The sequence below is a fragment of the Kribbella sp. NPDC050820 genome, assembly GCF_040653975.1.
Classification (GTDB): Bacteria; Actinomycetota; Actinomycetes; order Propionibacteriales; family Kribbellaceae; genus Kribbella.
Genome location: NZ_JBFAHB010000054.1, coordinates 1 through 57,671 on the forward strand (window position 1 = coordinate 1; position 57,671 = coordinate 57,671).

51 protein-coding genes and 1 pseudogene (1 of these 52 running past the window's edge) are annotated in these 57,671 nt (G+C 68.4%); 13 read left to right on the plus strand and 39 right to left on the minus strand.

All coding sequences use genetic code 11. The annotated features are described in order from the left end of the window. Together AB0H36_RS33860 and AB0H36_RS33865 are read left to right on the plus strand one after the other, a co-directional pair. Positions 1-232 (plus strand): acyl-CoA dehydrogenase family protein (locus AB0H36_RS33860; protein WP_360533103.1); only part of this gene is annotated, 232 nt, incomplete at its 5' end. Positions 233-234: 2 nt separating this feature from the next. Then, positions 235-2,367, plus strand: coding sequence for a CoA transferase (locus AB0H36_RS33865; protein ID WP_360533106.1), 2,133 nt, complete (start codon positions 235-237; stop codon positions 2,365-2,367). A gap of 1 nt (position 2,368) precedes the next feature. On the opposite strand, the gene AB0H36_RS33870 is transcribed toward AB0H36_RS33865, so the two are convergent. From AB0H36_RS33870 to AB0H36_RS33945, 16 genes are all read right to left on the minus strand, one after another. Beyond that, positions 2,369-2,992 (minus strand): NAD(P)H-dependent oxidoreductase, encoded by a 624-nt coding sequence (locus AB0H36_RS33870; RefSeq protein WP_360533109.1) that lies wholly within the window; start codon positions 2,990-2,992, stop codon positions 2,369-2,371. A gap of 4 nt (positions 2,993-2,996) precedes the next feature. Then, entirely contained in the window at positions 2,997-4,232 is a 1,236-nt protein-coding gene (locus AB0H36_RS33875; protein WP_360533112.1) for an acetyl-CoA C-acyltransferase, read from the minus strand. Continuing rightward, positions 4,148-4,831, minus strand: coding sequence for a DsbA family protein (locus AB0H36_RS33880; protein ID WP_360533115.1), 684 nt, complete (start codon positions 4,829-4,831; stop codon positions 4,148-4,150). Before AB0H36_RS33880 ends, AB0H36_RS33875 begins: the two co-directional genes overlap by 85 nt. Further along, positions 4,828-5,688: a thioesterase family protein gene (locus AB0H36_RS33885; RefSeq protein WP_360533118.1), complete on the minus strand. Its 861-nt coding sequence runs from the start codon at positions 5,686-5,688 to the stop codon at positions 4,828-4,830. The genes AB0H36_RS33880 and AB0H36_RS33885 overlap by 4 nt, the downstream gene beginning before the upstream one ends. Continuing rightward, positions 5,679-6,449, minus strand: coding sequence for an alpha/beta fold hydrolase (locus AB0H36_RS33890; RefSeq protein WP_360533121.1), 771 nt, complete (start codon positions 6,447-6,449; stop codon positions 5,679-5,681). Before AB0H36_RS33890 ends, AB0H36_RS33885 begins: the two co-directional genes overlap by 10 nt. Further along, positions 6,446-7,318 carry a beta-ketoacyl synthase N-terminal-like domain-containing protein gene (locus tag AB0H36_RS33895; RefSeq protein WP_360533124.1) on the minus strand — a complete coding sequence of 291 codons (873 nt, stop codon included), beginning with the start codon at positions 7,316-7,318 and terminating at the stop codon, positions 6,446-6,448. The genes AB0H36_RS33890 and AB0H36_RS33895 overlap by 4 nt, the downstream gene beginning before the upstream one ends. After that, positions 7,315-8,412 carry a beta-ketoacyl synthase N-terminal-like domain-containing protein gene (locus tag AB0H36_RS33900; protein ID WP_360533127.1) on the minus strand — a complete coding sequence of 366 codons (1,098 nt, stop codon included), beginning with the start codon at positions 8,410-8,412 and terminating at the stop codon, positions 7,315-7,317. The genes AB0H36_RS33895 and AB0H36_RS33900 overlap by 4 nt, the downstream gene beginning before the upstream one ends. Continuing rightward, complete coding sequence (locus tag AB0H36_RS33905; protein ID WP_360533130.1) at positions 8,400-9,464, minus strand: beta-ketoacyl synthase N-terminal-like domain-containing protein; 1,065 nt, start codon at positions 9,462-9,464, stop codon at positions 8,400-8,402. The genes AB0H36_RS33900 and AB0H36_RS33905 overlap by 13 nt, the downstream gene beginning before the upstream one ends. Beyond that, positions 9,461-10,666: a beta-ketoacyl-[acyl-carrier-protein] synthase family protein gene (locus AB0H36_RS33910; RefSeq protein WP_360533133.1), complete on the minus strand. Its 1,206-nt coding sequence runs from the start codon at positions 10,664-10,666 to the stop codon at positions 9,461-9,463. The genes AB0H36_RS33905 and AB0H36_RS33910 overlap by 4 nt, the downstream gene beginning before the upstream one ends. Before the next feature lie 15 nt (positions 10,667-10,681). Continuing rightward, complete coding sequence (locus tag AB0H36_RS33915; protein WP_360533136.1) at positions 10,682-10,939, minus strand: acyl carrier protein; 258 nt, start codon at positions 10,937-10,939, stop codon at positions 10,682-10,684. Next, entirely contained in the window at positions 10,936-11,436 is a 501-nt protein-coding gene (locus AB0H36_RS33920; RefSeq protein ID WP_360533139.1) for a hypothetical protein, read from the minus strand. The genes AB0H36_RS33915 and AB0H36_RS33920 overlap by 4 nt, the downstream gene beginning before the upstream one ends. Further along, entirely contained in the window at positions 11,433-11,858 is a 426-nt protein-coding gene (locus tag AB0H36_RS33925; RefSeq protein ID WP_360533142.1) for a hypothetical protein, read from the minus strand. Before AB0H36_RS33925 ends, AB0H36_RS33920 begins: the two co-directional genes overlap by 4 nt. Further along, the gene (gene fabG, locus AB0H36_RS33930; protein WP_360533145.1) at positions 11,855-12,577 is read right to left on the minus strand and encodes a 3-oxoacyl-ACP reductase FabG; all 723 of its coding nucleotides are present in this window, start codon (positions 12,575-12,577) and stop codon (positions 11,855-11,857) included. The genes AB0H36_RS33925 and fabG overlap by 4 nt, the downstream gene beginning before the upstream one ends. Beyond that, positions 12,528-13,667 carry a ParB N-terminal domain-containing protein gene (locus tag AB0H36_RS33935; protein ID WP_360533148.1) on the minus strand — a complete coding sequence of 380 codons (1,140 nt, stop codon included), beginning with the start codon at positions 13,665-13,667 and terminating at the stop codon, positions 12,528-12,530. The genes fabG and AB0H36_RS33935 overlap by 50 nt, the downstream gene beginning before the upstream one ends. A 220-nt stretch (positions 13,668-13,887) precedes the next feature. Next, the gene (locus AB0H36_RS33940) at positions 13,888-15,153 is read right to left on the minus strand and encodes a cytochrome P450 (RefSeq protein WP_360533151.1); all 1,266 of its coding nucleotides are present in this window, start codon (positions 15,151-15,153) and stop codon (positions 13,888-13,890) included. After that, a complete protein-coding gene (locus AB0H36_RS33945; protein WP_360533154.1) occupies positions 15,150-16,265 on the minus strand; it encodes an LLM class flavin-dependent oxidoreductase in 1,116 nt (371 codons plus the stop codon). The genes AB0H36_RS33940 and AB0H36_RS33945 overlap by 4 nt, the downstream gene beginning before the upstream one ends. 117 nt (positions 16,266-16,382) lie before the next feature. Between AB0H36_RS33945 and AB0H36_RS33950 the strand changes: the two genes are divergently transcribed. Together AB0H36_RS33950 and AB0H36_RS33955 are read left to right on the plus strand one after the other, a co-directional pair. After that, the gene (locus AB0H36_RS33950; RefSeq protein WP_360533157.1) at positions 16,383-16,802 is read left to right on the plus strand and encodes a VOC family protein; all 420 of its coding nucleotides are present in this window, start codon (positions 16,383-16,385) and stop codon (positions 16,800-16,802) included. Between the two features lie 49 nt (positions 16,803-16,851). After that, the gene (locus AB0H36_RS33955) at positions 16,852-18,219 is read left to right on the plus strand and encodes a condensation domain-containing protein (protein WP_360533160.1); all 1,368 of its coding nucleotides are present in this window, start codon (positions 16,852-16,854) and stop codon (positions 18,217-18,219) included. Between the two features lie 11 nt (positions 18,220-18,230). Here AB0H36_RS33955 and AB0H36_RS33960 read toward each other — a convergent pair whose 3' ends face one another. Beyond that, positions 18,231-19,106, minus strand: coding sequence for a hypothetical protein (locus tag AB0H36_RS33960; RefSeq protein ID WP_360533163.1), 876 nt, complete (start codon positions 19,104-19,106; stop codon positions 18,231-18,233). Positions 19,107-19,199: 93 nt separating this feature from the next. Next, entirely contained in the window at positions 19,200-20,366 is a 1,167-nt protein-coding gene (locus AB0H36_RS33965; RefSeq protein WP_360533166.1) for a hypothetical protein, read from the minus strand. 136 nt (positions 20,367-20,502) lie between these two features. Between AB0H36_RS33965 and AB0H36_RS33970 the strand changes: the two genes are divergently transcribed. Together AB0H36_RS33970 and AB0H36_RS33975 are read left to right on the plus strand one after the other, a co-directional pair. Then, a complete protein-coding gene (locus tag AB0H36_RS33970) occupies positions 20,503-21,618 on the plus strand; it encodes a cytochrome P450 (RefSeq protein ID WP_360533169.1) in 1,116 nt (371 codons plus the stop codon). Further along, on the plus strand, positions 21,615-23,066 hold the full coding sequence (locus AB0H36_RS33975; protein ID WP_360533172.1) for an AMP-binding protein: 1,452 nt from the start codon (positions 21,615-21,617) through the stop codon (positions 23,064-23,066). The genes AB0H36_RS33970 and AB0H36_RS33975 overlap by 4 nt, the downstream gene beginning before the upstream one ends. Here AB0H36_RS33975 and AB0H36_RS33980 read toward each other — a convergent pair. The 12 genes from AB0H36_RS33980 to AB0H36_RS34035 are packed head-to-tail and all read right to left on the minus strand — an operon-like array spanning position 23,012 to position 41,627. After that, positions 23,012-24,208: a cytochrome P450 gene (locus tag AB0H36_RS33980; RefSeq protein WP_360533175.1), complete on the minus strand. Its 1,197-nt coding sequence runs from the start codon at positions 24,206-24,208 to the stop codon at positions 23,012-23,014. The genes AB0H36_RS33975 and AB0H36_RS33980 overlap by 55 nt on opposite strands. A 2-nt stretch (positions 24,209-24,210) precedes the next feature. Beyond that, the gene (locus tag AB0H36_RS33985; RefSeq protein WP_360533178.1) at positions 24,211-24,654 is read right to left on the minus strand and encodes a cupin domain-containing protein; all 444 of its coding nucleotides are present in this window, start codon (positions 24,652-24,654) and stop codon (positions 24,211-24,213) included. A 5-nt stretch (positions 24,655-24,659) separates the two neighbouring features. Then, on the minus strand, positions 24,660-25,784 hold the full coding sequence (locus AB0H36_RS33990) for a hypothetical protein (RefSeq protein WP_360533181.1): 1,125 nt from the start codon (positions 25,782-25,784) through the stop codon (positions 24,660-24,662). Beyond that, on the minus strand, positions 25,781-27,382 hold the full coding sequence (locus AB0H36_RS33995; protein ID WP_360533184.1) for a carbamoyltransferase C-terminal domain-containing protein: 1,602 nt from the start codon (positions 27,380-27,382) through the stop codon (positions 25,781-25,783). The genes AB0H36_RS33990 and AB0H36_RS33995 overlap by 4 nt, the downstream gene beginning before the upstream one ends. Next, entirely contained in the window at positions 27,379-28,476 is a 1,098-nt protein-coding gene (locus AB0H36_RS34000) for a Gfo/Idh/MocA family oxidoreductase (protein WP_360533187.1), read from the minus strand. Before AB0H36_RS34000 ends, AB0H36_RS33995 begins: the two co-directional genes overlap by 4 nt. Next, positions 28,473-29,474: a hypothetical protein gene (locus tag AB0H36_RS34005; RefSeq protein WP_360533190.1), complete on the minus strand. Its 1,002-nt coding sequence runs from the start codon at positions 29,472-29,474 to the stop codon at positions 28,473-28,475. Before AB0H36_RS34005 ends, AB0H36_RS34000 begins: the two co-directional genes overlap by 4 nt. Further along, positions 29,471-33,280, minus strand: a complete 3,810-nt coding sequence (locus tag AB0H36_RS34010; protein ID WP_360533193.1) for a condensation domain-containing protein — start codon at positions 33,278-33,280, stop codon at positions 29,471-29,473. The genes AB0H36_RS34005 and AB0H36_RS34010 overlap by 4 nt, the downstream gene beginning before the upstream one ends. After that, positions 33,280-34,368 carry a class I SAM-dependent methyltransferase gene (locus AB0H36_RS34015; RefSeq protein WP_360533196.1) on the minus strand — a complete coding sequence of 363 codons (1,089 nt, stop codon included), beginning with the start codon at positions 34,366-34,368 and terminating at the stop codon, positions 33,280-33,282. Before AB0H36_RS34015 ends, AB0H36_RS34010 begins: the two co-directional genes overlap by 1 nt. Then, positions 34,365-35,606: an acyl-CoA dehydrogenase family protein gene (locus AB0H36_RS34020; RefSeq protein WP_360533199.1), complete on the minus strand. Its 1,242-nt coding sequence runs from the start codon at positions 35,604-35,606 to the stop codon at positions 34,365-34,367. The genes AB0H36_RS34015 and AB0H36_RS34020 overlap by 4 nt, the downstream gene beginning before the upstream one ends. After that, the gene (locus AB0H36_RS34025; protein ID WP_360533202.1) at positions 35,603-36,316 is read right to left on the minus strand and encodes a thioesterase domain-containing protein; all 714 of its coding nucleotides are present in this window, start codon (positions 36,314-36,316) and stop codon (positions 35,603-35,605) included. Before AB0H36_RS34025 ends, AB0H36_RS34020 begins: the two co-directional genes overlap by 4 nt. Beyond that, a complete protein-coding gene (locus tag AB0H36_RS34030; RefSeq protein WP_360533205.1) occupies positions 36,316-41,331 on the minus strand; it encodes an amino acid adenylation domain-containing protein in 5,016 nt (1,671 codons plus the stop codon). The genes AB0H36_RS34025 and AB0H36_RS34030 overlap by 1 nt, the downstream gene beginning before the upstream one ends. Next, the gene (locus AB0H36_RS34035; protein ID WP_360533208.1) at positions 41,328-41,627 is read right to left on the minus strand and encodes an acyl carrier protein; all 300 of its coding nucleotides are present in this window, start codon (positions 41,625-41,627) and stop codon (positions 41,328-41,330) included. The genes AB0H36_RS34030 and AB0H36_RS34035 overlap by 4 nt, the downstream gene beginning before the upstream one ends. Before the next feature lie 128 nt (positions 41,628-41,755). Between AB0H36_RS34035 and AB0H36_RS34040 the strand changes: the two genes are divergently transcribed. Continuing rightward, a complete protein-coding gene (locus AB0H36_RS34040; protein WP_360533211.1) occupies positions 41,756-43,108 on the plus strand; it encodes an NtaA/DmoA family FMN-dependent monooxygenase in 1,353 nt (450 codons plus the stop codon). Then, entirely contained in the window at positions 43,105-44,388 is a 1,284-nt protein-coding gene (locus AB0H36_RS34045) for a condensation domain-containing protein (RefSeq protein WP_360533214.1), read from the plus strand. The genes AB0H36_RS34040 and AB0H36_RS34045 overlap by 4 nt, the downstream gene beginning before the upstream one ends. Here the strand turns inward: AB0H36_RS34045 and AB0H36_RS34050 are convergent. Then, positions 44,308-45,474, minus strand: coding sequence for a cytochrome P450 (locus AB0H36_RS34050; RefSeq protein WP_360533217.1), 1,167 nt, complete (start codon positions 45,472-45,474; stop codon positions 44,308-44,310). The two genes, AB0H36_RS34045 and AB0H36_RS34050, sit on opposite strands and share 81 nt — an antisense overlap. Beyond that, on the minus strand, positions 45,471-47,051 hold the full coding sequence (locus AB0H36_RS34055; protein WP_360533220.1) for an AMP-binding protein: 1,581 nt from the start codon (positions 47,049-47,051) through the stop codon (positions 45,471-45,473). Before AB0H36_RS34055 ends, AB0H36_RS34050 begins: the two co-directional genes overlap by 4 nt. Before the next feature lie 83 nt (positions 47,052-47,134). Here AB0H36_RS34055 and AB0H36_RS34060 point away from each other — a divergent pair, with 83 nt between their 5' ends. Further along, the gene (locus AB0H36_RS34060; RefSeq protein ID WP_360533223.1) at positions 47,135-47,512 is read left to right on the plus strand and encodes an MmcQ/YjbR family DNA-binding protein; all 378 of its coding nucleotides are present in this window, start codon (positions 47,135-47,137) and stop codon (positions 47,510-47,512) included. Between the two features lie 41 nt (positions 47,513-47,553). On the opposite strand, the gene AB0H36_RS34065 is transcribed toward AB0H36_RS34060, so the two are convergent. Next, positions 47,554-49,005 carry a class I adenylate-forming enzyme family protein gene (locus AB0H36_RS34065; RefSeq protein WP_360533226.1) on the minus strand — a complete coding sequence of 484 codons (1,452 nt, stop codon included), beginning with the start codon at positions 49,003-49,005 and terminating at the stop codon, positions 47,554-47,556. Between the two features lie 136 nt (positions 49,006-49,141). Between AB0H36_RS34065 and AB0H36_RS34070 the strand changes: the two genes are divergently transcribed. Then, a complete protein-coding gene (locus AB0H36_RS34070) occupies positions 49,142-50,254 on the plus strand; it encodes an amidohydrolase family protein (protein ID WP_360533229.1) in 1,113 nt (370 codons plus the stop codon). A 6-nt stretch (positions 50,255-50,260) separates the two neighbouring features. Here the strand turns inward: AB0H36_RS34070 and AB0H36_RS34075 are convergent, their stop codons facing one another. Beyond that, positions 50,261-51,289 (minus strand): pyridoxal phosphate-dependent aminotransferase, encoded by a 1,029-nt coding sequence (locus tag AB0H36_RS34075; protein ID WP_360533232.1) that lies wholly within the window; start codon positions 51,287-51,289, stop codon positions 50,261-50,263. Between the two features lie 257 nt (positions 51,290-51,546). Here AB0H36_RS34075 and AB0H36_RS34080 point away from each other — a divergent pair, with 257 nt between their 5' ends. Further along, a complete protein-coding gene (locus AB0H36_RS34080; protein ID WP_360533235.1) occupies positions 51,547-52,488 on the plus strand; it encodes a hypothetical protein in 942 nt (313 codons plus the stop codon). Then, a complete protein-coding gene (locus AB0H36_RS34085) occupies positions 52,485-53,633 on the plus strand; it encodes a PLP-dependent aminotransferase family protein (protein ID WP_360533238.1) in 1,149 nt (382 codons plus the stop codon). The genes AB0H36_RS34080 and AB0H36_RS34085 overlap by 4 nt, the downstream gene beginning before the upstream one ends. Here AB0H36_RS34085 and AB0H36_RS34090 read toward each other — a convergent pair. The 5 genes and pseudogenes from AB0H36_RS34090 to AB0H36_RS34110 form a co-directional block, all read right to left on the minus strand. Continuing rightward, a complete protein-coding gene (locus AB0H36_RS34090) occupies positions 53,620-54,429 on the minus strand; it encodes an acetoacetate decarboxylase family protein (protein ID WP_360533241.1) in 810 nt (269 codons plus the stop codon). The two genes, AB0H36_RS34085 and AB0H36_RS34090, sit on opposite strands and share 14 nt — an antisense overlap. Then, positions 54,426-54,773 carry a 4'-phosphopantetheinyl transferase superfamily protein gene (locus AB0H36_RS34095; protein ID WP_360533261.1) on the minus strand — a complete coding sequence of 116 codons (348 nt, stop codon included), beginning with the start codon at positions 54,771-54,773 and terminating at the stop codon, positions 54,426-54,428. Before AB0H36_RS34095 ends, AB0H36_RS34090 begins: the two co-directional genes overlap by 4 nt. Positions 54,774-54,809: 36 nt before the next feature. Continuing rightward, positions 54,810-55,088 (minus strand): annotated as a pseudogene (locus tag AB0H36_RS34100) (hypothetical protein); the annotation flags it as partial. Continuing rightward, a complete protein-coding gene (locus tag AB0H36_RS34105; RefSeq protein WP_360533244.1) occupies positions 55,085-56,371 on the minus strand; it encodes a condensation domain-containing protein in 1,287 nt (428 codons plus the stop codon). The gene AB0H36_RS34105 and the pseudogene AB0H36_RS34100, both read right to left, overlap by 4 nt. Next, a complete protein-coding gene (locus AB0H36_RS34110; protein WP_360533246.1) occupies positions 56,368-56,637 on the minus strand; it encodes an acyl carrier protein in 270 nt (89 codons plus the stop codon). Before AB0H36_RS34110 ends, AB0H36_RS34105 begins: the two co-directional genes overlap by 4 nt. Positions 56,638-56,875: 238 nt before the next feature. Between AB0H36_RS34110 and AB0H36_RS34115 the strand changes: the two genes are divergently transcribed. After that, positions 56,876-57,671, plus strand: partial view of a cytochrome P450 gene (locus AB0H36_RS34115; protein WP_360533249.1) — the 5' portion only. 332 nt of this gene lie beyond the right edge of the window; only the first 796 of its 1,128 coding nucleotides appear in the window; the start codon lies at positions 56,876-56,878; its stop codon lies off the right edge, out of view.

Sequence of the window (57,671 nt, forward strand, 5' to 3'; positions counted from 1 at the left end):
GAAGACGCACAGCAGCTTCTCGTCGTGCGGTACGTCGGCCCGCACCCGCTCGGCGTCGGCCGGCAGCGGCGTGTCCGGGCTCATCACCGCAATCTTTCAGGTGCTGGGCGGCCTCGGCATGACCTGGGAGCATCCGCTGCATCGCTGGTACCGGCGAGCCCTGTGGATCAAGGTCTTCGGCGCTTCGTCCGATGAGCACTGCAAGCGCCTCGCCCAGCACGTACTGGACTGATCGTGCTGACCGCACCGCTGCGCGGCCTGCGCGTCCTGGAGTTGAGCGAAGGCATCGTCGGCCCGTACGCTGGCCGGCTGATGTCGATGCTCGGTGCAACCGTAGTCAAGGCCGAGTGCGGTGGTCTCGACGTCAGCCGGCGGACCCGGATCGACGTCAGCGACACCGTCGATCCGAGCCCGGTCTTCGTGCACCTCAACACGGGCAAACGATTGGTTCGGCGGACACCGGACGCGGTCGCGCATGGTCTCGCCTGGGCGGACCTGGTCGTGGCAGACGGGCCGCCACGTGATTCGCAGACAGATCAACCTCTCTGGCTGCACATCACCCCTCCCCCGCACCCTGACGACGAGGCGCTGGTGCAGGCGGCGTCCGGGCTGCTGGCCGCGAGTACCGCCGAGGACGGAACTCCGCTCCGCTTCCCCGGGTGGCAGAGTCAGTACCTGGCGGGCGCATATGCGGCAGTGCTCGCTGCGGCGGCGCTGCTCGGAGGGCACAGAACGGTCCGGCTGCCGTGGCATGACGTACTGCCGCTCGCGTTCGAGGCCCAGGCTGCTGCCGACCTGTACACCGCGACGGCACCGATCCGATCCGCCGCCGAGTCGGCCGCGAACGCCGGGCATCTCGCGTCAACCTTTCCCTCTGGGATCTTCGCTTGCGCCGACGGATTCGTCGTGCCCGGAACGGTCCGTCCAGTCGACTGGACCCGGCAGTGCAGTGTGTACGGACGGGAAGATCTGGCGTACGACGAACGGTTCGTCTGGGCCAACCGATGGTCGAACCGCGAGCGGCTCCGTGAGGAGATCAGAGACTGGTACCGGGCGCGAACCAAGCACGAGATCTTTGCTAGCGCGCTGGATGCCGGTTGGGCGCTTGGGACAGTCATGACTTGTTCGGACGCGCTGATGGATCCGCACCTGGAGGCCCGCCGCTTCATTCGGCCGGTGATCGGCGGTGACGGAGCCCGGACCGCAGCACGCCCATGGCGCTCCCGCCGTACGGTGGGAGCGCAGGCGACGAGTCTACGGAGCGCCGGAGAGGACGACCGCTGGTTCGCGACGCAGCCGGCCCGATCGAGGCGTACCAACGCGCCTGCACCGACGCTGCCGCTGGCGGGGCACCGCGTCCTCGAGCTCACGCTGGCTTGGGCCGGGCCACTGACCGGCAGCATCCTCGGCGCACTGGGCGCGGACGTCGTACGGGTCGAGACCGGACGTCGCCCCGACGGCTGGCGAAGTCGACGCCGGCTCGGTGATCTCGGCATCACGGTCCCGGCGGGGACCGATCCGGACACCTGCACCTGGGACGCGTCCGCGCAGTTCAACAGCGTGAACCGCAACAAGCGCGCTATCTCACTCGATCTCGACGAGCCGGCCGGAGCCGCGCTGTTCGAGCAGCTCGCCGCGCGGGCGGACGCGCTCGTGATCAACGTGTCCGCCGATGTCCTCGACAAGCGCGGTCTCAGGCCGGCCGTCGAGCGGCTGGTCGAGCGTGGTCTTGTGGTCCTCGTGATGCCGGCCCTCGGCCAGACCGGTCCCGCGGCGTCCATGCCCGGCTACGGCAGCACGATCGAAGCGCTCGGCGGATTCGCCGCGCGGTACGGAAGACCTGAGGCGGGCGCGGGCATCAGCAAGACCTACTTTCCCGACGCGGTTGCAGGAATCCACGGTGCCGCGGCAGTTCTCTTCGGGTGGCTCGGGCGTGCCAGCGACGGTTACGGCGACTGGATCGACCTGGCTCAGCACGAGACGCTGTGGCTCCAGCTCGGTGAAGGTCTGGTGTACCGGAGCCGCGATGGACGCGAGCCTCTGCGGCTAAACGCGTCCGCGCCCGGCCGCGCCGGGCCCGTCACCTCCATCACCTCTCGCTGGGAAACAGGTGAGCTGCTCAGAACGGGTCGCGCGGAGTACTTCGCGCATCCTGTCGCAGGTCACCGTGCGTATCTGACCCTGCCCGGGACCGTCGGGCCGCACCGCCTCACCAGCCGTCGGCCAGCGCCCTGCTTCGACGAACACACCGACGAAGTGCTCGCCGAGTGGATCGACCTGGACGCGGCCGCGATCGAGCATCATCGAGCGTCCCGAGTCATCGGTACGTTGCCGAAGCAGCCGAGGCGGCGCCGCTCTCCGCGGTAGGTCAGCAGGTCTGCCGCAACGCAGCGGCCAGCTTCGAACACGCGGCCTCAACCCAGGTATCGAGGAGCCCGTCGAGTTGCGGCATGTCGTCCACCAGCACCGACAGCCCCGGAGCCGGAACGGTCGCGCCCATGGCAACGAGGAGCGGCGCCAGAGAACGGTCCACGGCCATCCGATGCCGCGGGTCGGCGGCAGTCATCACTGGTACGGCGACAGTCCGACCCAGACCGTCCCTCGGTACCAGATCCAGCAGGAGCTTCAGCATGCCGCTGAACGACTCGAGATACGTGGGCGATCCGATGAACAGCAGTCCCGGCCGGGTCAGCTCCGCAATGGCAGCCTGTACCTCGTCCTGCTGCCCGTCGAGCGCGATCGGACTGAGCTCGCGCACGTCTACCAACCGTGCCGGCTCGATGTCGAGCCCTGTCGCACTGAGCTCCCGGCAGGTCCGCTGAGCCAGCTGCTCGGTCACAGCTTGCGTCCGGGACTGCCGACGGGGACTGCCGACCAGCACCGTGCAAGGCACCACTGCGCTGCCGTTCGCGAATTCATGCTGCGGCCTCTCCCGACCTGGCGTCCGGGTGCCGGCCGGGGCGACGATCCCCGCTCGCGCAATGGCAGACATACGGTCACAGCCTCTGCAGCACGGTCGCGGCCCCCATGGCTCCGCCACAGCACACGCTGACCAGTGCCAGTTCGCCGTCAGTCCGGTGGAGTTGCCTCGCTGCGTGCATGAGTAGGCGGCCGCCGGTAGCACCGAGCGGATGCCCAAGTGCAATCGCGCCGCCGTCGACGTTGATCTCTTCCGGGCTGCGCCCATATTCACGGCACCAGGCCAGCGGCACACTGGCGAACGCCTCGTTGATCTCGACGATATCCAGATCCTCGATGCGCACCCCGGCTTTCCGCAGGCACGGCGCAGTGGCGACCAACGGTCCGGTCAGCAACTCCGCGGGCGGCGAACCGCGCAGCACCTGCGCCCGAAGCCACGCCAGCGGTTGCAAACGCAGCAGTTGCGCCATCCGGTACGACGTCCACAACATTGCCGACGCACCGTCGGAGACCTGGGAACTGGTAGCCGCCGTATGACGTCCACCTCGCAGCACTGGTGGTAGTCGGCTCAGTAGGTCGAGAGCCGCAGGGCGCAAGCCTTCGTCGACGGTCAGACCGGCAACCGGCACCATCTCCGCACGGAAGCGCCCCTGCTCGGTTGCCACCGCGGCGCGTGTCTGGGAGAGCACTCCGTAGCAGTCGAGCTCCCGCCGGCCGAGCTGCGCCAGGTCCGCCACCCGCTCAGCGCCACCGAATTGCACACCACGCGGATCGTCCCAGGGATGGTCGTCGAGTTTCAGCGAAGCTATTCCGGCCGGCACATTGCTACCGGCCGGTGCCCGGCTCATCGACTCCACACCGCAGGCGATTGTCACCTGCGCGGCACCGGCGGCGATCAGAGCTGCCGCAAGGTGTGCGGCTTGTTGCCCCGAGCCGCAACTTGCGTCGATGGTCGTACACCCAGGCGAAGGGTCGTGACCGGTGGCCAGCCAAGCGTTCCTGGTCACGTTCAGTCCCTGGTCGCCCACCTGCGTGACGCAGCCGCCGACGATCTGGTCAACCATCGACGGTGAGATCCCGGTCCGTGTCAACAATGCCTCGATGACGTGCCGGAGCAACCCGACCGGTTTCCAGGCCGACAGCGCTCCGCCGCGCCGCCCGAACGGTGTCCGGACACCGTCGATGAGCACCGGCGTACTGGGTCCCAATACGGGTTTGGCTCCCGGCGTCACCCACAGCCTCCCACTGTGTCGGCGTCGTAGCTCTGCACCTGAGACGGCACCGGATCGGCGGGTGCACCCGTGGCCAGCCACACGTCGATGAAGTCGTCGACACGGTCGAGACCCCAGAAGCGGTGATGGCCGACGCGGAAGTAGGGAATCCCGAAGATGTCGTCGTGGTAGGCCCGTACGAGGGACTCGACGGCCTCGTGGCGAAGATCGTCCGAGTCCGGCGCCGCGACGGCCTCCGCCGCGTTCCAGCCGAGCCGGGCACAGACGTCCTCGATGACCGGCCGTTCGCAGATGTTCTCGCCGCGCTCCCAGCGAGCGGCCATGAGGGCATCGAAGAACTGCTCAGCCCGCCCCTGCCGCCGGTACAGCAACCAGGCCAGATGCGGCAGTTCCCACCAAGGATCGATGTCGACCGGCCAGCGGATGGTGAGCCCTAGCTTCCGGGCCTGCGCCCGGGTGTCGTGCAATATGTACAGATGCTTGGCCTTGCTCATCTCGGCGTAGTGGAACTCGGCGTCGCGGGCCTCGAGAAGCGACCGGGTCCGCTGGTCGGGATCCCAGTACGGGATCAGTTCCAGGCGCGAGAACGCGTCCGGGACCCGGCGGCGCAGCATGATCGAGGCCATCCAGCTGTACGGACTGCGGAGCGAGAAGTGCATCCGCGGTCCGGGCCGGCTCATCGCGCCGCTCCCGTCAGCCGGTCAATGAGTGCCTGGTCGAGCGTGGCCAACCGGCCGGTGCTGGGGCCGTGGCTGATTGCGTACCCGTGCGCGATGGAGGCCTCGGCCACCAACGTGTCGCCGACCCGGCTCGTCATCCGGGCCGCATAGGCCTTGTCCTTCCAGATGTCGGTGACTGCGAACCGGGATTCGATCATGTCTCCCATCCGGGCCTGACCGCCGAGCGTCACCCGCACCCGAGATACGACCGGGATCCATCCCCGCGCCTCGAGGACATCGGGGATCGCCAGACCGACACTGGCCAAGTAGCGGTCGACTAGCTCCTCGAGCGCGCCGACGTACGCCGAATGCTGGACTCGGCTGGAGAACTGGCAATGGAAGTACCGTGCGATCCAGTCGTGCCGGAACGCGCCGTCATCCGCGACGCCGGCGAGCGGCTCCCGGTGCGGAACGACATCAACGACCGCGGCGACATCGGCCGGCGGAGCCTGCCCGGTTCCGGTCTCGTCGACAAGGCATACGCGCAGCCGACCCTTCAGTACCAGTTCCGGTCCGGACTTGTGTGGCGCGCTCATGCGTACCCGGAACTCCCCTGCGCCTCGGGCTTCGACCTCAGCATGGACCGTGTCGTCGACTGTCAGTACGGACGGCAGGACAACGGAGCTGTCCCACACGCTGAGCGCTAGACCATATGCTTCGTACAGCCGTTGTGGTCCCCGGCCGCGATCCCGGAACCACTCCAGTACGGCTTCCTCGGCGATCGACATGAACTGCTTGAAGCCAATCCAGGTGCCGATGTTCGCACTGCCGTAGCGAGGGCGGAAGGTGGCGGCCGACTGCCGCTCGGTCACGAACATGCAGAAACTCCTTTCCACGCGCTGATTTCGTGGCAGAGCACTGCGACCCGTCCGGGATCGGCCAGATGAAGGTAATGGTCCTGGTCCGGCTCGACGACCAGGCGCGCATTGGGCAGCGCTGCTGCCAGCGCCGCACACTCGCCGGCGCGTGCCCGCTCCTCGGCGCCGACCACGACGGCGACCGGGGCCACGACGAGGCGCAGGTCGAGTCTGGCGCTGCGGAGGTACTCGTCGAAGACCGCGACGAATCCGTCGGCACCGACCCGGTCCAAGGTTCTGCTCACGACGAGTTCCAGATCGTCGGCCCGGATACCGGCCCTCAAGCGTACAGCGATCCCGTCGCGGATCTGTCGCTCGAAGGCGGCACGGGCGGAATCCCAGGTCTGCCAGGTGGCCCGCTGGGTCTGGCGATGGAAGAAGGGCGACAGCAGCAAGGCGGCCTGGATCTGGGGCTCCCGATCGCCTGCCATCAGTTCGAGCACCGCGTTCGCGGCGAAGGAGTGTGCGACCACGAGATCGGGCGACTGGTCGAGTCGCGCGAGTACCCGGGCGATCCAGCCTCCCGGCGACGCGTCCCACCGCCAGCCATAGTCGTTCCCGGCACACCAGGGCAGCTCGGCGCTGACACAGGACCAGCCTCGGCCCAATGCGCGCGCGACCGGATACCAGCTCGTATGCACGTCCTCGAGACCATGCAGTACGAGCGCCGTTCGTGCCGCAGGGGGACTCAGTCGATGCAGCACCGGCAGGCTCGCAATCATCTGCCCGCCCCGGCTCGCACGGTGAACGAGCGGTACCCGTAGGCAGCTCCGCCGTCGATCACCTGAACCGAATCCGCCCGGCCCGCGTCAACGGCCTGGCCGGCGACCGCGCCCAGTACGACGCCACGTGCTCCGTAGGTCGCGCCAAGGTGTTCGTCGATGACCAGCACACCTCCTCGAACTGGTGCGTCCGGTGCCGCGAGTACAGCGTCCGCCGCTCCGATCTGCGGACTCCTGCAAGCCGTGACCGGTCCCATGCTGATCCCCCCGTTCGCTGCTTCCAGAACGACAGAGGCAGCGCCACCGAAGAGCTGCCGCGTAGGCTTCAGCAGCGCGTCCGTGATGTCGTCGCGTGGTTCTACTCCGACCACGACGGTGCGCCGGCACCGGCCGGTGCGGATGAGCCGGGCGGCAATTGCCAACGCGTCGGAACCGGACGTCTCGCCTGAGCACACCGTTAGGTTGGGGCCGGCGAACCCGAACCGAATCGCCACGCTTCCGGCGATGACATTGCTCGACAGGTTCGGTGCGTCGAGCGGACTCACGTCACGCAGGCGACCGCCGTAGGCGGCCCTGGTCACGGCGCACACCGTGGCCAGGTTGCCGCAGTTCGAGCTCACGACGACGGCCGTACCGGTGTCCAACGACTGGTCGCGTCCGCGAGGTCCACTGCCCGGCGGCAGTCCGAGGGCTCGATGCACCGCACAGAGGGCGAGGAGCGTCGCGGGCTCCTTTCCCAGCAGCCCTTTGCGTCCGAGCAGCTCGCGTGCATTCGCCGGTGAGCAGGACGTCGGGGGCACCCATCCGAGCAGATCGGTGTCTGACCCGAGACCTGGAACGTGCATACTCCATCCGGTCAGCGCGATCATCGGCCAGGCCTCGCCAACAGTGTCACGGCGTTCACGCCGCCGAACCCGAACGCGTTCACCTGCACAACGTCGACAGCTGTGCCACGGACCGGTGAGCCGACCACCAGCCGAACGCCGGCCGCCTCCAGGACCGGACGGTCGAGTCCCGTGATCGGCGGAACCTCACCGGCGAACGCCCGTACGGCCAGGTCCAGATTCACCAGAGCGGCAGCTCCGGACGTGTGGCCGATGGCGCCCTTTCCTGCGGTCACGAGTGGACCCAGCGTCGAACCGAACACCTCACGGATCGCGGCCAGCTCGGTCGGGTCGTTCAATGCGGTCCCGGTCCCGTGCGCGACGACCAAGTCGATATCCGCGGGGCGGCAGCCGGCCCGGCGGTGCGCGTCGCGGATCGCCCGTACGATCCCGTCCCTGGACGGTGCTGTCTCGTGGAAGGCGTCGCAGCTCAGTCCGGTGGCGAGGATCCGGCCCGCGACCGGGCCCGTCCAACCGTCCGCGACCACCAGAGCGGCGGCTGCTCCCTCGCCGAGTAGGACACCGGTACGGTCGATGTCGAACGGACGAATCCTGGTGGTCCGGTCCGAGCTGACCCGCCCGATCATCGCCAGCATCGAGGCGGCGACGACATCCGTGCCGGCCGCGGCAACCGCCTCAGCCTCACCACTGTCGACCATGTCCTGCGCGATGGCGAGTGCGTGCCCAGACGCGCTGCAGGCGTTGGAGATGGTTGTCACCGGCCACAACCCCGGCAGCTGCGCGGAGACCGCCCGCCCGAAGTCGAGACACTCTGTATTCATCTCGCCGGCTTCCAGCGCCCAGCGTTCGAGCGGTCGGATCTCGCGGAGCCCGGTACCGACGACCACCGGGACCGGCCCAGCGCAGTGGCCGGCGACTGCCGCGAGGCACTCCAGGAGCGGCTGGGTCGCCGACCTCGGCAAGGCGACGTCGGACTGGTAGCCGTGGGAAACGTTCACCAGCGCCGGATCGACGTCAAGCAGCGGTCGGGCCCCGCTCGCACCTGTCATCATGCGGGCGAAGGTAGCCTCGCCGTCGCCGAGGCAGGTCCGAACCTCGATGCCGGCTAGGAGTGCCATGTTGCGCCTCGCAGGACCGCGCAACCGACCGCGCCCTCGACGCTGGACGCGAACAGCAACCCGAACGGACGGACGACCGCCCCGGCCGCAGGCGAACTCAGTAGCTCGCTCAGCGCGATCAGCTGCCGCGCCGGGCGGGCCAACTGGTTGCTGTCAGCAAGATTTACGTCGGGTTCTGCCAGTCCGGGATCGACCAGCCACGACCAGGTAGAAGTCGCAGCCGCCTCCGCACGCTGCTCTGCGGTGAGCCCGACGACTGAACCGACCTCGGTGATGGAGGCCCCGGCGTCGGAGAGGGCGCGCAGCGCACACCGACCGAGCGCGTCAATCCGCGACGCGCTCGACGGTGCGAACCCGATCGCGACGCCACTCACCCACGGCCTACTCGCGCGATCCTCGCGTGCCGCACGGAGAACGAACAACGCGCCGCCCTCGTCGATGTCTCCGCTCGCTTCGCTCCGATACGAGACCCAGGCACTGACGGGGGTCAGCTCGTCGATGACACCTGCCACCAGCAGGTCAGCCTGATCGGTCTCGAACAGACTCGTCGCGTAGTGCAACACGGAGAGAAACGCCATCGGCCCGCCGGCGACGGTGGCGTTGACTCCGGTCAGGCCGAACCAGATCGCCGCCTGACCGGCCGCTCCGTTCATCACCGTGTTCGGGAACAGACCCGGATTGACGAGGTGCGGTGGGTGCTGAGTGAAGGTCGCTACGGAGTACTCGACCGAAGACTGAATGCTTCCGGCGGTGGTACCGAGAATTACGCCGGCCCGGGATCGGTCGATGCTGTCGAGGTCGATACCCGCGGCTCCGAACGCGGTGCGAGCAGCCAGCACCGTCAGCGCGGTCCGGCGGTCGAAGAAGCCGGTACCCTTTCGGCCTAGCTGTCGCCTGACGTCGAGATCGACTGCTGAGTACGCCGTACCTGGTGGGAACGGCGCATCCTCCCAGCGGGCGGCCAGCTCAGCGGCCGAGATACTGCGGACCGGTTCCTTACCTGCGCCGATGTCTCCCACCGTTCCGACGCCGAGGACCTCAAGGGCGGTCACAGTGCCTCCGCCAGGATCACGATGGCGTTGTTGCCGCCAAAGGCGAAGCTGTCGTTCTGGGCCATCCGGACCCGCTGCGGCCGGGCATAGTTCGGTACGGGGTCGATATCGGTGAGCTCGGGATCGGCAGTCCGCCAGTTGATCGTCGGTGGCAGGAATCCCGCCGAGATCGCGAGCGCGCAGGCGATCGCACCGAACGCGCTCGCCGCGCCCATCGTGTGCCCGAGCATCGACTTGATCGAGCTGATCGGTGGGACCTGCGCGCCGAACACTTCGCGCAACGCGGCTACCTCGGTCCGGTCGTTGGCCGGCGTACCGGTGCCATGAGTGCAGACATATTCGATCTCGTCGGGCGTGATACCGGCCCGCCGGTGGGCCAGACGCATACAAGCGGCGATGCTGGCCGCGTTCGGCGCCACCATGTGGGCAGCGTCGCAATTGAGGCCGTAGCCGAGAATCTCGGCGTACACCCGCGCACCACGCGCCTCGGCGCTTTCGGCGGACTCGAGTAGCAGCATCGCGCCGCCCTCGGCGGTCAGGATGCCGGTTCGGTCCCGGTCGAACGGCGCGCACACGGTCTCGGCCACGGCTCCCAGCCTGACGAAGCCGGCGTGCGCCCAGCGACAGACCGAGTCCGCGCCGCCGGCCAGCATGAAGTCGGCCCGGCCAGCGGCGATCGCATCGAAGGCGTGCCCCAGGGCATAGTTGCCGGCCGCGCACGCGGTCGCGATCGTCACCGACTCACCGCACAGGCCGAACTCCTCACTCACCGCTGCACTCAGCCGCGCGGCCGGCAGCTTCCGGGCCGCGGGTGCCCCCATCCGGTGATGACCTTCCCGCGCGACGCACTCGCCGAACTGGTCGACGATCTGCGACTCGCCGCTGGTCGTCCCGATCACGACACCGCAACCCTGTGCAACGAGCATCTCCCCGTCGGCTCCGCCGTCCTCGACCGCGAGCCGGGCCGCGGCCGTGGCGAGCAGACTGGAACGCCCCCACTGCCTCAGGTCGAGAGCGCGAACCAGGCCAACGCCGTCGAAGTCCTTCACCTCTCCGGCCAGGCGACGGGGAAAGCCCGACGCGTCGAAGCCTGTGATGGCCGAGATTCCTGAGCGACCACAGCGCAGGCCTTCGGTGAAGGCCGGTACGCCGATGCCGATGTTGGACACCGGCCCGACTCCGGTGATCACGACCCGCCGCATGAGCCGGTCCACCCGCTACTCGGACCAGCCCGCATGGCCGGCCGTGACGGTGTAGACGGCGTCCAGGTTCTCCATTTTCTCCAGCTCGGACTGCGGGATCTCAATGTGGTACTTCTTCTCGATCCGGGCGAGCATCTCGATCGCCCGCAGCGAGTCGGCCTCGTACTCCTCGACGAAGTTGCCGTTGCCGGTCAGCTCCTCGGGTTCGAGCTCGAGCACGTCGGCAACCAGTTCACGGAGTTCTTCGTAGTGGGTGGTCGACACCTCGGTCATGGTCGGTTCTCCTCTGTCGTTGTCGCGCCTCTCAGGTCGCAGGCGGGGGTCGGTAGCTCGGCCGGGGTACGGCCGACCGCGAGCAGCGAGTCGACTTGAGCCACGACCGTGCCTCGGACCTCGCTGGTAGCGCTAACCATCGCTGACGCCGGTCCGCGATGGTGCAGGGTGACCCGGTGCCGCAAGGCGTCGCCGGTCCAAACCTGCCGGAACATCCGGAAGCCCCGGACGACGGCCAGCATCGGGATCAGGTCGACTCCAAGCGTTGTGCTGGCCATCCACAACAGCACCGCCGCCTGCCCCATCGATTCCAGCACCAGAGCGGGCGGGTACGCCGCACCCGTGGCGAAGCAGGGTTCGCCGGCCCGAACGGTGTGGACGGCAACGAGGCTCTGTCCGGCGGCCAGCGACTCCACCCGGTCGACGAGCAACATGTCCGGCCCGTGCGGAAGCCAGCACGGGAGTTCCTCGAGTGGCGTCACGCGGGAGGGTTTCATCGCTGTGGCTCGATCGTAAGGCGCGCGGTGGCAACAACTCGACCGGCGCGAGTGACCCTTGACCGGACGCTGACCGCACGGCACCCAGGAGCGATCAGCTCGGACAGATTCCGCTGCGCACTGATCTCCAGGCGGTCGCCCGGGTATACCGGCGCCACCAGACGCAGCGCGCAAATCTTCGTCACAGCCCAGGGCACGGGGGTCTGGTCGACGAGCTCGAGCGCCAGCCGGCCGCAAAGCTCGGCCACAAAGACACCGGGAAAGACCGCGAATCCCGGGAAGTGGCTGCGCTGGTACAGACCGTCGCTGGGGACGTTGACTAGACCCACGACGTTGCCATCGGCAGCCGCGTGCTGGGTCACCCGGACGGTCGCGAGCGGCGAGGCGTGTCCGAGCCAAGGGCGGGTCGCGGCGGCCGTCACAGGACGATTCCTCCGTCGACTTGGATCACCTGTGCGGTGATGTAGCCCGAGCTCGACGACAGCAGGAAGGTGATCAATGCGCTGACGTCTCCGACTGCGCCGAACCGCGCAAGAGGGATCGCCGCCAAGGCCTGCTCGCGCTGCCGGTGCGACAACCCGGCGGTCATGTCGGTCTCGATGAATCCCGGTGCGACCGCGTTCACCCGTACTCCGAACGGCGCCACCTCCTTGGCCAGCGCTTTCGTCAGTCCGATGATCCCGGCCTTGGAGGCCGAGTAGTTCGTCTGCCCACGGTTACCCTGCACGCCGGCGGCCGACGAGACGTTCACGACTGCACCACTGCGTCGCTTGAGCATCCGGTACGTCGTCGACCGACAGACGTTCCACGTACCTGTCAGGTTCGTCTCGATCACCTCCGACCAGTGCTCCGGCGGCATCGTGACCGCGAGTCCGTCCCGGGTGATTCCCGCGTTGTTCACCACGCCTCCGATCGGGCCGAGCGTTTCCTCCGCCCGCGCCACGAACTCGTCGGTGCGGGACAGTTGCGCGACGTCGCAGCTCACCAGCAAGGATCGTGCGCCGAGAGTCCCGAGCTCGTCGGTGAGTCGACGAGCCGCGGCATCGTCGCGGGCGTAGCAGCCGCTGACGGCGGCGCCACGACGAGCCAGGTCAAGCGCGACCGCTCGTCCGATACCGCGACTGACTCCCGTGATCAGCACGTGGGCCGGCAACTGGGGATCGACTGTCACTGTGAGGCCTCTCGTCGGATGGCTCGTCGGCACGATTCCGGGCCCGCTCCTCGACAACCGTTGCGAGCAAGGCCCATTCGTTGGAGACCGTTCTCGCGAGCTTGGCGAGCACGAAGTCGCAGTGCGGCTCCAAGCCCGACAAGGCCTGTAGCCAGCCGTCCACACCCGAGGCTCGGCCGCGCAGCCAGCGGAGCAGGTGGCGCCCCGACTCGGTGAAACGCACCGACGGGTCGTTGCACAGCGTCTCCAGCAGTCGCCCCCGTTCGCATCCGTCGATGAAGACCTGCACCGGGTCCTCCGGCGCATCGTGGTCGGGCATCAGGTCCGGCGCCAGGTCCGCGTCGCCGGACACCGCGCCGCGGACGGCCCGCGGAACCGGGTGCGCACCTCGCCGCAACCGCTCCTTCACGTCCCTGGCCGTGCCGACCGAGATCCCCGCCGCGGCCGCCACCTGCCGCAGCGTGGCGTCGGGGTTGGACCTGAAGATCTCGCTGGCCTTCAGCCGTCGCGCGCCGCCGTCGGTCGGCCGTACCCTGCCGTCGCGGCCGATCCGTGGCTCTGGCCCGTCTGCTACCTGGAGCCTGCGACGCAGGTGCGCGACGGTCGACGCCGACAACCCGCAGACCGCGGCCAACCGGCGATCGGACCACTGCGGAAACGCGGTGAAGATCCGGACGGCCGCCGCACGGCGATCAGCGAGCGACAACGGCAGGCCGTGGCTGTTGTTGGCCTCGACCGCGAGGACGAATGCGACTTGCTCGTCGCCGTGGAACCAGAGCACAGCGATCGTTGTGTCGCCCCGCCGGCGAGCAGCCTCGACCCGGTGTTCGCCGTCGATCACCCGATGGGTCTCGGCGTGAACGACGATAGGTGGCAGTTCACCGCCGAACTCCGCGAGCAGCCGCACATGATCGGGATCGATCCCGCGCAACCGGGGTGAGTCGGACGCGGTGATCTCGGCCAGCTCGAGCTCGCCAGGCAGCAGGCGGGCGGTGGTCAGATTCGGTACCCCATGGCCGGCAGCCGGCGATTCGGGATACTCCTGTCCAGATTCAACCATCCATCCCCCTACAACTGAGCGGAAATGCCTGTCTTTGGACCCACACAGGAGAATATGCAGTCACTGTTCAACCGCAGATATCACACAGTTGAACACCGTCCGGAGTCACCCGCCCAGCGAATTGCAGGTTGTTGCAAATTCCTGGCGGGGCGCCGACAGCGGCTCAATCGCTCGCTATACTTACGGATTCGCGGATGCTCGACCGATCGCGGCCGCACCACTATTGCTCGCGGACGACCATCTGAAGCTCACGGATTCCGTTCATGAAGTTGGACTCCAGGCGCACCGGATCGGCACTGCGACCGAGCCGTGTCAACCACGGCCGGAACGCGCCGAAGAGTGCGACGGCTTCGGCCCGCGCAACACGCCAGCCGAGACAGAAGTGTGGCCCAACGCCAAATGCGAGGTGCGGATTCGGAGACCGTCGCGGATCGAATCTGTCGGGCTCGGCGAACGCACTCTCGTCGCGGTTCGCGGAGACGTAGTACAGCACTACCTTGTCACCGGCGGCGATCGGCTGCGAGCCGAGGACCGTGTCGCAGGTCGCGGTCCTGCGGAACTGCATGATCGGCGTCGACCAGCGGAGCAGCTCGTCGACGAACGTCGGCAGCAACTCCTCGTCCGCAGCTAGCCCACTGGCCAGCTCCGGAGCAGCTGTCACCAGCTCCAGCCCGGCCGAGAGCAGATGCCGCGTCGTCTCGTTCCCGGCGACGATGAGCAGGAGCCACAAATGGCAGAACTCGAGCTCGGTGAGGCGCCGCCCATCGGCCTCCGAACAGACCAGCCTGCTCACCAGGTCGTCCCCCGGCCGATCGAGCCGGTCAGCCCGGATAGCGGCCGCGTAGCCGAACGCGTCTGCGATCGCCTGCTTGAACACCCGAATGTCGCCGCCGCCGAAGGCCGGATCGTCGAAGCCAACGAGTGCGTTGCTCCATTCCATGAACAGCCCGCGGTCCTGCCGTGGCACGCCGAGAAAGTCGGCAAGTACCAGCAGCGGGAGCTCCGCGGCCACGTCGGCGATCGCCTCGAAGGCCCCGGCCCGTACGGCCCGCTGTACTACCGCCTGCGCGTGCCGCTCGATCGACTCCTGCATCGCGCGAACGGCCCGCCGGTCGAGGACCTGGGTTACTCGCTCGCGGTACGCACGGTGCTCCGGGGCGTCCATGCCGACCAGCATCCGGCGCATCCGTTCAAGGTCGCCGCGGGACTGCGGTTCGGGAAGGAACGGGCCTCGGACAGCCGACGAGAACAGCTCCGGCCGGCGCGACACCTCGTCCACGAGCGCGTGCGACGTCACGGCCCAGAAGCCGGGGCCTCGTGACGATCGGACCACATCACCCGATCGGCGCAGGACCGCCGGTTCCTCGATCCACGCGACCGGGGCTTCCCGCCGCAGTGTCCGGAAGAGCTCGTACGGCGGGCCGGTCTGGTACGTTCGTGGCTCGGCCAGCGCGTCGTACGACATCGATCGCCGCGCCGCGGTCATCCGCCACCACCCTCGGTCCCTACACCGGCGGGTTCGGCCGGGAGCAGACCACGCGCCCGGAGGATGGGCAGCACGCCCTCCGCGAACCAGTAGGCTTCCTCGAGGTGCGGCTGTCCGGAGAGGATGAACTCCGTCACGCCGCAGTCGTGGTACTCCTCTATCCGGTCGGCGACCTCGGTGTGCGAGCCGACAAGCGTCAGGCCCGACCCTTGCCTGGTCAGGCCTTGTCCGGCCCAGACTCCCGGGTGGATCTCCAAGTTGCGCAGATCACCGTTGTGCAGGGCAAGGTTGCGTTGCTGACCGTGCGAGTCGCTCTGCGCCAGTCGCTGTTGGGTCCGCTCGATCAGCGCCGGATCGACAGCTGCGAGGAAGCGCTCGGTCTCCGCCCAGGCGTCCGCGGATCGATCCCGGGTGATGACATGGAACCGGGTACCGAAAGAGATGTCGCGCTCGGCTGTGTCGAACCCGTCGACAATGGCCCGGTGGTCGCTCGGACGCTCGGCCCACGACAGCAGAACATCGGCATACCTGCGGGCCAGCCGGTGCGCAGCCGGCGACGAGCCGCCGACGTAGATCCGCGGCAGCGGATCCGGACGGCGTACGACGGTGGCACCCTCGACGTTCACGTACCGGCCGTGGACGTCCACCTTGCCGGTCCACGCTCCGGTCATTACCTGCAACGCCTCATCGGCCCGGTCGTACCGCTCGTCGTGCTCGAGGTGGTCGCCATACCGCCGCTGCTCCTCCAGATCGCCGCCGGCGACAACGTTCAGCAAAAGCCGCCCGTTCGACATCCGTTGCAGGGTCGCGGCCATCTGCGCGAGCAGCGTCGGACTCATCAGCCCGGTACGGAACGCCACCATCAGCCTCAGCCTGCGCGTCTCCTGGCTGAGCGCGGCGGCAACCAGCCACGGATCCTCGCAGAACAGACCGAACGGAACGAGTGCACCGTCGAACCCGAGCCGATCGGCGGCACGTGCCACCTCCACGAGGTAATCGAAGTCCGGATCGCGCCGCCGGTCGGCGGCCGCCGGACGGCGCCCAGGCACAGGGCGCCCTGCCGCTCGCCCGTCTCCGTGAGACGGGACGAACCAATGCAGACGGATAGGCACGCACTCACGGTAGGCGCGAGTCCGGTTCGGCCGGGACGACGCCCAACCCTGGCCGCACCGACGGACCGGGTTGCCCTCATCGAGCGACTTTTGCAGGCTGGGGGCCGGAGGTGCTGGATGCGTTCCAACCGATCAATGCCTGTCGACGTACTGATCCCTGTGCTGGGCTACCCCGACGTGTCCGAGGCCGTCGAGTGGCTGACGGCGGCGTTCGGTTTCAGGCTGCGCTGGCAGATAGCGGACCACCGGGCTCAGCTTGCCGTCGGCCCGACAGCCGGTCTCGCCATCGTGCAGTCCGACCCATCCGCCAGCGCCCAGGACGAGATGATGGTGCGCGTCGATGACATCGACGCGCACATCCTGATCAGTCGGGCGAACGGCGCCGAGATCACGCAAGAGCCGACAAACCACAAGTACGGAGAGCGGCAGTACGTCGCCCGCGACCACGCCGGCCGGACCTGGTGCTTCAGTGAGTCGATCGAGGACCTGACTCCGGAGTCCTGGGGCGCGAGCGAGGGGCCGGGTCTCCAGAGCTGACCCATCGGCGTCGCATTGCCTCCCGGGGAGCAACGGGAGGGAAGCAAGCATGCATGGCGCAGCGACGACGGAGATCGCGGTGCCGGCGTCGCCGGCGCAGCGGAAGTTCTGGCAACTGCACCGGGAGCATCCCCGTACCAACGCGGACAATCTCGTCGGTTCACTGGAACTTCCCGACGCCGCGGACCTCTCGATCGTCTGCGCGGCGATGAAGGCTGTGATCCGGCGGCATGAGGTGCTCCGCACCAAGTTCGACCTCGTCGGCGGCACGCTGGTTCAGTTCATCGCCCCCGAGGTGCCGTTCGAAGCCGCTGAAATCCGCCTCGGGGGAACTCCCGACCACGTCGCCCCCGACGCCCACCAAACCGACCTGCTGCGCGACATGCTTGATCGACCGTTCGACTTCGGGCGAGCGCCGGCGGTTCGGGCCGCGCTCGTCTGCTTCACCGGATCCGCCACCCGGATAGCTGTGATCGTGACGAATCACGCGATCGCGGACGGTTGGTCGTTCGGTCTCGTGCAGCACGAGTTCCGCGACGTCGTCGACGCCCTCTGCCGCGGCACCGAGCCGCGCCTTCAGCCGGTCAAGCAGTTCCGTCAGGTCGCTGCCGAGCGTAGTCCGGAGCGACCCGACATCGCGCGTCAGCTGGCCTATTGGACGAACCAGCTGGCCGGGGTCCGGACGACGTTGCCAGTGCGCACCCGGCAGGACCGTGCCAAGGTGTCCAGGGAAGACCTGCGAGATCAGCCGCTCGCGCTCGACGGCGGATCCTGGGACCAGCTTGTGCGGATGCAGCGCAGCGTTCGAGCCTCGTTGCCGATGCTCTATACGTCCGCGCTCGCAGCCAGCCTCATTGCCCGGCCCAGCCAGGAACTCGTCATCGGCACGGTGTACAGCAGCCGACGGCCGGTCGAGAACGAACACGTCGTTGGACTTCTCGTGAACGTATTGCCGTTACGGATCAGCGTCGACCGGTCCACGACCGTACGCGGTCTGATTGACCGGGTCCGGCAGGTGACGCTGGAGGCTTACGCCCACGCGGATGTTCCGATGGACCACGTGACGAGCTCACTGGGATTCGGGCGGCCGGTGCTCGGCGGCGGTCCGCCATTGTGGGAAGCCGCGATCAACATCACGCCGGGCCCCGCCACGCCGTCCATGAAACAGGTTTCCTCCGGGTTCTCCCAGTGGTTGTGGTCGATCCGGAGCCGACCATCGATGGAATGCTGGGACGGCCGCATCCTGGAACTGATCACCTTGGGATCGCTCCCCCACCAAGGCGTGATTCGCTACAACTCCGCGATCCTCCCGCCGCAGCAAGGCGCGCTGGTCGCAACGAAGATCATCACGTTCCTGCGCGAGCTGCCGGCAAACTTGGACCAGCCGGTGAATCGACTCTTCTCCGTCGGCGCCTGACGTGCGGGGGCCTAGGCTTCAACGAGTCGCCGCAGCAGCATCGCCAGATTCTCCGCATCGTGGTCGGTATACCTGCCGTAGTGCGACGGGTGCGCGAGGCGAAAGGCGCAGAACTTGAGGTTGCTGGCCCATGAGAAGCGTTGCAGCACATCCGAGTGCGCCATCTCGTCAGCCGTGATCGGTCCCTCGTCCAGGTAGGTCTCCAGGAACAGGTCCCGGCACCGGCCTGAGAAGAAGTCCGCCCAGAGCAGGACGTCCCACAGCAGTGGCGCGAACGTGACGGAACCCCAGTCGACAAGTCCGAGTTCACCCTCGGCGTCCCGAAAGAGGTCAGGCTCGTCGTTATAACAAGCTCCCCAGGTCACCTGCTCGAGGGAGCGAACCTCCGCAAAGGCGGCGGAGACGACGGGACGAACCTCGTCCTCGAACTTCATCCCCATGTCGAGGTTGAGATCGTCGGCTCTCCGCATCGGCCCATCGAAGTCCTTGCTCGCGCAGTGGACCTTCGCCAGCAGTCGGGCGAGCGGCCGCGCCAGGCTGTCGTCGACCATCGGCACCGGTTCGCCGTGCACTGGCTGCATGACGGCGAGCGGTCGCACCAGACGCCCGTACGGGGCCATCACCGACACCGCGCCATCGGCCGTGCGAAGTGGCGCTGACGTCTGTACGTTGGACCGCAGATTGACCCTTTCCGCCACTATCAGCCCGGCCTCGAATTCTACCCTGCCGGTCAGCGCCAATTTGGCCAGCAAGGGCGGCGAATCCGCCGGACGGACGTCGAATAACACCGAATTTCCGCCCTGCCGTGGAGCGAGTTTCAGTGTGATCGGATCGGTCAGTCCCCAGTGGGACCGCAGAATGCCCGGATATGCGTCGTCAATGGTCATGGAACCTCATCATTTAGGTCTTCGCCGCAGCTCGATCCGGTCCGTTTGACAACGCCGGAAGTATGTCACGACCGGATGTGCGGCCGGTGATGTTCAATCCCGAGGCGGATCCAGTAGCCAGCGGAGACCTTCGGCCATCCTGGCGGCAGCGGTCTCGAACTCGTGGCCCGTCGGCCCCAGGTCGGTCCGTACGTCGACCCCTCGCCGGGCCAGCTCAGCGGACAGCGCCAGGGTCTGACTCAGTGTCCCGAACTGTCCGTCGCCCTCGAACAGACCGGCCGCAAGGTAGGCCCGGTGCGGCAAGGCGGGCGCGTCCTGCAGCCAGGCCAGGGGCACCGGCTCACCCGGCGCGACAGTGAAGTTCATTGTCTGGTCGAGGTGGAAGGCACCAGACAGTAGAACGACCCGGGCGAACAGCTCAGGGAGACGAACCGACGTGGCGAGCGCTGCCTTCGCACCCGCACTGAATCCGGCCAGAACCACGGGCACGCGATCGTCCGGCGCAGCGGAGCCGACGATCTCCTCCAGAAACCTGGTGAATCGCCCGTCAGCGTCGGCCAGGTCGTGGAGCCGGCGGGCCACGCTACGCGCCGCGACGTGCAGCCCGAGAAATGGCACCGCGTCGGACTGCGCGTGCACATCGTCGAAGAGGACGCTTGGATCTCCCCACTCCCCCGAGCTCTCGACCAAGACCACCACTGCCTGCGGGCTCTGCGTGGGCAAATAGGTCGTCACCGCCACCTCGTGCGACAGAATTCCCGGCGCTGCGAGCTCAGTGCTCGCCACGCCGTGCCGGAGCGCGCCGTACCGCCGTCTGCCCATCAGTGCGACGGCTCCAGGAAGCTCGAGGACCGAGGTCAGGAAGAAGGTCTTGGCAACCGGGCTGCGCTGCAGCCGGGGATTGAAGGGATCGACCCGCCGATGCCGCAGGTCTCGCAGCAGGTGCGCAATGCCTTGCCCGGCCGACCGGCCGCTGTCGGGATCGATCGAGTACCAGTATCCAACCCTGGTGCCGGCCGGGAGCTCGACCGGCAGGACAAACGTTCCGTCGCCGGCATCGTGCATGTCGGCGATACCCTCCGGCAGCGCGGGGCAGATCAGCAGAACCCGCCGCGGTGTGAGCCGCTCATCGGCGAAGACGAAGGTGATCCGGTACCGGTGGGGGGTTCGCGCGAGCTCGACGACCGGTCCGCGCGCCGCGCGCGCGAGCTGCCGGTACCGGCGGCCGCCCGTTCTCTCCGGAACCTGCTCCGCAGACATTCAGACCTCCCGAACAGTGTTTCCCGGAAATGTACTGTTCGACAGCGATCGCGTCTCGCACCATCATGGAGCCGACAACGTGAAATCCCTTGGCACGGAACGCGATCGACGACATCCGTCCCGGAAAGGAAACGCGATGCCGACGCCTGCCATCACGCAGATCATCGTTCCGTCCGGAGCCTGCGCCTGGCACGTCACTGGCCATTCTCTGGCGCGCCGGCTGCTGGCCGACGAACGAATCGGAATGTCCCATCCCCAGCCCGCCAAAGCCTCCTGGTATTCACGCGACGACGTTTCCGGAAGACCACGCGGCGCTGCCGGTCAGGAATACGCCGACCACGCCGGCTGGCGTAGCGCGATGCTGCGCGTCTTCTCCACCACGCGATTCGTCGCCCGCCAGCCGGCGATCGAGGCTCAGGCGCAAGCTCTCTGCCGGCAGATCCACCGAATGGCCCCGCCGGTCGACTTCAACGCGGAGTTTTCCGTCCCGTACTGCTCGCGGGTCATCATGGAGTTGCTCGACGTCCCCGGCAGCATGATCGACGATGCGATGCGATGGACCGAGCAGGGTGCCACCGCAGACGACATCGGCCTGTCCCTGACGGGGATGCGCTCGCTGCTCGGCTACGCGACCGAGTTGGTCGAGCAACGGGGAACCGCTCCGCCACCGGACGTCATCGGGCAACTGGTCGCATTGAACGCAGCGCGCGAGCGGCCAGATCTCGGCGCGGTGATCAAGCTCGTGGCCGGCATGCTCGCGTTCGGCCGGGAGACACCCGCCTCCGCACTCAGCACAACGCTCGCTCTGTTGCTCGAAAACCCCACCGACTACGCCCGCGTACGAGACGACCCGCGGCTGCGGTCGAGCGCGATCGAGGAGGCGTTACGGATGTTCAGCCCACCGGCTGCGACACCGCACGGCCTGCTCCGGTACGCGCACACCGAGCTCGACGCCGATGGCACGGCGATCGCGGCCGGCGACATGATGCTCGTCGACATCGCCCGCGCGAACTTCGACGCCTCAGTCTTCGCGCGGCCCGATGTCTTCACTCCGGACCGGAACCCCAATCCGCACGTGACGTTCGGCTCCGGCTTCTATCTGTGCAACTTCGCCCGACTGGCCCGCATCGAGCTCGCCGCCGCGCTCGATGCTGTCCTGACCACCTTTCCGACCTTGCGGCTCGGCAAGCCGCTCGCTTACAACACGCGCCTGCGGACCCGCAGCGTGACCGAACTGGTCGTCTCCTGGTGATTGGACCAGGGGACGAGAACCAGATCGTCGTCTGGTCGCAAGGCCGACCTCCCCTGCGCCGCGGCGATCTCCGGCTGCGCGCAGCGCAACTGGCGCACCGGATCGGTGACCGCTCCGGTGAGCTGGTGTGGATCGCGACCGCCGATCCGCGTGCGACCCTGCTCGCGGTCACCGCCGCGATGGGTCGGTGCCGGCCGGCCGTCGTACCCGTGACCGTGCCGGCCGGAGGCCTACCTGCCCTGTGCTCCGGCGGGCTTCCTACTCTGGTCGTCCATGATTCCGCGTCGGTCGCGGCCGGCTGGGCCCGGTCCGCCGGCATCGCCACGCTGGACGTCGACGCGACGACTCCGGGACCAGACGTCGACCTCCGGGCCGGGAGCATCGGGCTGTGGACCTCAGGATCGACGGGGAGACCGCGGCTAGTAGAGCTGCAGCCGAGTCACATCGAAGCTGCCGTGACCGGCGTCATCGGCATCCTCGGTCTCAGCCCGCTGGACATCTCGCTGGGCATCGCGCCTCTGGACCATACGCTGGGCCTACTGACATCCGCGTTCGCGGCGCTGGCCGCAGGCGGCGGTGTCGTCCTGGCACCAGGCGGGTCGGTCAGTAGCCTTCGCCACCTCTGCGCACAGGCGCCGCCGACCTGGTGCGCTGCGGCCCCGACCGCGATGCGTCTGCTGCCGGCGATCGGCGACCTCCCCGCGCTGCGGTTCCTCCGCACAAGTGGCGCAGGCATGCCGCCGGACCTGGCCGAACGGCTCGAGAACCGCTACGGAGTCCCCGCAGTCAACGCCTACGCGATGACCGAAGCTCCCGGCGAGATCACATCGCAGCCTCTCGTCCGCGCCGCGTCCCGGCGGTCCGGATCGGTCGGCGTCCCGACGCTCAGCCGAGTGGAGATCCGACCTGCCGACGTGGCCGCCGGGCCGGATCCGGACATCGGTACCGTCTGGGTGTCCGGCTCGAACATCCTCACCGGGTCCGCCGACGGCAGGTTGAACACCGGAGATCTCGGATACCTGACGACGGACGGCGAGCTGGTTCTCACCGGTCGTCTGGACGATGTCGTCAACCGGGGCGGCGAGAAGATCTCACCGCACTGGGTGGAGACCGTCACCGCAGCTCATCCGGACGTCGCCGAGTGCGCGGCATTTCCGTTGCCGCAGGCAACGGGAGACACGCTGCTCGGGCTCGCGGTCGTACTCCGCGGACCCACCGACGAACGGACCGTCCGTCACTACCTCGCCGGCCGCCTGTCGCCTGCGGCCCTACCGCACCGGATCTACATCGTTCCTCAGCTTCCCCGATCGGCGCGCGGAAAGCTGACGCGCCGACTGCTCGCCGTACAGCTCGGACTCGTCGCCAGCACCCCGCCAGATCCACAGGCTCATCATCAGCCGCCCGGCCACAGCACCACCGGAACCCGCTCGAAGCCGCGGAAGACCTGACGCGCGGTCCGGACCGGATAGTTCGCCAGCTCGATCCGGTCGACTCGCTGCACGAGATGACCGAGCACCGCCATGGCCTCGAGCCGGCCGAGTTGCCCGCCCAGACACGCATGGAGTCCTCGGCCGAACGCCACGTGCGGATTCGGCCGGCGGGTCAGATCGAGTTCGTTCTGCCGGTCGAAGACGGTGCGGTCGCGGTTCGCGGCGGCCAGCAACAGGTGGACAACGCGCCCCGGACGGATGACCTGGCCGTCGAGCTCGATCCGCTCGACGGCCAGCCGGGACACGTGCTGGATCGGTGAGGTGTACCGCACGAGCTCGTCGATCGCAGTGCCGATCAGCTCCGGGCGAGTACGCAGCAGTGACCAGAGGTCCGGACGCACGGCCAACTCTCCCAACATCGAGCTGAGGAAGTGCACCGACGTGGTGAAGCCACTGATCAGCAGGAAGAGCAGGTTGTGGATCAGCTCCCGCCGCCCGGCTCCAGGAAGCCGGGCCAGCGCCGTGTCGGACTCGGTACGGAATTGGTAGCTGGGCGCCGCGGTGACCCGCTCGAGGTATTCAGTCAGCTGTACGATCGCCGCGTCCGTGGAAGCCTGCTCGGACTCAGCCAGCACCGTGGTGAACGCGTTCAGCGCGGTCATCCCCCACTCGGCGATCGGAGCCGACTCCGACCGAGGGATGCCGAACAGCAGACAGGAGATCTCGACCGGCACCCGCACGGCCAGGCGCTCGACCAGATCGATCTCGCCGTACCCGAAGGCCTCGTCGAGCAGTTCGTCGACCATCCGGCGACACTCCGCGGCGACGAGTTCCACATCGAGCCCGCGCAGGACTCCACCGAGCAGCCCGCGGAAGACCGCGTGGTCGGTGCCCTCCCGGTGCAGCACGATGTCGGCGATGAACTCGGACGTCGGTCCCGGCCCCACCCGCAGTTGCTGGAACTCCAGCGGCCAGTCACCGCGGAGGCCGCGATGTCGCAGGAGCGTGTCGACGGCTTCGTGCCCGGACGCGATCCACTGCAGCGAACCGTCCTTGACCAGCGGACCGGGCAACCGGGCGTAGAACTCGTACGGATCGGCGATGAAGCCGGCCGACATGGGCTGGAACAGAGCACCGATTGCCGTCAGCGGTGTCGACATGCTCAGCGGTCCCGGTAGTCGGTCCGGCGGCCGGCCGCGACGAACAGCGTGCTGCCGGCCTCATGCACGTCGCTCGTGTGCCACACGCCCCGGGGATTGACGAGCGCGTCGCCCGGCCCCATTCGGTGCGTGCGGAAACCGTCGCCGACCTCTTGCACGATGTCACAGGACCCGCTGAGAACGACCACCAGTTCATCGCCGTTGACGTGCCGCTCCCAGTGCCCCCACGACTCCACCATCGGCAGCATCCCGACCAGCCGACCCTCGTCGCGATCGCGCGCGAACCGCACCAGGTACCGGCGCACCGCGTCGGGCCGGAAACTGAACTCCGGAACAGGTATGACGGATGCGTCCAGCCCGAGGTGCGCGAAGGTGGTCGACAGGTCGAACGGCCCGGCGACATCATGCGCGCCTGCCGTCGGTCCGACCTCAGGTCCATCAGCCACGTCCATCATCCCCAATCAAGAAGACACTCGGTGCAGAGAAGGGCCAGACGCTCGGCGTCGCTGTCGGAGAACGCCTGCCGGTCCCATTGCTGCCACAACCCGAGGCGGCTCTTGCCGTCCTCGGCAAACCCGAAGTCCATCGGCCAGGCAGACGTATCAGTCTGCTCGTCCCAGACGTCGCCGGCCTCGTGCCGGTCGAGAACCGTGAAGAAGTGCCGGCCCGTCGGCAGGTAGTGACAGCGGATCGCCGGGAGGTTTGCCGGTTCGCTCACCTGGTGCCCAACCGTCCGGAGAGTCCGCAGTACGGCGGCCCGCGCCGCCGCGGCCGTCGATCGGAAGTCGCTTTCGACAGACAGCTCGATCGCTACGTCGGCACTGAAGTTGCCGAGCACCCCGGCAAGGTCGCGAGGCCGCCGGTCGATCGCGGTGGACAACGCGACATCCCTCGTGGCGAACTGGACGGCCACCTGATGGGCGGCCAGTGCGACGACAGCCATGAAGGGCGTCAGCTTCAGGGAGCGGCACAAGGCCCGGAAGCCGACGGTTGCGGCATCCGGCAGTACCCGTACGCGTTCGCCGTACCCGCTCTTCCCTGCTGCACAAACGGGGCGGACCGATCCGACCGAGCGGACGCCGACCGGCGTTGCCGCCGACGCGCTCTCGCCCGCTAGCTCGACATACTCGCTGAACCGGCCGACCACCGGAATCGACGGCGTCGCGAGCTGGTCCATCAGCGCGCGTCGCAGAAGCTGGCCCGAATGGGTGTCCAGCAACATCTCGCTCGCCACCACCCAGGCCTCGTCGCGTCGCTCGTCGTAGCCGAACCGCAGGAGGTCGCTGGTGCACAACCGATCACGGTCGGGCTCCGGAAGCTCGGCGGACGGTCCGATCGTCAGCAGATGCCGCTGATCGTCGTCCACCTCGCGCACCAACTGTGCGCCCACTGATCGGTAGGAGGTCCGAAGGATGTCATGTCCGGCGACCAGCCGGTCCACGGCTCCTTGGAGATCGACGGCTGTCGTCGTCGGCGGCACGCCGACCACCAGTTTCACAGCGCGTCTCGCGAACTCGTACGGACTGCGCCGGGCAAGCCTCCAGCCGCCAGCCTCCGCCACCGCCAGACCGGTCACAGCGAGACCACCCACCCGTCACCGGCCATCGCGTCCAATCCCATCTGGATCGCCGCGTCATGAGCGTCCTGAACGGTGTGGACGATCGGTTGACCGGCCGGGTTGTACGACGTGCAGGTCACACACGGCAACCCGGTCTGCACACCCACCGATGCCAACAGCTCGGCGTACGCGGTCCCGTCGTCGGGTACGACCTGTGGGCGGACCGAGTTGTCGACATGGGTCACACCGGCGAGCTGGCGGCGCCGGTCCGCGCGGACCCGCGCAGCGACCAGCATGTACGGCGAGGGCACGCCCTCGAAGCACTCGGACCAGCCGTCGCTGGTGACCGAGGGAGCGAGCGGCCGCCAGGACTCGCGGCCCTTCTTGACGTTGACCAGATCCCGGATCGCGGCCGGTCCGGGATCGGCTAGTACCGCTCGGGACCCAAGCGCCCGAGGCCCGAACTCGGCACGGCCCGCCACCCAGCCGATGAGCTGCCCGGCCTGCAGCCGCTTGGCCAAGGTCGGCGGATCCGCTGCCGAGACAATCGCGCCGTTCCCGTGGAGCTCGTCGACGATCGCGCCCGGAAGGAGTTCCGGTCCGAGCTGCGCGCCGAGCCGGTTACGGCACTCGGCCTGCCGGGCGCTGACGGCGACCGCGGCGCCGATGGCAACGCCGGCGTCATTCGCCGCCGGCGGCACCACCAGTGTGATCCCCAGATCTGCGCATCGACGCGCGACCTCGCCGTTCATCGTGCAATTCAGCGCGGTGCCGCCGGACAGAACCAGCACGCCGGCCGGATCGGCGATCTCGTCCAGATAGGACAGCACCCGGTGCTCGAGCATCTGCTGCGCAGCCTGGGCGAAGTCCGCACGTTCGTTGAACGAAGCATCGCGGTTCAGCAGCCGGTAGCCCCGCCCGAGCTCGGCACGTAGATGCCCGCTCAGTTCGGAGCGCGAGCCCAAAGTGGGCAGTGGCCCGTCGAACCGTACGTCGGGCGGCGGTTCGAGGGTCCGCAGGCCCGCCCGGCCGTACGCCGCCAGACCCATGGTCTTGCCTTCCTCCCCCGGCCCGAAGCCGAGCAGCCGGGTGGCGACTTCGTACGCCAGTCCGAGCGACGACCGGTACGACAGGTGCCAGACCCGCCGGAGGTCACCGTCCTGGAGCCTGAACAGCGCCCCGGATGTCGACTCGCCGGCGCCGTCGAGGACCAGCCCGTCGATGCTCGCCCGGCTGAGATCGTCCGGAATGAAGGGGATCGAGCTCCAGAAATGCGCGACGTGGTGCTCTACGAATTCGATCCGCGCCTCCGGCCGGAGCTCAAGGCCCGCGGTGGCGAGCCCGGCCCGAATCGCCTCTCGCTCAGCCTCGTTGCCGGTCGGCAGGCCGAGGGCATCCGGCCACCATCCGTTGGCCACGACGTCTATATCGGCGGCCGTGATCCCTGCGATGGCCAGCACCTCGGCCACTGCGCCGAGTGGGCGCCGCCCCGGCGCGTGCCGGGCCCGGACGATGCGTTCTTCCTCGACCGCGGCCACCAGCGATCCGTCAATCACCAGAGCGGCGGCAGCGTCGTGGTCGGCACCCGACCATCCGTTGACTCCCAGCGTGATCATCCGTGTCCCCTGTCCTTCGGCGTAGCCAGTGCCGCACTGAGCAGTTCAGTTGCCGCCAGCGACTTCGGCGCGACCTCCACCGTCAGCTCCGGCGGGCCGAGCTGTTCCACCACTTGATCGACCAGCCTCGCGATCCCCAGCCACCGCTGGGCGACGCGAGCCGACGCCACCCGATCGGTCCGGCGCGCGAGGGCTCCCTCGATCCCTGCCAGCACAGCCGTCGGCCACTGGTCGCCGATCTGCCGGCGACGGCTCGGCGGACTCTGGCCGGTCAGATCGAGCCAGGCCGGCACCTCCAGCTCCGGGTCTGGCACGGAACCGATCGTGACCGCATTCCGATAGCCCTGCGGTCGATGAAGGCGCGGCGTCCACAGCAATGGGCCTTGCGGAGATACCACGGTCAGGACGCCGCTCGGATACTGCACCGTCACGGCCAGCTCGACCCGCGGGCCGTTGTCGGGCGCCAGCGGCTGGTAGGTGTTCTGGACCTGCAGAGTCACCGGCAGCTCGCCGAGCCGCGCTTCGATCCACCGCTGACCGGCCTCGCCCGATGTTCGCAGTACCGTCAACGGTCGAAGGGCTCCGGCAACCTTCGCGGCCGAGTCCAGCGCGGCCGTCAGCATCAGTCGGCTCGTCGTCAGCTCCAGATGTTCGGGTCCGTCCAGAGCGCGCAGAGCTGTCGTCGCTGCTAGAAAGCGTCGCATGACGGGTAGCTCGCCGTAGTGACACTGCAGCGCATAGGTCGCACCCGACCGAGCGGCTAAGCGCAACAGCCCGGCGATGTCGTCGGCGCGGACAGGATGCTCGTGCAGCACCGCTATTCCTCGGGTCAGCAGCCGCTCGGCCAACCTCCGGCCGTCCCACTGCTCTCCCACCACCACACAGACCAGATCGGTGTCCTCCGGAACACACATCGCGTCGGTCCAGCACGGTACGTCGTAGCGCCGGGCGCAGGCGACAGTTCGTTCGCTTCCCCGACCCAGCAGGCCGGCGAGCCGGAGCCTGCCGCCGGCTCTGGCGACAGCCTCCAAGTACGTCCGGCCGAAGTCCGACCCGGCGACAACCACCTTCGGCGCCGCCGATACGCCGGTCACAGCGTTCCTTCGTGCCAGTCCGACAAGCTGCCGGACCAACGCTGCGCGACTGGGACGCCCGATCGTCGAGCGACGAGCGCCAGATCCTCGACGCCGAACGCATCGCCCGCCCAGCCTCCGCTCCACTCCGACGGTTGGCTCAGGGTGCGTTCGGCGAACCAGCAGGCAGCACCGGCGGTGAGGACGTAGGTACTGATCCCGCCCAGCACGCCCGCAATCTCGAACCGACCGGCACTGGTCCGGCCGCTGACCTGGCAGGCCACGAACTGTGGCGACTCGCGACCTCCTAGATACGCGCTGACCCGACTCACCAACTGCTGTGCCGTGGGTCGCGGGCCATCCTCGTGCGCGATGACAGGGCTGTCCGGCTCATGGCAGTGGAACCAGCTGAGTTCGGCCGGCTGGGTTCGCGCGGCATAGGCCGCGAGCGCGGGTGACAGATCCGGGAGTCCGAGCATCGGCCCTGGTGTTCCCGGAATGCCGGCGAGCCACAGCGGCACCGCTGGCACTTCACGTCCGGATTCCCATCGCCGGGAGCGCGGACCCGAGTCGAGCAACTCCTGCGCAGCACCGACCGTGAGCGGCTCACGGGTAACGACGTACCCGGCGATCCTGGTGCCGGAAGCGCCGGCGGGCGTCAACCACGCGGGCATCATCTCGGCGAGCCCGGGAATCATCCCAGCCCCGAGCACCAGCGGAAGCCGGGCATGCCCGAAAGTGCCGACCAGCTCCCGCGGCGCCGGCAGGCCACCGACGTCGACCAGTCCCACCCCGGCCCGGACCGCCAGCTCGGCAAGCTCGATCCGGGGTCGCGGTGTGAGCGACGCGCAGTTAAGGAGCAACGAGCTACCGGCCACTGCCGATGCCAGATCGTCGGCCCTCCGGACCGGCCGCACCGGAACGTCTGCCGCCAGTAGCCGATGCCTGACCAAGGCACCGACCCGGCCGTCCGCGCCGACCAGGACGATCGGGCGGGCCGGCGGCCAGGCCGCCGTCACCCGTACCCCAGGAGTTCGCCGATCAGCGCTGCAGTCCAGTCGGCAGGAGCATCGTCGGGCCGCACGTGAACCCGCAGCTCACCCAGAACGGTGTCGTCGATCATCTCCATGTCCGCGCGGCTCGACCCATCGGTCACGAGGACGTCGACGTCACCGGCGTACGGCAACAGCATCCCGCCGCTCGGTCCGGGAGCAGGGTGCATGTGGTCGAGGACGAGGACCAACCGCTCCACCGAGCCCCCTTGTTCGCTCACCTCACGAGCGATCTCCTGCGTCAGCCAAACGTCCGACCCGGCACCAGCCAGGACGATAGCAAGGTGTCCGTCATCGAGAATCCGCGCCACCGCAGCGCCCACGCGGGCGTCGAGCAGCGCCTCCGGCTCAGCCGGTCCGGACCGATCGAGGGTCATGGTGGCGACACCGCTGCGGCGCGCCGCCGCGGCAAGTTCGGGCGCCGCCCGGCCGTCAGCTTGGACCAGGTAGCCGCGAACGCTCATGTCGAGATCGTCGACCGCGACGCCGATCTGGTCGGTCGCCCCTGTCTCGCGGGTAGTAGTAACCGACGCTGCAACAAGTTCGGCAAGCTCGGTGATCGACGCGTTCTCCAGCATCGGCCGAAGCAGGCCGTCGAACCCGATCCGGCCGAACTCCGCAGGGTGCTCGTCGTTCAGGGCGGCAACGATCTGAGCCGCCAGCAACGAGTCGCCGCCGGCCTCGTAGAATCGCTGACCACGACCCAGCGACTCCAGCCGCAGCAGCTGTTTCCACACCTCGGCGAGCCGTTCCTCGATAGGTCCTTGTGGCGGCTCGTCGGCTGTCGGCAGGACGGTGGCCTGCGCGGCGACCGTCCGCAACCCCGCCGCTGTGGCCAATCGCCGCGCTGGATCGTGAACATCGTCGAGTACGACGACTTTAAGGCCGGCCCACTGCCCCGGGAACTCGGCAGCGAGGGCCGCCGCCACACCGGCCGGATCGATTCTGGCCCGGTCCGACTTGAACCGGGCGGCGAACACCTGCATGCCGATCCGTTCGGTGACCGGATCCGCCACGGGGACGCAGCCGACGTCATCGGCACCGGTCGCGGCGAGCACCGTCAGCCATTGATCGGTGCTCAGGAAGAGCTGGTCGTTACCCGCACGCCCGTCGGTGAAGTGCTGCGAGGTCTCGTCGAAGAGGAACTCCATCGAGGTCATGATCTGGTAGCTGTCCCGGGTCGCCTCGATCATCAGGAGCCAGCCGCCCGGACGCAGGAGCTCGCGGAGCCTGCCGAGTGCGACGTCGACACTCTCGGCATAGTGCAGGACGTTCGCACAGATGATCACGTCGTAGGTGTTCGGCCGGTACCCGGCAGCGACTGGGTCCGTGTTCAGGTCGAACAGGCCGAAGCGCAACCGCGGGTCGTCGGCGAAGGTTCGCCGGGCATTGTTGAGGAAGAACTGCGACACATCGGTGAACGTGTACTCCAGCTCGATACCGGCGAGCTCTCGCACCACGCCGACCGTGGTTCCGCCGACGCCGGCCCCCACCTCGAGAACCTTGGGCACCGCGCCGCTCTGACCGGTACACAACCGGCGGGCGATGTGCGACAGCAGCTGGTTGAGGTACCGGCTGGTAAACATCGCCCCGTACGCGACTTCGTGGATCTCCGTCCGGGCTTGCGGGAACAACAGCTCCAACGGATTACGGCTGCCGTCGAGCAACTCCGGAAGCACGGCAGCGGTCGCGCGGAAGAACTCGATCAGCTCCGACCGGTTCTCGACAGCCGGGGTAGCAGCCTCGACCGCGGCCCACCCCGCGTCGCACTCGGCTGGCGACACGGCCCGCAGGCAACGGAATCCCGTCGCGGTGCGGTTCACCAGATCGTTCCCCACAAGGGCGCCCAGCCACCGCCGGACCAACCGGTGATGCGCCGGGGACACCCTGGCCGTGGACAGAATCTCCTCCAGCGTGTGCTGTGTGCCAGGATCGACGAACAGACCGCGCTCCGATAAGCACCGCATCATCTGCAGGAGGGCAGCCCGGTCCAGCGCGTCCGCGAAGCGGATCATTGCTTCGTCGTCGGCCGTCGCGCGGAGCGAGCGAGCCGAGTCGATCGCTTCGGCGGACAACTCGATTGCCGTCGGCTCGTCGACTCTGTCCGTGCCCGCAGCACACGCCGTGGCCTCCGCGAGCAGCGCAGCGACCGGACGGTCGGAGCCGGTCTCCGAATCCTCCAGCAGCACAGCGTCAGCCACCCCGGGCAGACCCCGAAGGTAGTTCTCGACCAGAGACCGGCGGAGCCTGTCAACGGACATCGACGCCGGCGGACTGATCCATTCATGGTCTCCGACGGCCCCCGGCCTGGCCAGGGACCGAATGTGCTGCGCGAACCGGTCGTGCATCCGTTCCAGCGCCTCGGCCGCCACTGCATCCACACGGTGATCCCAGTTGATTACCAGGCCGTCAGCGGTCTCCATCACCTGGCAGTCCAGCCAGACCTGTGGTGTCTGACTGATGCCGCCCCCCAACCGCAGGTACGTCATCCTCGCCGGCGCTGCGCCGGACCCTACGCTCGACGTGAACACCACCGGAAACATCGGGTTCGATCCGGAGTCGCGCTGCCGCAACTCACGGAGCAGTTCGACGCCCTCGAAGTTGCCGTGCCCGAGACCCTCCAGCAACCGGTTCTGCAAATGGGCCGCCCAACTGGCGAACGGAGCGTTACCCGGATCATCGACCGCCAGCAGCATGTTCCGGGTGAAGTCACCCACGACCCGAGTCATCTCGGCATCCAGATGCGAGCGATCCAGAACGGTCACGTTGAGCGCAAAGTCCGGGCTGCTCGCCGCCTCCCGGATGGCGTCGGCGTAACAGGTGAGCAGGACGGCGTTCAGTGTCAATCCGTGCCGGCCGGCCCGGTCCGCGAGCCGGTTGCGCTCTGAGGCCGTCAGGGACAGACCGAGCCGGGCGAAGCGTTTCGGTGCCGACGAGGCCGGGTGCGTCGGCAGGGCTGGTGCCGGAGGCAACTTTTCCGCCGCGGCGAGCCAATACTCCCGGTCCCTGGTGTACGCCGCTGACCGGCGGGTTGCCGCGACCTGCCGCACGTAGTCGGCGAACAGGGCGTCCGGACCGTCCGGACTCAGCGTTCCCGGTCTGAGGTACTCCGCTTCCAGCTCGGCGAGAATGATCTGCAGGCTGACGAAATCCGCCACCAGGAAGTCGATCGACAGGTGCGCGACATCGTCGCCAGGTGTTCGGGTCAGGTGCAGGCCGAACAGCGGCCACTCACCAGGTTGGTAGGTACGGTGGCTCAGCTCGTCGCGGACTCGGCTGAGCTCATGTTCGGCCTCGGCCGGCGTGCCAGTTCGCAGGTCGGCGACAGCAAGCACGAACGGCGGCCGATCGGGCAGCAGCTGCTGAGTACCGTGGGGATCGATCAGTGTGCGCAGCATGGGATGGCGGCCGATGACGACGCGGAAAGCTTGTTCCAGCCTGTCGGGCAGGATGTCCGGCGCGCTCAGCTCGCCGTAACCGTGGCACCCCACTCCGCCGAACGGCAACTGGTCGCCACGGCCGACGAGATAGGCGGACTGCATCGTGGTCAGCGCGAACGGCGCCGCCGGATCAGTACGGACGACCGGCCCGCTTGGCGCCTCGAGCACCTGCAGAAGCTCGGCCTTGTACTTCGCCAACTCGCCCAGCAGGCCCGGATCGAGCGCACCGCGAGGCGCCCGATAGCGCAACTGCCCGTCGTGCGCCCAGAGTGCGATGCCCTTCTCCTGGCACGCATCCAGCAGTGCCTGCGCCGGTGCATCCGACATCGTCATCAGCTTTCCTCCAGCAGGTACATCCGATGGTTCAGGTGCCGGCGCGACCCGTCCGGCGGCTGAGGCAGCTCGATGGTTCGCGACCTGGTGAAGCCGGCGGCTCTGGCCAGACGCCGCACGGTGGTGGGCCGGAGCACCGCTCCGGTCGGCTCGACTGCCCCGTCGGCCGCCCGCGCAAGTGGTAGGCAATGCAGGAGACTGCAGCAGTAGAGGAACCGTTCGTTGTCGTCGCCGTTCGGCCCGAAGACCTCGGCGGCGCGCGGTTCCAAGACGACGACCGCGCCGCCGGCGCTGACCAGCCGGCGGGCCGACGAGAGCACCGCCAGCGGATCAGGGGCCTCGTGCAACATGTCCAGGATGCAAACGAGATCGGCCGCTGGGAATTCGGCCTCGGTGATATCGGCGTGAACGAACCGGACTCGTCGCCCGACCTCACTGCCAGCTCGCTGAATGGCTGCCCGAGCCAAAGCTGGTCCATCGACGTCGACTCCGAGGACACTCGCGCCAGGCAGTCCTCGTGCCATTGCGAAGCTCGACTCGCCGGTACCACAACCGATGTCGACCACGCTCCCCACGTCCGCTACGGAGCGGCCGGTGGCCGCCAGCGCCGTGAGCAACCAGGGCAGGAAGTCGCGACGGAACAACGACGTGTTGAGCTCGCCGCCATGGAAATCGCCAAGCAGTTGCGCGTCCAGTCCGGTTCCGGAGCGGTACGCGCGCGCCAGCGCGGCCCGCAACCTGAACATGCCCTGCAGCGGCCGGACACACGCAGCGACTGCGTAGCTACTGCTGCCTGGCTCGAGAAGCACGTTGGCGTGACCGGGCGGGAGCCCGAACCCGCCGGTCAACGGATCGACCTCCACCACGCCGGCGACCGCCTGCTGTTCCAGCCATTCCCGCGCATAACGGCTGTCGATTCCCGCTGCGTCGGCCACTTCGCCGGACGTCCGCCGGACACCGTCGAGCAGTGGATACAGGTTCAGATCGAGGCCGACACCGATGAGCAACAGTTCGGCGGACCACAGCGCCTGCCGCTGAAGGCGACTGCCCAGAGCGGTCGCCGCCGACTCCGCGGCGCGCGCAATCATGGCGCGTCCTGTTCGTCGGACAGGCCCAGCCGCCAAGTCCCGAGCAACCGAGGCCCGTCGAGGAACGAGTACGGCCGGAGCATGCCGCCGGCCCGGACATCGCGGTATAGCGTCGCCAGCGGGTGGTCGGCCACGTAGCCGGCGCCGCCGACGCAGGTCAGCGCGCGATCGACTACACCGACGGCCAGTTGCCTGACTCCGAGGGAGGCAGAGCAAAGCGCTGCCTGGAGGTCGTCCGACGACCAACGGCCCGTGGTCGGCCCGGTGTCGACCAGACCGGTTGCCTGCGCGATGGCGGACCGCATCAGGAACAGGTCCACCTCGTTCCGGCCGAGCAACTCGACCGCCGACGACGCGCGCCGCCGGGCATGCTCGATGGCCAGCTGCTGCGCGCGCTCGGCGATCCCCAGGAAGACTGCCGCCGCCACAACCGTCCCGGTCGCTGAGAGCGAGCCCACGTGTGCCGGTGTCTCGCCCCAGGTTCCGAGCGGTACGACGAGACGTCGCTCGAGATCACAGTCGGCGAACCGCACCGTCCCGCTGCCGGAAGCCGCCATTCCCAGGCCGCGCCAGTCGTCGACCACCTGAACCCCCGGGGTCCCCCGGGGGACGAGGGCGATGCCGACGTCGTCGGTGCCGTGGAGCCCGGAGATCCGGGTCAGTACGACGAAGAGGTCGGCGGCAGGCGAGTTCGTACAGAACGACTTGGTCCCCGTGACCCGCATCCGTCCGCCGGACTCAATGGCGGTCGTTCGCGGCTCGGCCAGGGGGCGGCCGAGCTCCGAGATCGCCAGGCAGGCCACCATCCGACCACGAGCGGCGCCGCGCAGCAGGACACGTCCAGCAGGGTCGGAAAATAGCTGATCACGGAGGGCCAACCCGCTGCCCGCGGTGAGAGACCACATGACAGCCAGATGCATCGACAATCCCAACGCCGTCGACGGATCAGCACCGGCCACCGTGGAAACAACCACGCAGAGGTCATGAACGGACTGGCATCCAGGACCGCCGAACTCTCCAGGCACCGTCGCTCCGAGGAGGCCGGACCGGCGGAGCTTCGCCCAGCGCTGCTGAGGGAAGGATCGCTCGTGGTCCGGGTCGACGGCGACGCGCGCAAGGTCGTCCGCCAGTGCCCGCGCGGTCTGGGCGAGGGCGGCACCGACCGGTGTCACCGCCCACATCCCGCCCCGCATACCCGAGAGATCCCTCGCCGGCATGGCGGAAGCCGGGGTCGTCATGGCGCGCTCCGGCGCAGCAGTCCCAGGCACAGGTCGACCAAATCGCTGCGCGCTGTCTCGAGATAGAAGTGGTCGCCTTCGAAAACCCGCAACTCGAAAGCCGCCGCGGTGAGACCGATCCAGCCCGCCATGTCAGCCACCGACACAGTCGGGTCCGCGTCGCCGGCGCAAGCTACGAGCGGCATCTCCAGCAGCCGCGATCCAGGGCCGGCGGAGGCGGCCAGCCGGTAGTCGCTGCGCAGGACAGGGACTGCGAGCTCACGAAACTCCCCCGAGGAAACCAGGATCGGCGGCGTTCCGCCCAGCGCGACGACCTCGGTCCAGATCTCGCGATCCCCCAGCCTGCCACCGCGACGAAGGTGCGGGGCCTGTGGAATGCCGCAAGCCGACACGACGATAGCCTCCGGCGGCCGGGCGGCCACCAGGGCGACCCGGTAGGCCACCAGCGCGCCGAGACTGTGGCCGAAGTACACCTGCCGCCCGCCCAGTTGGTCGAGCTCTACAGCCAGTTCCCGGGCCAGCACCTCGATGTCCTCGCGAAGCGGCTCGTCGACCCGGTACGAACGCCCCGGATACGTCGCGGCAACCATGCCGGCATCGACGGGCAGCAGGTCCGCCCAGTCGCGGAAGTAGCTGCCGGACGCGCCCGCATGAGGGAACATGACCAGATAGGCGGGGTGCACCGGACTCGAGGTGAACGACGCCGGCATCAGACTGCCCCGGAGACCATGTCCGCCTCGGCCTGACGACCGCCGACCAGGACCGCGAGCCGATCCGCGGTGCGGCACCGCACGACCTCGCCCAGCCCGATCTCGACGCCGATCCGCCCATGGATTGCGGCCGCCGTACGCGCGGCGACCAGCGAATCGCCACCGATGTCGAAGAAATCGTCGGCGGCTGTCACCGGCTGTCCGAGCATTCGGCTCCACAGTTCCAGCACGAGCGTTCGGGTCTCGTCGTTCGCCACGCTGTGCGGGTGGTCGCCGGCAATCACGACCGATGCTTCCTCCCCCGGTACGTCGTGATAGGCCGTACCAGGCGTCAGCGGAACAGTTGCCGGCGGCCCCGGATCGCGCCCCGCAGCGAGGGCGTGCAGCTGATCCAGCATCGACTCGACCAGACCGTCGACATACTCGGGCGACAGCAACTGCTCCACAAAGTCGAACGAGATCAGCAGGCCGTCGCCGGACTCGAGGACCTGACAGTCGAGGACCGTCTGCGGTGTCTGCGAGACTCCCGAGGAGTACGTCCCGAACGACTGTCGCAGCGGTTCGCGCCGGCGCGGCAGGCCGACGGCACTGGTGAACACGACCGCCGGTCCGAGCGCCTGATCGCGCAACGCGAGCTCGGCCATCACCGCGAGGCCCGACATCGTGCGATGATCCAGGGCATCGGCAAGTCCCGCGGTCACGCTGGTCACGTCACGCGCGAAGTTGTTGCCGACGGCATCGAACGACAGCAGCAGGAGTTCGGTCCGGTCACCAACCGCCTCCCGGTCGCCGGGCTGCGACCCCAAGCTGTCGAAGGTGGTCACCACGATGGTCCCGGCGGGGGCTTCGCTGTTCACGAGGACGCAACGGCCGAAGGCGGTCAGCAGGACTCCGGTCGCGGAGCTCCCCAGCCGTGCCGCCGCGTCCTGGACCTGGCGCCACTCGGCCGGTCCCATCTGGGCCGATCGGCGCGCGAACCGCGGTCGGTCCACGGCCGCAGGCGACATCGTCGTCGGCAGCACCGGAGCCGGCGGAATCCCGAGAAGCCGGGACTCCCAGAAGGCCCGATCACCCGGCCGTACCCGGGCCGGAATGGCGATCGGTCGCGGGTGCTCGCCCACATCGGTTGATGACCCGGAGTAGATGTCGCCCAGGTCGTTCATCACCGTCATCGCGCTGACGGCGTCGAAGTACAGATGATCCAGGACCAGACCGACCCGATCGCCGCCCGCGTCCCGACACACGGCGACATCCAGCGGACGGCGTCGTTCGCCGGACCGAAGCTGTCGGGCCGCATCCTGCCAATGCCGGAAGCCGTCAGGATCGGTCACCAACACCGGCGCCGGATCCGGGTCACGATCCGGTGGACTAATCCGGAACCCCGTCTCGGTGATATCGGCGCGGAGCACAGGATGCCGGCGCACGACTGCGGCCACCGCACGTCCGAGCTGGTCCGCATCGACCCGCCGGATGCTGCTGAACTCCCAGCAGGACAAGGCGGGAATGCCACCAAGCCGGCTTCCGGACCGTTCGCCGGACAGATACGCCCGCTGGACCTGGGTGAGCGGAATCTCGGCATCGGGCCGTAGCTCCGGGTGTGCCGGGAACGCGGGCCTCGGTCCGAGGCTGAGGGATGCGGCGAAGTCCGCCATCGTGGCCGACTCGACCAGCCGACGAAGCCTGCCGCCGGTCAGGCCCCGTCGTTCGAGCAGGTCGAGCAGCCGGAGTGCACTCAGTGAGTCGCCGCCCAGCCGGAAGAAGTTCTCGTCCATCGCACCGCGCTGCCCAGAGACCTCGTGCCAGGCAGCCTTGACCAGAGCCAGCACCGGGTCGTCCGGCCCGCCGGTACTGCTCGGAGCACCGCGCAGCACCGCCGTTCCCAGGCGCACCAGCGCCGCCCGGTCGACCTTGTCGTTCGCTGTCCGCGGGAGCTCGTCGAGGACGACCATCCGCCGCGGCGCCATGTAGGCCGGCAGCTGGTCGCCCACCGTTGTGAGCAAACCAGCCGGATCGGGGGCGACATCTGTCCCGGTCACGAACACGACGATGCTCTGCTTGCGCTGCCCGGCAACGACAGCGGCAGCCTGAATGACTCCCTCGCACCGACGGCAGGCCGCCTCGATCTCGCCGAGCTCGATCCGGAAGCCGCCGACCTTTACCTGGTCGTCCCGTCGACCGAGAAACTCAAGCAACCCGCCGGTCCGGTACCGTCCGAAGTCGCCGGTACGGTACCAGCGGTCCGGCCCGTCGGTGGCGAACTTGCGGGCCGTCAGATCCGAGTCAGCCAGGTAGCCGTCGGCAAGGCTGTCACCACCGATCAGGAGCTCCCCGGCGACCCAGTCGGGGCAGTCGGTGCCATCCGGACCGACGACCCGGAACGCCTGATTCCGCAACGGAGCGCCGTACGGTACTGACATCCACCCGGACAGGTCGCTCGCGGTGGCGTCGAAGTAGTTGGACCAGATCCCCGCCTCCGTGGCGCCGCCCATCCCGATGATCCGGACACCGGACCCGCGGATCCGGTCCGGCAGCTCGGTCGCGATCCAGTCCCCGGACAGCAGGACGAGCCGCAACGACGGCCAGACCACGTCCTGCCCTGCCGTCAGCACCATGTCGAACAACGCCGGCACCGAATTCCAGACGGTGACCTCGTGGCGGACGCACAACGTGCGGAGCTCGGCCGGCTCCAGCTGCACAGATTCCTCCGGCAACACCAGCACGCCACCGGCCCCGAGCGTCGCGAAGATGTCGTACACGGACAAGTCGAAGTCGAGCTGTGAGAAGCCCAGCACCCGATCGCGCTGGTCCAGGCCGAACCGGCGGCGGACGTCGTCCAATGTGTTCATCACCGCGCGATGCGACATCACCACGCCTTTGGGCGGGCCGGTGGATCCAGAGGTGAAGATCACGTAGGCAGGCGCCCCGGCGTCGACCGCGCCGAGCTCGACGGACGCACCCGGCCGGTTGAGGAGCTCCGGTAGAGACAGTGGCACTACGGCCGCAGGCCAACCCGCTGCGCACCCGCCGCGGTCGGCGCTGACTGGCACGATCGCGATCCGCGCACCGGAAGCCCGCAGCATCTCGTCGCGACGCTGCACGGGCTGCCCAGGCGAGATCGGCACGTACGCCGAACCCGACAGCGCCACCCCCAGGACCGCGACAACCTGGTCGATACCCTTCGGCAAGCACACGGCCACCGGATGGGCGGGCGCCTCCGCCAGGCTGCCAGCAAGCCGAAGGGATCTCGCCCGGAGCTCGCCATAGCTGATCTGCTCCGAGCCGCACACAACTGCGATTGCCTCGGGGCGGACCGACGCCTGCCGGAGGAAGTCGGCGAACAGCGGACGGTCGGCCCGGGGTACCGCGGACCGCCTCTCGAGCCTGGCGGCCATCTGTTCGGCGGGAACCGCCACAGAGACCGCGCGTGCATCATCGGCCAATCCCTGGAGAGCGGTCACGAACGCTTCGAACATCGCGTCGAACACCTGGTCGGCGATGGCCCCACTGGCGGTATCCCAGTTGACCGTGAATCCGCCCTGGTCGTCGAGCACCTGGCAGTCCAGGAGCACCTGCGGAATCTGCGAGCTCGTCCAGACAGGATCACCGAGCGCGCCACGAACCTGCGGGCTGTACAGCTCGCCCATCCCGAGCATGCTAGTGAAGACGACAGGCGCGGTCACTGCCTGCCCCTCCCGCCTGCTGAGCATCCGCAGCTGCTGAGGCCCGGAGACACCGCGATGGCACAAGGCCGACAACATCCCGCCGTGCAGAGCACGGCAACGATCAGCGAAGTCGCCCAGGGCCAGGTCCACCGCCACCAGCGCGAAATCCGTGAAGTCCCCCACGGTGCCGGCACACTTGTCGCGGACGTCGCTGCGCAGCGAGACCGGGATGTTCAGGCTGAACTGCTGCACGCCGCTCCAGCGGGCCACGATCTCCGCGTACACGGTGGCCACCACCGCCGAAACTGTGGTCCGCTGCGCTGCCGCGAACTGCTCGAGCAGCTCGCGCCGGCGCGGTTCGATCCACACCTGGCGCCGGATCGGATCGGCGCCGGCCGGGGAGTCGGATGCACCGGACAGCAATGATGGTGGCAGCGGGAGCTTCTCGACGGTCTCCGACCAGAAGCGCCGGTCCATCTCTGTTGGTTGCCTTCGGCACCAGTCCGCAGCCTGCCGGAACGATGGCGGAACGGCGCCAAGACCAGCGCCGGGCTCGCGCACCAGCAGGCTCAGCTCGCCGAGGAGGGTGCTGAAGCTCTCCCCATCCGCGATCAGCATGTCGATCACTAGATGAACCCTGAGCCGATTCGCGGGCAGGAGGCTGACCGCGAGCGCGATCATCTCCCCCGCGCGGACATCCAGGACCCGGCGGGCCCAGTCCGCGCGGCGCTGCCGCAACGTGACGGCAAGCTGCTGCTGCGCGAGATCCCGTTCGTCGAAGACGTCGATCGTGGGCGCCCAGCCGGCCGATGACCCGATCTCCAGCCGGTCCGGTGGAACGACCCGCGCCCGGAGCAGTGCATGCCGTTCTCCCAGTCGGTGCACCGCAGCCCGCAACCGCTCCACGAATTGCGTTCCGTCGACGCAAGCCGCGCTTTCCGGTGCCTGGTCGAATTCGACATAGTATTGCGCAGCTTTTCCGCCGAGCGACAACTCCGGATCACGACCGAGCCAGTACGCCGTTTGCATTGGAGTGAACGGAATCAGGGTCTCGTCGGCGCCCTCGGCCGACGCGTTCACAGCTAGTCCGGACGGATTTTCTCCGGACTGGACCGCGGACGTGTGGTCGATCAGGCGGCACCACTCTCCGAAAGTACCGGCCGAGGACAGTTCGGCAAAGTCCGTCGCGTAACCGGCGGCCTGGAGGCGGGCGACCAGGATCATCTGCCGGAGCGAGTCGAGGCCGAGATCCCAGACCGACGAGTCCGGCTCCGCGGCCTCCGGGGGACGGCCGCTGACCTCCGCGACCAGCTCGCGCAGGACGTCGGCCACGGGCCGGTCCAGCGCGCTCATGCGTTGCCAGGCAGGGCCGGGCCGACGTTGGCGGCGGCCTCGCTCCTGGTCCGCAACTCACCCTCGACGTGGTCACAGATGTCGCCGACGGTGCTGATCGCGCGCGCCGTCGGCTCGTCGATCGGCTGCAGGTCGAACTCGTCCTCGAGGGTGAAGGCCAACTCCGTCAGCGCCAGCGACGAATACTCGAGATCGTCGACCAACCGCAACTCGTCCCGGAGGTCTTCGACCTGTCGCGGCGCAAGTTCGGCGACAATCGCACGAATCGCGTCGCGACCATTGCTGGACGAAAGCATGGCTGTTCCTTTCGACGTCCTGAACAGGCCTTTCCGATGGTTCTGAATTGCCAAGAAACCTGGCGTACGATTTCGCGGACCGAACCCCATCCCTGGCCCGACAGTAGCGCAGGGCAGCTGGAGACGACATGTATGTGAACGTGCTGACCCAGTGCACACCCGGGCCGCTCTTCGAAGGCCTCTGGCGACATCGTGGCGACGATTCCGGCACCGGATACCGCGAGCTCGCCCACTGGACCCGGATCGCCCGGCGGCTGGACGACGGCGGCGTCGACGCGCTGTTCTTCGCCGATATCACCGGCACCTTCCAGACACGATCCTCTGGCTTCGCGGCGAGCGTCCGGCACGCGGTACAGATTCCGGCGATCGACCCGCTGCTGGTGGTCCCGGCGCTAGCGGCCGCAACCTCGCGGCTGGGGTTCGCGGTGACCTACTCGACCTCGACCCATCACCCGTACGACTGCGCCCGAGTCTTCTCCACCCTGGATCACCTGACCGCCGGCAGGATCGCCTGGAACCTCGTCACCTCAGACCAGCGGCTCACTGGACCGACCGGCATGTCCGAGCCGGCCGACCACGACGAGCGCTACGACCGCGCCGAGGAATTCCTGCTGGCCGCGGTCGCCTTGTGGGAGAACAGCTGGGACGACGAGGCGGTACGACGCGACGCGGCGTCCGACGTCTTCGCCGATCCGGACCACGTACGGCCGATCCACCACCACGGGAAGTGGTTCGACCTCGACGTACCCCACCAGTGCGAGCCGTCGCCCCAGCGCACCCCGGTCATCTATCAAGCCGGGGCATCACCGCGGGGACAGCGCTTTGCCGCCACCTTCGCGGAGGTCGTGTTCATCGTCGCCCCAGGATTCCGGGAGGCCGCCGAGCAGGTAACTGAATTGCGCCGGTTGGCGGGCGTGAGCGGGCGCGCCGGACCTGACCTCAAGATTGTCCAGGGCCTGTCGCTGCTGCTCGGCAGGGACGATGCCGAGGTCAGGCAACGAGCCCGCGAATTCGCCCAGTGGACGAGTCCGGGCGGCCTTCTGGCGAAGTGGTGCGGCTGGACCGGGGTCGACCTCGGCAGCTACCCGCCGGACAAACCCCTGGCCGAGATCGACCCGGCCGACATGCTCTCGGTGAAACGATTCCTCGGAGGTCTCAGCGACGACCGGCCCTTGACCGTGTTGGATCTGATCGACCGGATCGCTACCCAGCGCCAACTGCATCGGTTCAGCCCGATGAGTCTCGTCGGTACCCCAGCCCAGGTTGCGGACCGGATGGAGCAGTGGCTGGAGCGAACCGGTATCGACGGATTCAACCTCTCCCCCATTCCGGGTACCTCCGGGGTCGACGATCTGTGCGATCTGCTGATGCCCGAACTCCGGCGGCGTGGACTGATCCGCACCGACGACGTCCCGATGACGTTGCGGGAGCGCTATCAGGGCAACCAGAGGTACAGCGGTCTGGGAAGAGCTGTCCGTTGACCGACCAGGTGCGGCGGCTGGCAGCATCGACGACGCAGCGCTCGCTGTGGGCGCTGCACCGTCGACGGGGAATGCTCGGGGCGCTGAACTATCCACTAATTCTCGAGCTCCGCGGCCGCGTTGACCCAGGTCTGGTGCGCGATGCCGTCGACGTCGTCGTCGCGCGGCACGAGTCACTCCGAACCGTCTTCGAGTCCCGCAACGGCCGGCTGGAGCAACGGATCGAGCCCCGGATGGAGGTGCTGCTACCCGCCGAGGCGATCGACGAGCAGGCGCTCGACGGCGAGGTAGCCCGAGAACGTGGCGAGCCGATCGATCCCGGCATCCGGCCCTGGCGGGCGCGCTGGCTCCGGGTGGCGGCCGAGCGCTCCTTCCTGTGCTTCACCTTGCACCACTTGGTCACCGACGCCTGGTCCACGAAGCTCATCACCGACGAGCTGGCAGCCGTTCTCGCCGGTGACCGGCCAGCGCGGCGGCCCTGGCAATACCGCCACTATCTCGAATGGCGGCGCCGTCAGACCGCACTCGAGGAAGGAGAACGCGACTACTGGGAGCGGCTGTTGCAACCGCTCGCCCCGTCCAGTCTGATCACCCCTGGCATGGAGGCGTGGGGACCGACCCGGTCGATCCCGATCCCGCTCGGGCTGGATCTGCGCCGTACCCGAAAGCACGCCGCGAGCCAGGGCCACACCGTCGTAGTCCTCACCATGGCCGCCTGGCTACAGGCCCTCGCTGAGATGCAGCCAACCACACCGCTGGTGTCCACGACCTTGTCCGTCATGAATCGTCCGAGGTCCGAGCTGCTCCAGGTCGTAGGTCCCTTGGCCAACCTTCTGATCATCCCGCTCGACATCAGCCCGGACGATGGTTTGCCTGACGTCTCCCGGCGGTTGGCATCGCGGGTGCGTGAAGTGGAGCCGTGGTCGGGGTTCAGCTACCCCACACTCCGCCCGCGGCCGGAGCCCGGCCGGCTCGACGACGTCGCCTTCCAGTACCTTCCGGCCTTGCCGCCGCCGCGCCGGTACGGCGCTGTCGAGCTGGAGGTCGTCACCCCGCGACTGGAGAGTCGGTTCCCCCTCGAACTCGTGATGATCGAGGACGCCACGACGGTCCGGTCGGTGCTTCGGTGGCAGCCTTCGGTCGTTCGCGACGACACCGCGCAGGCAGTGGCCTCCGGCTTCGCCCGGATTCTGGCGCGGTCAGTCCCAACGGACGACCAGACAATCCGGCGTCCGGATGAACACACTGGGACGGAACCCCACCGCGGACTCCGGCTGTAGCCGGAGCCGCGGGGCGCGCCGGGCCAGCTCGGCCAGTGCGGTAGCGACTTCGAGCTGAGCCGGTGCGTGTCCGAGACAGAAGTGGTCGCCGGCTCCGAACGTCAGGCTGACCGGGCCACCCCGGCCTGGCCGCAGTTCGTCGGGGCGCTCGAACCGGGCCGGGTCGCGGTTCGCGGCGGCCAGTGACACGAAGATCAGCGCGCCACCCGGAACCGGCCCGGACGGCAGCAGCAGTTCGTTGCGGGCCGCACGAACAGTCGCCATCGCCAGCGGCGGCTCCAACCGCAACAACTCCTTGAGGACGTCGCCACTGTCGTCGGACATCGCCAACAGCGAACCGTATTCGGCGAGCAGCCGGAACGCGGCCGCGCCCAGGAACGCCGCGGCCGTCTCCAGGCCGGCAAACAGAGTCAGAAAGAGGCTCGAAACCAGTTCGCGCCGGTCCAGGATCCGGGCCTCATGCGCAGCCAGCAATGTCCGGACACCCGACGGCCCGCGTTCGGCTCCGAGTACCTGATCGATGCGTGCAGCAACTTTTCGGGTGGCCTCTTCGACCTCACCCCGGTGCCACTGGTCCACCAGCGGACGGCTGAGGTCCGCCAGCTCAGAGGCCTCTTGGTCGGTCAGGCCCATGACCTTCCCGATCACGGCCTCGGGAATCCGGTCCGCCCAGACCCGGAGATCTCCAGTGGTCCGGCCGCACAGGAACCTTTCGGTCTGCTCGGCGACGGTCTCCTCGATGATCCCCCGCCAGTGCTCGACCGCAGTGATCCGCAAGGCGTCCGCGGAACATCGTCGCAGCCGACGGTGATCGGCGCCGTCACTGTTCAGCAGATGCGCGGAGACCGTCGGCCGAACCGTGCCACCCGCAGCGAGGCCCAACGCCGGCCGAATGTTCTTGATGACGTCGCCGGAGGTTAGCACCTGACGTGCGTCGTCGTACCGGGTAATCAGGACGCCGCGAGCGCCATACGGGATTTGGATCCAGGCGAGGGGATCGTCGGCCCGCAAGCGGTGCAGCACCGGATGCGGATCCTCGACGAAGTCGATGCCGAGCCGCAGCGGAGTACGGCGGTCACCTCTCATCGGTCATCGAGGCCGGCCAGCAGCGCGGCCCGGTCGATCTTTCCGATCGCAGTACGCGGCAGACTGCTCACCACCACCAGTTCGTCCGGGAGCTTGTACTCGGCGACCCCACGCTCGCGGAGCATCCGTCGCACGTCGTCGACATCAAGGCCGGCGGCGTCCGCAGCGACGAACGCGACCACCCGGTGCCCGAACAGCGGATCGGGCCGTCCCGCGACCGCGACATCGACTCCGATCGCGGCCCGCAACTGGGGCTCAAGATCCTCCGGCGCGATCTTCTCGCCGCCGCGGTTGATCAGGTCGTCGATCCGGCCACCGACCTGTAGGTTGCCCTCGGCATCGATCAGTCCGCGGTCACCCGTACGGAAGAACCCGGCCGCGTCGAAGTGGGTCGTGTTGGCCGGATGGTCGCCCAGATACGAGCGGATCGTGCTGGGCCCGCGGACCTCGATCTGGCCCCACGCCCCGACTCGGACCGGGCGGTGAGTGGCGTCGGTGATCCGGAACTCGTCCAGCACCGACAATGCTCTGCCCTCGTGGTCCAACCGGTCCGGCTGCCCGGGACGGGTGAAGGACAGCGGACCTTCGGCCATGCCGAACCAGCGGGTCACCACGCACCCGAGAGCGGCCTCCGCGGCCGCCAGCCGGCCCCGATCCATGGAGGCCCCACCGACCTCGACGACGGTGCCGGTCAGATCGACTTCGAGGTAGGCCGAGCACGCCGTCCAGATGTCCAGCAACGCGGGCATCAGCGTCGTGAGGATCGGCCGTCGCCGATGCCGCCCGATCAGCGGGAAGGCCTGGTGTGGCGCCGGACCGGGACTCAGGACCACCTCGCCGCCCAGCCGGAGCAGGCCGAGCACGCCCGGACAGCCGAGCGCCGCGTTGTGTGCGACCGGTACCGCGGCCAGATAGGTCCAGTCGCGGGTGACGCCTAACTGTTGGGCGGTGGCGCGAAGCTGGAACCCGTAGTCCTGGTGGGTCCTCGGGATGAGTTTCGGCCGGTCGGTCGTACCGCCGGACAGCAGTACGAGGGCGACGTCACCGGGATCGGCGGGCAGCCACTGGCGGTCCGGACCGTCGAGCTCGGAGAGAGCGACGAACTCCTCAGGTTCGCCGGCAACCACGACCGGAACCCGGAGCCCGAGTGACCGGGCGAGGCTGCGGTGGTCGAAGCCGTCGACGAGGCCGCCGATGACGAGAGCGCCGGCGTCTGTCGCGTCAACCAGCCGGCCGATCTCGACCGCTCGCAGCGACGGCATGGCCAGCACCGGAACTGCCCCGATCCGGAACGCCGCGACACACACGGTGACGAACTCGATCCGGTTGCCCAGCTGGACGACGATCGTGTCCCGGTCCCGGACTCCGAGCGCCCAGAGACCACGGGCGATCCGCTCGGCCTCGCGGTCGAGCATCCCGTAGGTCCAGCTGCCGCGGTCGGTGTGGACGGCAACGGCGGCGGGATCAATCTCCGGGCCGGCGAGCAGGCGGGACAACAAGTAGTCGTCCCAAACCTCGCCATACCGCTCGGATCTCGCCCGGGCGGGATCCGGCGTCGCGGGGTGCGGTCCGGTCATGTCATCGCCGCCTCAGCACCGATAGGCTCCCCGTCGGGGCGCCGGTGGACTCGTGGTCGGCGACGATACGCTCGGAGGCTGGGATGGTCGATCTTCGGACCGTACGGCGGATCGCCCTGAGCCTGCCCGAGGCGGAGGACGAGTCGGTCAGACGCAGCGTGCGGTTCAGCGTCCTCGGGAAGGCTTTCGCCTGGACGTACCTGCGGCGCCCCGCGGCGGGCGAGCGCCGCGTCCCCGATCCGTCCGTACTGGCGGTTCGCTGCGCCGGGTCGGAGAAGGAGGCGATCCTGGCCTCCGCGCCGACCAAGTACTTCACCGACGCGCACTACAACGGGTTCCCGGCGGTCCTGGTGCGCCTCGACGCGATCGATGCGCGCGAGCTGCGGGAGTTGCTCACCGACGCCTGGCGTTGCCAGGCGCCCAAGAAGCTCGCCCGGACGCTCGATGAAGCCGCCCAGTAGGTGTTCGACTGAGCATTTCGGACAGTTGAACAGCAGACCGATCATCCCGGCCGATGCTGCTTCGCCAGCAGCCGGAGCAGCACGTCACGCCGGCGAACCTTCCCAAGCTCGGTGCGCGGGATCGGACCGAAGTCGACAATCGCCGGCCGGAACGGGCCCTTCAACTCGCTCAGCCGCCGGGCCAGCTCCCGCGCGGCCGGATCCGTCGCCATGCCGTCGATCAGCACTGCGATGTCGTCCGACCGGCCCTGCGTCTCGAGGCCGACGCCAGCGAAGCCGATCGAGTCGCCGACTCGCCGCCGGAGGATCGCCTCAACCGCCTCGGGACTCAGTCGGCCGCTGCCGAGCATGATCATCTCGCGCGCCCTGCCCACCAGGCTCACCGAACCGTCGCCAGTCACCACCCCGATGTCGCCGGTTCGCGTCCAGCCGTCCAGGTGCCACTCCCGGTCCAGTTGCTGATCCGTGTACCGCGGGCCCGCGACCTGGCCACGGATCAGGATCTCCCCCGACTCCCCGGCTTTCACTGGGAGGCCCGACGAATCTGCCACCCGGATCTCCGTCCCTTCGGCCGGTCGGCCGATCCGGCCAGCCGCGCCACCGCCGACGTCGACGCAACAGGCCGCGCCACCCTCGGTCAGCGCGTAGACCGACACGCACCGAGCCCGCGGGAATCCGGACAGCAACCCCTCTCGCACCGCGTCCGGCGCCGCGGCTCCCACCAACCGGATGACCCGTACGCCGCTCGTCCAACCTGCGGCATCCGGATCTCGCGGCAGCGCACTCTGGACAGCCCGGGCCCCGAACGGAGTGAGGTGCAACTCGATCGGCTGCCAGTGGTCCGCGATCGCGGCGACCGCAACTGGCTCCGGCGCCTCGACACTCGTCACGCCTCGCAGCAGGTGGCTGAGAAAAATTCCGTGAACTCCTCCGCTCACGGCGAACGGGATCCCCGCGTGCACGACGGTACGGCGCCCTGAGCTCAGCAACATCTCCGGGCGGGCGGCGATCATCCAGTCCGCGTGGCTCGAGCTGACCGGCTTCGGACTGCCTGTCGTCCCGGACGTGAAAACGATGTCGAGCGATGCAGAGACAGCCGCTGGCGGATCCGCGGTCGCAGCCCCTCCACCGCCGGACGAGATCGCGCGGCTGGTCAGGTCTTCCCCGGGCCGTACGACCGGCCCTGGACCGGCGAGTTCCGCGGCCAGCGTCATCGTCGCACCGGCCTGGACCAGGATCGGCACGGCGCCTAACCACGTGATCCCGCAGTATGCGATGGCCAGATCTGTCCAGGCCGCGGACCGGGTGTCGAGAACGACCTTCTGGCCGGGCCGGACCCCGTCCGTAGCTAGGACGCGGGCCGCGCCGAGTGTTGCCGCAAGCAAAGATCGGCCGGTGAGCGCACGTTGCTCGTCGGCCACCAGTGCGACGTCGGCGCGGTGCGATGCGCAGCCACGCAGGAGGTCGGGGAGGTTCTTCCAGGTCGAGCTCATCGGCTGCTCCATCGCTGCGGAACCCTGATCTGCGGTCAACTCCGGCGTGGTTTGTGCCGATCGGAGTATGCCAGGGTGATCGCCCGAGCAGCAAAGGCCGGCAGCGCACCGGACCGCCCGTGGCGAAGGGGCTGAGATGACCGACAACCAGACTCTGCGTGGCCGACTCGTCGACTGCGACACACACCTCTACGTTGCGCCGGATCGCTTCGACGATGCCTTCGGCGCCTTCGGCCGTCGCTTCCAGGCCATCCACGACCGGACCTTCGGGTTCCAGGACGTGCTGAGCCGCGAGCGGCCCGTCGTCGACTCGTCGAATGTCTGGAAGGTCAAGGACTGGGACACCGCCGGCGGTTACGACTTCGATGACCGGATGCGGCACGTCGACCTGATGGGCATCGACCGGCAAATCTTGTTCCCGGACGGCGTCGTGTCCAAGGTCCTCAACTCCGAAATCCTTGGGTCCGCCGAGGCGGCAAGCGCCTACAACCGGTTCGCACTCGAGTGGGCCCGGCCGTCCGGCGGCAGACTGCGGCCGACGTCGGTGCTGCGCCTCCAGGACGCCGACGTGATCGATCGCGCCCAGGAACTGGCCGCGGACGGCGCCCACAGTTTCATGGTGCACTGCGCCCGGCCGCCGGGCGGTCTCTCGCCGGCCGACGAACGCTGGGACAGATTGTGGTCGATCATGGCGGACGCCGGAATCCCTTTGCTACTGCATTCCGGTGCCGACGAGGGCTTCCTGGACAAGGCCTGGACGTCCGGTACCACACTGGACTCCGGACCGGCCATGGGCGCGGAAGGCGGGCCGTTCGCGCTGGCGATGAGCCACCTCTCACCGCAGATTTTCGTGTCCTCGCTCGTCCTCGGCGGCGTGCTCGAACGGCATCCAGGACTCAGGGTCGGCGTACTGGAGTTCCTCGCTTCCTGGGTCGGTCCGCTCGGTGAACTGCTGGACCACAGCGAGCGGTTCTACTACGAGGTCCGGCCGCGGCGGCTCCCGCTCCGGCCGTCCGAGTACCTGCGTCGCCAGGTGCGCGTCACGCCGTTCTTCTGGGAACCGATCGGCGAGTACGTCGATCGGTACGGTCTCGCCGACTGCTACGTCTTCTCCAGCGACTATCCGCACGAGGAGGGCGGCGCGGACCCCGTCCAGCGGTTGCTCAAGAGCATTGCCGGGCGACCAGCCGGCCTGGCAGAGCAGTTGTTCGTGACCAACGGAAAGGCCCTCTGCCCCGATCTGGCCTGACCGCACTCAACTAGCGCGGACCACCTCCGGTGACGAGGCAAGGGCTGCCAGCCGATCCGCCAGGAGTCCGGCGCCCTGCCGGACCGCGTCGGCCGGGCGTCCCAGGGCGACGCGGAGATGGCTCGCCCCCTCCCCAGGTCGGGCCCAATGGAACTTAGTGCCGGGCAACACGTGCAGGCCTGCGTCTCGCAGGTCCGCGGCCACGCGCACCGCGTTCGCGGACCCAGGCAGCCGGATCCGCTGCACGCTGATCCGGCTGCCTGGGTCGCACCACGCGTCGTAGCCGACACCGGCCACCGTCTGCCGGAGGATCTCCCGGTTGGCCGCGATCGTCCGGTGCAGTTCGATCAGCCCGCCCCCGGACGCCGCGTCCCGGGTCAGCTCCAGGACGACGATCGAGATCATCGGGGAAACCCCGAGCAGGATGTCGGTATGGATCCGGCGCAGTGGTAGCGGCGAGTCCGCCGGGAACACCAGCAGCCCGACCTTGAGATCCAGCAACGGATAGAGCTTGCCAGTGTCCTCGACGACGAACCAGTCCGTCCCGGACGCTTCCAGGATCGCGTAGTGGTCGAACCAAGCTCGTTGGTCGAACCCACGGAAACAGGTGTCCAGCGCGAGGACCACGCCCCGGTCGGCACACCAGTCCGCCACCCGGGTCAGCGCCTCCGCATCGAGGACCGCGCCGGTCGGGTTGTTCGGCGACACCACGAACAACGCGTCCAGATCGGGCCAGGAGCCCGCAGCCGGATCCAGCAGGCTCTCCTCGGGGACCTCGAGCAACTCCAGCCCGACACCGGCGAGGATGTCTGGAATGTTGTCGAAGGTCGGGTGCACCAGGCCGACTCGGCGCACACCCTTGGAATACATCGCGCGGCCGGCGATCTCGGTGGCGACGGACGAGGAATAGCAACTCAGAACGCTGGCCCGATCAACCGCCGTGGCCTGGCCGAGCATCGACAGAAAGGCACTGTGCAGCGCCCGGTCGAGATTCGGGACAGACAACTTCGACGCCAACGAGAACAAAGCAGGCATTCGCTCGACGATATCTCGTTGCGAGACACTGAGAGCATGCCGTGCATGGCCGTCGGCGAGATTCAGTCCGGACGCCTCCGCCAGGAGTTCCAGCTCGGTGAGATTAACTGATGGAATACCACTGGCTGGCACTGGACGAACTCCTTCCACTGGGGCTTCGGACAATAACAAGCCGCGGTTCGCGGAGGCATTTGTTCAGGTCCGATCGATGGCCCGAATCGCCCGGAAGCGGGATGGAGAAAAGAGGCTGGAGCGCGATGAGTCAAGCTAGCGGGATCACCCTGAAGGGCCCCGGCCGCACGAGCACGAGCCAGTTCCGTCCAGACCCGGCGACGTTCTCGGCCGGCCTGCGGATCGGCCTCGCCGGGACGGCTGCGCTGGCCGAGTCCGCGGTGGCCGAGTGGTTCCGGATCCGCTCGTTCCCGTTCGGCCGGCTGGCTGGCGAGTTCGGTCTGGAGTTCTGCCTGACCGACCTATCGGCGATCCTGCACCGGAGCCTCCGTGCCGACGACCTGATCGTCACCCGCACCGAGCCCGTCGGCAGCCGGTACTTCACCGTCAGACTCTTCGCCGGGGCGGACGACGAGACGCCTATCGCCAGTGCCCGAGTGACCGTGGTCATGGTGCGAACGCCCGGTGTCGACGCCGTACTGCCCGAGGAACTGGACCCGCTGGCCGTCAGGACGATCGACGCGCTCGGCACCGCGGTAACGACCCATGATCCCCAGTTCGAGGCGCGGGATCTCGAGTCCAACGGCGTGCCGCCCGGCAGCTGGCAATTGCGTCGGCAGGTCCTCGCCGGCGACGTAGGCTACCGGGGGCGGATGCGGCACGTCGCTCACGCCCGGTTTCTCGAGGAGGCTCTGGACCGCTACCTGACCGACCATGGTTCGCCGAGCGCCACCCGGGTCCTGAACGGTCGCTACCTCGAGGTGCCTCGGTTCCGGGTCCGGATGCTCAACGACGCGATCGTCGGCGACACGTTGGTTGCCACGATCAGGCTCCACCAGGTGCTCCAGGACAGCCTGATGGACCTGCGGTTCGACGCTCACGCCGTCCGCGGCGACCGGAGGATCCCGGTGTCCACGGCCATCCTCGTCGCGGGGCTCGGTAGCGCCGACCCGGACGGATTCCGCCTGGAGCCGCTGGACCCGTGTCTTCGTCCCGAGATAGCGCAGTCCACTGCAGAGTCGTCGTGAGCGGCACCGGGCCGTGGTGGCAACGGGCGGGACAGGGCGACCTACGCAGGGATCTGATCGATCTCGGTCCCGGGTATCCGGACCCGTCCTTGCTCCCGGGCCCCTGGATCGCGGATGCGCTGTCGACGGCGATCAGCCGCCAGCACGATGTTGCCTTGGGGTACGGCGGGAACGCCGGCCCTGGTCCGTTGCGGGCCTTCGTCGCGGCGCGACTACCCCACTGCGCGACGGACGAGGTCGTAACCACCGCGGGTACCTCGGCCGCCCTCAACGCGATCGCGGTCGGCCTGCAACGGGCCGGGGCGGCCGTCATCACCGAGTTCACCACGTATGACCTGGCACTGAAGATCTTCGCCGATCGCGGTGTTCGCATCGACAGGTTGCCGGCGGCTGAGTCGGGCATCGATCCCGCTGCGGTCCTCCGGACCAGCCTGCGGGCCTATCGGCGCGACGGTGCCTGGCCGTCGCTCTACCTGGTGCCGACCTACCACAATCCGACAGGGCGGACGCTTGGGGCCGAAGTCCGCGCAGGCCTGATCGAGCTCACCACCACGACCGGCCTGCACATCATCGAGGACCTCGCCTATCTCGACCTTGGCTTCGACGGCGGCCCGGAGCCGGTCCCGCTTTGGTCCCAGGCCGTCGACAAGGGCCGGCACACCGCCCTGTACAGCTTCTCGAAGGTCGTCGCCCCTGGCTTGCGCCTCGGCGCCCTGGTGGCAGATCAGGCCCGGTGCCGGGCGATCGCCGACGACGGCGAGCGACTCAGCGGCGGCGGACCGGCGCATCTGACCGCGATGGGGCTCGCGAATGCCTCGCTCAGTGGAGCCCTGCAGGCTCATATTGCCCAAGTACGCGCCGAGCTGAAACGGCGTCGCGACACTGTCCAGCAGTCGCTGGTGGACAAGGTGCCCGAGGATGTTCGAATCGCTCCGTGCCATGGCGGGTACTTCGTCTGGCTGGAACTCCCGCCGAGACTGGACGAACTCGACGTCCGTCGGTCGGCCTTACGAGCCGGCGTCGACTTCGCCCCTGGACGGCGTTACGGGGATCCGTCCGGGGTCAGGCTGTCGCTTGCCGCGCAGCCGGTCGAACCACTGCGACGCGGAACCGAACTGCTGTTCAAGGTTCTCAACCAGAGCTGACCTCGACCGGACGGCCCGGCCGCAGCGTCTCGGCGTACGAGAAGACGTAGCCGTCCCCGACGGAGACCGGGGCCAGCGCGGCGAACTCCCCGAGCTCGCCGCCGAAGGTCAGGTCAGCGGATCCGGACCACGCCGCGCCCGTCTGCACGCCGTCGACACTGCTGCGGACGGGCTCGGTCCGGGGTGGGAGTTCCGGACCCCAGCCGGGATCGAAGCGGGTGTGGATCAAGGGCCGCGTCGCGAGCACCGGTGCGGGCGAACGCCCGCGGAGCTCGACGGACGCGGTGATCAGCCTTCGGCCACCCGCCGAGACGACGCCGTGGAAGCGCCCACCGGCGGATCGTTGCGCCGTAGCCCGGCCGACCGGAAAGGACCGGGTGAGAGCGACCTCGCCCGGGATCTTCGGCATTCCCTGCAGCCATCCCCGGACCAGCGGCACGGTGCTGTCCACCCAGGCCAGAGGGACCCGGCACACTGGCTCAGGTCCGAGCCGGGCGTCCAGAGCGATCATGCATTCACGGAACTGGGCCGTGGCGGGATCGGCAAGCTCCGTACCGGCGTCACCGCACCACTGCCAGTCATAGAAGCCGATGGCGGCATTCTTGGGCGACTCGACCGGCGTCAGCTCGTCGGGAAGAAACGCGGCCACCGCCGCCGGATCCGCCCGGTACTCGATCCAGAGGACATCACCGGAGAAGTGCCAGGGCGGCGGTGGGACCAGACTCCCGGTCCCGGCCGGCGTCAGCGGCAATGTGTATCCGCTCAGCTTGGCGGAACTTGGCCCGGAGTCGCTCACGCGACCGGCCGCACGACATAGGCTGTGTGCACCCGGCCTGACTGCACGGCGAAGCGCCCGCGGGCGTGCCGCCACCGCTCTGGGGAATGCGCCTCGGCCACGTTCGGCACGGAGACCGCGAATGTACCTGTGCCACCGGCCAAGGACACCACGACATCGCGGAAGTCCAGCCAAACTCCGGTCAGCGGAAACCACGCCTTGTAGAAACTCTCCTTGGCGCTGAACACGATCAAGGTCATCGAGCGCGGCTCTCCGGCGAGCCACTCGCGTTCGTCGATGGCAGCAACGTGTGCGACGGTGTCCGGCCCGATTCGGCTGTCGAGCGGCTCGACATCGATGCCCACCGACAGGCACGAGCGCCGCCTGCCGACGGCCGCAACGACGTAGTCACGGCAGTGGCTGATGCTTCCGACATACCCGGTCGGCCAGAGCGGTTGGCGCCGGTCGCCGCGTAAGATCGGAACCTCCGGGCTGTCGAGCAACCGAAGTGCGCGCCGGCCACACGCCCGGCCCCACGCGACCTCTCTGCGTCTCCCCGCGGCCGCGCCGGCTACCAGGGACTCCTCGGACCTCAGCAGCGGTGGCGGATCGGTGGCCGGATCAGCATCCGCGACCGCGATGTCGCCCGGCAGCAGGCTTCGCCAGATCGGGCTGGTCACCTCATGTCCGCCGTAGCGGCCCGGCCGCCGACCCAGTGCACGGTGGCGTCGCGTCCGTCGGCCAGCGCGGTCAGCAGCACTCGGAACCCGGCCAGCATGCTCGCGACTCGCTCGTGGGTAAAACGGCGCGGGTCGTACTGGAGCCAGATGGCGATGCGATGCGCGCTGTCCTCCGCGAAGCCGACCTCCAACGGCCATCCCGGGAACTCTGCCGGTTCGGCCCATTCCGCTCCGGCCGGCTTCGAGTCGAGAAGCTTGTGGTAGTGGTCGCTCGACGCAAGGTAGTGCACCCGCGCGGGCGCCGGCTCGACACCCAGCAACGATCGCAACTGCCGATGGTGGACGGGGTGCCGCAGCGCACCGAGCACGGTCCTGCGGGCCGAATCCACCGCCTCGGACACGCTGGTCGACGGCCCGGTGGCGGTCCGCAGTACGACGTTGCTGTTGAAGTTGCCGACGACCTCCTGGAAGTCGCCGGGCCGGAGACTGCTGGCGGTGGCGAGCGTGACCTCCGGCAGATCCCACAGGGCGCTGAAGACCACCGAGACCAGTCCGACCGCGGTCATGAAACCTGAGGTCCGATGCCGGCGGCAGATCTCACGGAACGTACCGGTCAACTCGTCCGGCAGGACCCAGACCCGTTCACCGGCCACGTCGCCGCTCGGGTCGGCGCCTTCGTCCGGAAGCGTCCCGCTCGCCGGCATGCCCTTCAGCGTTGTCCGCCAGTAGATCAGGTCGTCCGCAGCGACGTCGCCGGCGCGCTGCCGGGTCGCGAAGTCGCGATATGTCGGGCTCGGCACCGCGGCCCAGTTCGCCGGTCGCGCCGGCCCCCCGGGACCGCTCAGGTACTGGGTCACGTCCTGGTCGAGCCGGGCAGTCGAGCCGGTGTCGACGACCATCTCATTCATATCGAAGTAGAGCACCCGGCCGCCGTCAGGTCCCGGAGTGAGCCAGATCCGGACCAGGTCTTCCGGGCCCAAACGGTCCGGGTACAGCCCGTCCACCGGATACTCACACGCGTCGGCGCGGCGGATCTCATGGTGGAACGCCGGCAGCTCGCGCGCTACACCAATGCCATCGGCAGCTCGGTAGGCCGTCCGCAGAAGCGGGTGCCGCTGAGTCAGATCGTTGACCAGCCGACGCAGCGCGAGGTCACAGACCTCGTCTCGCAGGGGCACCCGCAGCAGCGCGCCACGCTTGAAGAACGTCTCCCGGTCGGCACCGAACTCCGTCCACGCCTGTTCTTCGTTGAACGACAGCGGCGCCACCACGCGCAGACTCACGAGGCGGCCCTTTTCTCGGACCAGCGCCGAGCGACGTCGCCGATCGTGTCGATCTCGAAGAACCAGTCGAGTTCGGGTTCGACCGCGAATTCCTGGGCGACCCAGTCGATGACGATCGCCATCGACAGCGAATCGCCACCTATCTCAAGGAAATGCCGGTCCGGCGGAACCGGATCAACGCCCAGGACCTCACCGACGATCTGCAGGAAACGAGATTCCGCTGCCTCGGAATCCAATCCGCCGTCCGCCCGAATTTCCGTAACCATCGAGAGTCCCTCCGGCCGCCGAACTGTGTCTTCAATACATTCTCCGGGGCTCGGGCAGCCGGCTCCAAGGGCCGACGTTGTCCGCAGCAGCCGGGCATGGAAAGACCCCGTCGCCTCGACCAACCTGTTCTGAATACCACCGGCGCGGGCTGCTGCTACGGTCGGCGGAATCCCTACGTGTTCGGGAGGCTGCTGCGATGGAAAACGACCCGGGCCGGCCACGGCGAGGTACCCCACGATGACCTTGCTGCGGATGACGACACCGGACGGACGCGAGGCCTGGCAGGCACGGTCCTACCGTCAGGTGTCGGACCTGATGGCCGACCAGCGACTCTCCCTGGCGTTGCCGAGCCAGGACACCGGGGCCTGGGCCAACGACTCACCGATGCACCGGGTGTACATCCGGTTGGCCCGGCGTCCGGTGGACGACGGCGATGCCAACGAGCTCGAACGGACCCGGCGTCGGGCCGTGGTGAGCAAGCTCTTCAAGCCGACGGCCGTCGAGACGACAGCTCGGGCGATGTCCGAGTGCGCCGATCGCCTCGCCGACGAGCTTGCCAGTCGGCAAGGGCCGGTCGACATCGTCGAGTCATTTGCGATGCCGCTCGCTCTGCATGGTGTGTGCAGCTTGCTCGCGATCCCCGTCGAGGATGGCGAGCTGTTCACCAAATGGGCGAAAGCCCAGGAGAGCCGGGTCTACCCACAGGCTGCCATCGCGATGCGCCACCTCAACCTCTATGTGAACACCCTCATCGAGTCACGTCGCGATCAGGACGCGGATGATGTTCTCACTCGGTTGATGCGCAGCATGCCGATGGACGATCTGCACCTCGGGCGCGCCGCGACCCTGGTCACCTGGATGCTCGGCCTCGGCTGGCAGTTGAGCGGCCATGCGATCAGCTACGGACTCTACTTGTTCCTCCAGAACCCGGATCAGCGGGAGTTGCTGCTCGCCGACCCGGACTTGACCGGTTCGGCTGTCGAAGAGGTACTGCGGTTCTTCAATCCCACTCCGGTTCGGGATATCGGCGGCA

What these genes read in the sequence shown, in the direction of transcription:
- AB0H36_RS34075 (WP_360533232.1), bottom strand. Translation starts at nt 51,289, where the DNA reads ATGCCTGCTTTGTTCTCGTTGGCGTCGAAGTTGTCTGTCCCGAATCTC.
- AB0H36_RS33880 (WP_360533115.1), bottom strand. Translation starts at nt 4,831, where the DNA reads ATGAGCCGGCCCGGACCGCGGATGCACTTCTCGCTCCGCAGTCCGTAC.
- AB0H36_RS34065 (WP_360533226.1), bottom strand. Translation starts at nt 49,005, where the DNA reads ATGAGCTCGACCTGGAAGAACCTCCCCGACCTCCTGCGTGGCTGCGCA.
- AB0H36_RS33870 (WP_360533109.1), bottom strand. Translation starts at nt 2,992, where the DNA reads ATGTCTGCCATTGCGCGAGCGGGGATCGTCGCCCCGGCCGGCACCCGG.
- AB0H36_RS34015 (WP_360533196.1), bottom strand. Translation starts at nt 34,368, where the DNA reads ATGATTGCGCGCGCCGCGGAGTCGGCGGCGACCGCTCTGGGCAGTCGC.
- AB0H36_RS34020 (WP_360533199.1), bottom strand. Translation starts at nt 35,606, where the DNA reads ATGACGACCCCGGCTTCCGCCATGCCGGCGAGGGATCTCTCGGGTATG.
- AB0H36_RS34060 (WP_360533223.1), top strand. Translation starts at nt 47,135, where the DNA reads ATGGTCGATCTTCGGACCGTACGGCGGATCGCCCTGAGCCTGCCCGAG.
- AB0H36_RS33910 (WP_360533133.1), bottom strand. Translation starts at nt 10,666, where the DNA reads ATGCGGCGGGTCGTGATCACCGGAGTCGGGCCGGTGTCCAACATCGGC.
- AB0H36_RS34040 (WP_360533211.1), top strand. Translation starts at nt 41,756, where the DNA reads ATGTATGTGAACGTGCTGACCCAGTGCACACCCGGGCCGCTCTTCGAA.
- AB0H36_RS33920 (WP_360533139.1), bottom strand. Translation starts at nt 11,436, where the DNA reads ATGAAACCCTCCCGCGTGACGCCACTCGAGGAACTCCCGTGCTGGCTT.
- AB0H36_RS33965 (WP_360533166.1), bottom strand. Translation starts at nt 20,366, where the DNA reads ATGTCTGCGGAGCAGGTTCCGGAGAGAACGGGCGGCCGCCGGTACCGG.
- AB0H36_RS34010 (WP_360533193.1), bottom strand. Translation starts at nt 33,280, where the DNA reads ATGACGATGTCGGATGCACCGGCGCAGGCACTGCTGGATGCGTGCCAG.
- AB0H36_RS33950 (WP_360533157.1), top strand. Translation starts at nt 16,383, where the DNA reads ATGCGTTCCAACCGATCAATGCCTGTCGACGTACTGATCCCTGTGCTG.
- AB0H36_RS33995 (WP_360533184.1), bottom strand. Translation starts at nt 27,382, where the DNA reads ATGATCACGCTGGGAGTCAACGGATGGTCGGGTGCCGACCACGACGCT.
- AB0H36_RS33970 (WP_360533169.1), top strand. Translation starts at nt 20,503, where the DNA reads ATGCCGACGCCTGCCATCACGCAGATCATCGTTCCGTCCGGAGCCTGC.
- AB0H36_RS34055 (WP_360533220.1), bottom strand. Translation starts at nt 47,051, where the DNA reads ATGACCGGACCGCACCCCGCGACGCCGGATCCCGCCCGGGCGAGATCC.
- AB0H36_RS34080 (WP_360533235.1), top strand. Translation starts at nt 51,547, where the DNA reads ATGAGTCAAGCTAGCGGGATCACCCTGAAGGGCCCCGGCCGCACGAGC.
- AB0H36_RS34025 (WP_360533202.1), bottom strand. Translation starts at nt 36,316, where the DNA reads ATGCCGGCGTCGTTCACCTCGAGTCCGGTGCACCCCGCCTATCTGGTC.
- AB0H36_RS33935 (WP_360533148.1), bottom strand. Translation starts at nt 13,667, where the DNA reads ATGGTTGAATCTGGACAGGAGTATCCCGAATCGCCGGCTGCCGGCCAT.
- AB0H36_RS33955 (WP_360533160.1), top strand. Translation starts at nt 16,852, where the DNA reads ATGCATGGCGCAGCGACGACGGAGATCGCGGTGCCGGCGTCGCCGGCG.
- AB0H36_RS33960 (WP_360533163.1), bottom strand. Translation starts at nt 19,106, where the DNA reads ATGACCATTGACGACGCATATCCGGGCATTCTGCGGTCCCACTGGGGA.
- AB0H36_RS33900 (WP_360533127.1), bottom strand. Translation starts at nt 8,412, where the DNA reads ATGGCACTCCTAGCCGGCATCGAGGTTCGGACCTGCCTCGGCGACGGC.
- AB0H36_RS33885 (WP_360533118.1), bottom strand. Translation starts at nt 5,688, where the DNA reads ATGTTCGTGACCGAGCGGCAGTCGGCCGCCACCTTCCGCCCTCGCTAC.
- AB0H36_RS34110 (WP_360533246.1), bottom strand. Translation starts at nt 56,637, where the DNA reads ATGGTTACGGAAATTCGGGCGGACGGCGGATTGGATTCCGAGGCAGCG.
- AB0H36_RS34035 (WP_360533208.1), bottom strand. Translation starts at nt 41,627, where the DNA reads ATGCTTTCGTCCAGCAATGGTCGCGACGCGATTCGTGCGATTGTCGCC.
- AB0H36_RS33915 (WP_360533136.1), bottom strand. Translation starts at nt 10,939, where the DNA reads ATGACCGAGGTGTCGACCACCCACTACGAAGAACTCCGTGAACTGGTT.
- AB0H36_RS33980 (WP_360533175.1), bottom strand. Translation starts at nt 24,208, where the DNA reads ATGTCGACACCGCTGACGGCAATCGGTGCTCTGTTCCAGCCCATGTCG.
- AB0H36_RS34030 (WP_360533205.1), bottom strand. Translation starts at nt 41,331, where the DNA reads ATGAGCGCGCTGGACCGGCCCGTGGCCGACGTCCTGCGCGAGCTGGTC.
- AB0H36_RS33895 (WP_360533124.1), bottom strand. Translation starts at nt 7,318, where the DNA reads ATGATCGCGCTGACCGGATGGAGTATGCACGTTCCAGGTCTCGGGTCA.
- AB0H36_RS34070 (WP_360533229.1), top strand. Translation starts at nt 49,142, where the DNA reads ATGACCGACAACCAGACTCTGCGTGGCCGACTCGTCGACTGCGACACA.
- AB0H36_RS34050 (WP_360533217.1), bottom strand. Translation starts at nt 45,474, where the DNA reads ATGAGAGGTGACCGCCGTACTCCGCTGCGGCTCGGCATCGACTTCGTC.
- AB0H36_RS33940 (WP_360533151.1), bottom strand. Translation starts at nt 15,153, where the DNA reads ATGACCGCGGCGCGGCGATCGATGTCGTACGACGCGCTGGCCGAGCCA.
- AB0H36_RS33890 (WP_360533121.1), bottom strand. Translation starts at nt 6,449, where the DNA reads ATGATTGCGAGCCTGCCGGTGCTGCATCGACTGAGTCCCCCTGCGGCA.